The following is a 57,671-nucleotide window of genomic DNA, read 5'->3' on the forward strand; positions in this document are numbered from 1 at the left end:
ATTACGCTTTTGGCCTTGGGCCAGAAAGATGTGTTATGCGCTCTCCCAACATGGTCGAGTCTCTCGAACCACGCAAACTCTTGTCCGGTACAACCGGGTTTGTGGAACCGCAGGATACGATTCTTTCCGCCGATTCGATTAACATAAAGATCGACCGACTCTTACAAGCGGTCGGCCCTGTTCTCGGTAGACAAGAGTTAAGTGTTGCTCGTTTCGACAACCGGCCGGACACAATTTTTCCGGCCGATCCCGGCGGCACCACCGCACACGCCCAGGGAACTTCCGGGCCTGCCATCGCCGCACTCTCCGGTACTACTGACCTCGGTGGAGGCGTAGGTGTTGGTGAAGGGGAAGCGGACCCTACTCGCAAGCCACACGTCCCACCTCCCGACCGCGGTGGTTTGATCGTTGGCGACTTCAACAACGACGGCGTCCTCAACGCCCCCGACATCGACATCCTTCTCGACGCCGAACGCGCCGGGATCTATCAAGAACAGTTTGACCTCTACGGCAACAACGGCGTTATCGACCAGAAAGATGTCGATCACTGGGTCTGGGGATTGGCGTCGATCCCCTACGGCGATCTGGACTTCGATCACGACCGCGATGCCGATGGCATTGATATTATGTGGAAAAACTACACCAACGGCCTAACCAAAGCCGGCTGGGCAGACGGCGACGTCACCGGCGACGGGGTTGTCGACCACGACGACGTATTGCTCGCCAAGCGCAAACAAGACAGAACCTCCGGTCTGCTCTGGGGTAACCTTGATGGCTCTGGCCGTTTCTACGGTACAGTCGGCGACGACGTTATCACCGGCACCGATGGCGATGACATAATCTGGGGAGGACCGGGAACTGACACAGTTAATGCTAATGGAGGGGATGATGAAATTTGGTCATCGGATGCAAACGAGGCATTTGATGGCGGAACAGGCGACGATTTCCTCATTGTGGCAGACGCGCAACACTTTTCCACATACGTCATAAACGAAATCGAAGCAGCCGAAATTACCAGCAATGCTTCTGGCGGCGCGGATCAAGTACCAGCGGTCCCGGAACTTGACAACATCAACTCTATCCCAACTATTTTGGCGAGTCTATTCGACTCGGCCCCTGACGCCGCTTTACTCAGTCTGACACCCAACGACGGGTCGGGAAACGACGATGATGAGGAAGACGACCCCCTTACCGAACTCGGCGCCAATCTAGCAGAAGCACTGCCAGCCGGAACGCCTTCATTTATTGTTGAGGCCGTGAATGAGGCTCCGACCAGATTGGCCACATGGCTCTTAGAGAAAGCATCCGAAGTCGACGAGAGCGGCATTCTCTACCTTCCTCAGGAGCCGTGGATGAGTTTCGCCCCAGAGTTAGATACGGTGAATTTCCCGAGTTATACCGAACCAAGGTACCTGGAAGACAGTGAAATTAGGCCGACTTTTGGATATGATAACTTCGATTTATCTGATCCGCTTGCCTCGACTGTGGATGTAGGCTTTGAGGTAAACTTTTTTCCAGGCGAAAGCAATCTTTCAGTTTGGGGCTCTGTGGGACTTCGCGTCGACAACGGCTTGGCTATATTTGATGGATACGAAATCGGATTTAAATGGCAGGCTACCGACAACATGCATTTCAAAGTCTACGGCAGCATGGACCCAGAGGCCGAAGGCGGCGAAACATTTATGAAAGCTGGCGTGGGCTGGTGTTTCTAGCACACAACCAGGTGAATACAAGGCGTTCCTGTTTGTCGCTCCAATCAGATAACAGGAACGCCTTGTTCCTTGTCTACAGCGAGTTGGATTCTACGCTAGGAACATGCAGCCGATTCGATTACAGTCACGACCGATTGAGAAAATGTGGGGCGGGCGGAAGCTGGCCGAGGTGCTGGGGCGGGAGTTGCCCGAGGGGACCATCGGCGAGTCGTGGGAGGTGTACGACTTTCCGCCGGGGGTGATCGAGGACGACCAATGGGTGTCGGCAAAGGTCCGCGGCACCGACATGACCCTGCACGACCTGTTGTGCGAGAACCCGGAAGAGTTGCTCGGCTCCCACGAGGCGGTCCAGACCGAGCACGGGCCGCAGTTCCCGTTGCTCATCAAGTTCCTCGATGCCCGTGAGGATCTGTCGGTGCAGGTCCATCCCGACGACGCCTACGCCGCTGCGCATGAGGGGGCCCACCTCAAGAACGAATGCTGGACGATCCTGCAGCACGAGCCGAACGCGCGGCTGCTGGCCGGGTTGGGCGATGGCGTAACAGCGGATCAGTTCCGCAGCGCCCTCGAGGCCGGCACGGTCGAGGAGCTGCTCCGGGCCGTCCCCGCGGAAGTGGGCGTCACGCATTATCTGCCCAGCGGGACGGTCCATGCGCTAGGTGCGGGCATGCTCGTGGCCGAGGTGCAGACGCCGTCGGACACGACCTACCGGGTGTTCGACTTCAACCGCGTCGATCCCTCGACCGGCGAGCAACGGGAGTTGCACATCGAGCCGGCGCTGGCGTGCATCGACTTCGACGATCCGAACCCGCCCAAGCCGTCGGACGTTCACTCGATGGGGGCCAGCGGGGTGGTCGTCGACGCGCCGCAGTTCACGGTCCATCGCCGGGCGGCATCGACTTCGACACCCGTCGAACCCGGCTTCGCGGTGCTGCTCTGCACCGAAGGCAGTGCGACGCTCGGCAGGGAACGGTTCAAGCGTGGCGACGTCGTCATCCTGCCCCACGACCGCGACGATTTGACGGTCAAGCCGGACGGCCATGCGGTCTGGCTCGAAACACGCCTGCCGACCGCATGAACTCGCATCCCGACGCCGCCGGTCTGGGAAGGAAAAGAAAAGAAGAATTCCGGGAATTTCCGGGTTTATTCCGACACTTGTAACGGGACGAATGCTTATCATCATCCCGGAAGGTTGCCGCCGTCTGCAACCTGTGGGGGTTGTGTGGAGGTTTTTGCGGTTTTCAGGACGGCCGGTGTTGGTTTTGCAAATCCGCGACCCGAGGTGTTGCGTAACACCTCCAGCGGAAAGCCGCACCGAGACGAGCAGCGCGGCACGGAGTAAGGACCTCCGTGACCGGGCGTGGACGAGAAGCCGGGATCCTGATCAGTTCCCGCCGTGCCGATCGCCCGCGAAGGCCACAAAAGTGCTGACCCGACCGTCGCAATGGCGGTCACGCGGCATGAACGGTTGGCCCGCTGAAAATGCAAGCGCGATGTCGTCGGCATGCCTTTGTCGATGACCTGCCACCAACGCCGGCCCGGAGGGTCGGCAATGCCATGAAGGCTCATCATCTCGCCGCCCACGCGGCACAATCCGAGGCTCGCCGCCCCGCCCCGTCGCCTGTCAGCCATACCCGATCCCCCATCGGCCGGGCTGCACTCGTTGCTGCGCCAAGAATCGAAACCCTGGAAGGTCGTCGGCTGCTCAACGGCGACTTGCCCGCCGACCCGCCGGACGATCCGCCCGCCCCTGCCTGGGTTGATGTGGCGGAACTGATCCGACTCGATGAATGGGTCGCGATGCAGGAGCCGGACGTGCTTCCGAGTCAGGGGCCCAACGACGATGGCGGCGGCGAAGACACCAGCGGCCAACCCGAAGGGGTCACGGGTGACGACGGAACTGGCGATGGCTCGTCTGGCGATGGCTCGGACGGCGACGGGACGGGTGGTACCGGCCCCGTAGGAGGCGATGACCCCGGCGGCGACGGCGGCGATGATCCCGTTGACGATCCTGCCCCACCGTCGGTGCCGGTCATCCTCGGTGCCGGCCATGCCGTCGCAATCATTGACTCGGGCATCGACTACATGCACCCGGATCTGGGCGGCGGCTTCGGCGAGGGCTTTAAGGTCGTGGGCGGCTGGGACTTCGTCGACGACGACGCCGACCCGCTCGACACCAACGGCCACGGCACCGCGGTCGCCGGGATCATCGGGGCCGACGAGTTCATGGTCGACGGTCGGAAGATGCGTGGCATCGCCCCCCAGGCCGACCTGATCGCGCTGCGAGTCAACGGCGACGACGAGCCGGTCACCGCCGCCCGGATGGAGGAGGCACTCCAATGGGTGCTGGCCAATCGCGAAGCGTTCAACATCTCGGCGGTGAACCTCTCGCTGGGAGCGGGCCACTTCAATCAGGCCCACAGCGACAGCCGGTACGGTGACGAGTTGACCGCGCTGGCCGAAGCCGGTGTTTTGGTCGTCGCGGCCAGCGGCAACAGCGGCATCGCCGACGGTGCCGGCAACGTCAATCCCGGCATCGACTTCCCCGCCGCCCACCCCGACGTGCTCAGCGTCGGCGGCGTCGATCGCTTCGGCGTCATCCCCGATTCCGTCGAACGCGGCGACCTGCTAGACGTCCTCGCACCCAGCGTCGACGTGCCCAGCCTTGCCGTCGGCGGCGGCTACGCGTTGGTCAACGGCACCAGCTTCTCCACGCCCTTCCTCGCCGGCCTGTTCCCGCTGTTCAAGCAGCTCGACCCGGCCGCCGGCGTGGACGACTTCCACTCGCTCATCCGTGCGGCGGGCGACCGCAATGTCGACGGTGACGACGAGTTCGGCCCGACCACCGGTCTCGAGTTCGCCCAGCTCGACATGTTCGATCTGCTGACCACGGCGAACCTCCGTGCCGCGGGAGATCAGGCACTGCTCGAACCGGAGATCGGCAAGTTTGGTAACGAGAATGACTTGGTCGTCGACGACGCGGGCGTGTTGCACTACGCCTGGTTCGACAGCGGACTCCGCACGCTGCGGTACGCGACGCAGTCGGTTAGCGGCATGTGGTCGACGCCGGTCCAGATCGACGACGTGACCCCCGAGCAGGGTCACTACGTTTCGCTCGCGCTCGACAGCTTCGGTCGGCCGAGCATCGCTTACTACGACGGGCTCAACGGCGACCTGAAGTTCGCCAGCATGCGGGACGGTACCTGGTCCAGCGAGACGCTCGAGTTCAAGGGCAGCACCGGGCTTTACCCGTCGCTGGTCTTTGAAGCCGACGACACCGCCGCGATCAGCTACTACCGCAAACAGGACGGCGACCTGCGGCTCTTCCGCCGACCGGCCGATGGCCCCGACGCCGGCACCTGGGTCGGCACGATCATCGACGAGGAAAACGACACGGGCCGGTCCGGCGATTTGGAGATCACGCCCGACGGAACACTCGCCATTGCCTACGACCACTCCACCACCGGCCAACTCCGCATCGCCGAGGAGCTGTCCGACGGCGCTTGGCAGATCACCATTGTCGACCCCGACACCATCGGCGGCGTGGCGTTCATCGACCTCGAGTACCACGGGGATCGCCCGCACATCAGCTATTACGACGCCCACCCGGCCGACCTGAAGTTCGCCGAGCGAGCCGATGGCCTTTGGTCGACCACCCGACTCCAATCCAAGGGCCCGGTCGGGCTGTACACGCAGTTGCACTTCGACGCCGACGGCATGGCCAACATCCTGTTCTACGACCGCCGACAGGACCGGTTGGACCTCGCGACCGAAAAGCCCGACGGCAGCTTCGGCCGCGTAGCCGTCGCCGAAACCGCCGGCCGGTACATCGCAACCACCGTCTTCGGCGACACACTGCTGTTTACCTACCGCGACACCGACACCACCCGTGTTCTGATCGACGAAATGCCGCTCGCATAGACGGTGAAACACAGCTTTTCCTGCGACCCACAGGGACTCATCTTCGTAGAGTTGAATATGGTTCGCAAAACCTGCACTGCAGCCGTTGGTTTGCTCTTAGTCCTACTAATCGGTTCCCCGACAAGTGCCGGAACCGTTACAACCTACGCATCACCAGCGCTCGACGTAGACACGGTCAACACGCACCTTATTGCAGTGCCCGACGGCATCGTGATTTTCGACGCCCAACGACTCAACACTGAGGCCAAGCGCGTGGTGCGACTTGTCGGCGACCAGAAAGTGGTGGCAATCGTCGTCAGCCATGGGCACACCGACCACTACGGTGGCCTACCCACACTCGCCGAGGCGTTCCCCGATGCGTCCCGCATCGCTACCGCAACCACGACCGCCGGTATCACTGAAGATAATCGTGGCTTCAACGCCATGCGTCGCGAACGACATGGCGAACGGTTTCCCACCCAAGACCAACTCACTGCCGCCAGGCCCACACATGCTGTTACCGATGGCGACCGGCTCGAGTTAGGCGGGACTGAGTTCGACGTGGCAACCTTCGGCCCTGGCGAGGCAGAGGATCATCTTGTGCTCTATCGCCCCGATACCGGCGACCTATTCGTCGGCGACATGATCAGCAACGGCGTGATTCCGGTCCCATTCGAGAGCCTTGACGGTTGGTTAGCGCAGCTCGACGAGTTGGAACGGCGGTTTCCGGACGCAACCACATTGCATCCCGGCCACGGCGCGTCAGGGCCGGCTAGCAAACTGATCGGCGGCGTCCGCGGTTACCTGCTGCAACTCCGCAGTCTGGTCGAGACGGCATTGACTGAAGACAACAAACTCACCGCGGATGAGATCGCTGACATTGTGTTTGAAATGGAAACAAGCCACCCTCACCGCATTGGCGTGGCCGGCTTCGACCGCCGGACATTGCTCGGCATCATCGCCCAGCGAATAGCGACACAGCTCGGCGGAACTGCCGATTCCGTCGACTGGAACCGGCGGAGTGTTGAACAAGATTAGCACGCCTACTTAAGGTAAAGTTCATCCATGCGTGGGCTTGTCATGTCGGCGATGGGGCTTTACGGGAAGATCGCCCCGACTCAGCGCGGCGGCTTTCGGCTCTGCCGACTCGCCCGCCGGGCTTGGCCCCGCGATCAGTGGCAGGGCCGCCGCACCAATCCGCACGGGCTTTCCATCGACACGGACCTGGCGACGTACCCCGATGTCGCGATGGCGTTCGGGCTGTACGAACTCGACACTCTGCGGGTGCTGCGCGATCACATCCGCCCGGGTGACACGTTCGTCGATGGCGGTGCCAACCTCGGCTACTTCACGCTCCATGCCGCCAAGCTCGGTGCGACCGTGCATGCCTTCGAACCAGACCCGGCCAACCGACAACGGCTCGACGCCAACCTCACGGCGAACGATCTCCAAGCCACCGTCCACGCCGCCGCCCTCTCCGACACGGCGACCACGCTCACGCTCCACCACCCGCCCGACGACGGTAACCTCAACCACGGCCAAACCAGCGTCCTCGCCGAACTCGCCGGCGGCGGCACCACCACCGAAGTCGACGCCGTCCGCCTCGATGAAACCGTCGACCACGCCGACGTGATTAAGCTCGACGTCGAGGGCGCGGAACTCGCCGCACTTCGGGGGATGAGCGGGCTGCTAGGCGGCGAGCGCCCGCCGGTGCTGGTGGTGGAGGCGAACCACGAGGCCTGCCGCGCCGCCGGACACGCGCCCGGGGATCTGTTGCGCGTGGTCCACGAGGCAAACGCGTCGTACCGCTGCTGGTGGATCGGCGGCCGACTGCGTGAGCTGCCCACGCCCGAGGCGATCGACGCTCTACCCCGTGAGGGCAACCTACTTCTGAAACCCGCGTGATATTGAAGCCTTGCGTCATCGTGGTAACTTGCTCGCTGGCCGTCGCACGCTCGGCGGCCCACGCCGAGGGGGTTCCGCAACGGTGAGTGAGCCATGGCTCCGGACACATGCCGACTGTTGCTTTTGGATGACGACGCCGACCAGCGTTCACTGGTCGCTGCGTCGCTGGAGGCGTCGCTGCCGTTCGGGCAGATTGATCTGAAGTCGGTGGGAGACCCGGCGGCGTTCGAGGAAGCGCTCGTCGGCGATCCGGCCGACTGCATCATCACGGACGCACGGCTCGCCTGGACCGACGCGTCGGAGGTGCTGCGGCTGGTACGCGACCGTTGGCCGGCGACGGCCGTGGTGCTCTACAGCGGCGGCGTCAGCGAAGAAACCGCCGCCCGGCTGATGAAGGACGGGGCCGACGACTTCCTGCTCAAATCCCCCGGCGGCGAACAACGGCTGCCCGCGACCGTCGAGGCCGTCGTGCGTCAGCGCCGACACCACAACGCCACCGTCCGCGAGCAGGCCGACCTCGACGCCCTGCTGCAGACCCTGCGCACCGACGACGACCGCTGGCGACACACGTTCGCGTCCGTGCCGATCGGCCTGTTCCGCACCGACCTGCACGGCAACCTGCTCGACGCCAACCCGGCACTTGGCACCATGCTCGCCATGCCGACCGACGGCGAGGTACCCGCGCCGCTGAACCTCGTGCAACGCCTGAGTCATTTCGACAACCAGGCGACGCTCCTGATGAAGCTCCGCGAGGAGGGCCGCGTCGCCGACTTCGAAGCCAAGCTTGTCCGACTCGACGGATCACACTGCTGGGTGCGGATCGACGCGGTCGTGCTCAAGGACCAGCGCGGCGAGCCGTTGTTCATGGAAGGCAGCCTTGCCGACGTCACCGAACGCGAGGAGGCCCAACGCGAACTCGCCGTCAAGGAGCGCCACCTCCGGGCGGTCTTCGAGCGCTCCACCGTCGGCGTCACCGTCACCCGGCTGCCCAGCCAACGCATCTCCGAACTCAACAGTCGCATCTGCGCGATGTTCGGCTACAGCCGCGCCGAACTGCTCGGCCAGCCGATCTCTGTTCTCTGGCACCCGGAGGAACGTGACATGGTGGCCGACCGGCTTCGGCACGTCGCGCGGTTCGGCCCCGACGAGTTCGACCATGAGCAACGCTGCGTCCGCAAGGACGGCTCGGTCATCTGGATCCAGGCGACCGGCACCATCGTCCGCGATGCCCAGGGCAACGCGACTCACTCCATCGCCAGCCTCTACGACGCCACCGCCCGCCGCGCCGAGGACGACCGCCTCCGCGAAACCACTCGCGACGCCGAGCTCGCCAGCGCCGCCAAGGACCGCTTCCTCGCGCAGCTTTCCCACGAGCTGCGCACGCCGCTGACCCCCGCGCTCACCGCCGCGGCCGTGCTGAGCATGGACGACCGTCTGCCCGAGGACGTTCGCGGCGATCTCGAAACCATCCGCCGCAACATCGAACTCGAAGCCCGACTCATCGACGACCTGCTCGACCTGAACCGCGCCGTCAGCGGTAAGCTCAAACTCCGCCGGGAAACCTTCGAACTCGTCAAGCTCCTCCGCGAAGCCGTGGCGATCTGCGCCGAGGATGCGGCCGCCAAACGCATCCGCGTCCAACTCGACGTCGCCGACAACGTCGGCAAGGTCCACGCCGACCGGACACGCCTCGAGCAGGTCGCGTGGAACCTGCTCAAGAACGCCGTGAAGTTCACCCCCACCGGCGGGCGGATCGACATCCGCTGCACTCGCCATGGCGACCGCGTCGTGCTCAGCGTCGAGGACACGGGCGTCGGGCTCGAACCGGAACTCATCGGCCGGATCTTCGGCAACTTCGAACAAGGCAACCACGCCAACGCGCTCAACCCAGGCCTCGGACTCGGACTCGCCGTCGCCCGCGCGATCGTCGAACTCCACGGCGGCACCATCACCGCCGAGTCCGACGGGCCCGACACCGGCTCGACCTTCACCGTCGACCTGCCCGTCCCCGAACCCGTCTCCGACACCGGTGCCGACAACCGTTCCAACGAGCAGGTGCTTCAAGGACGTGTGCTGCTCATCGAGGATCACGCCGACACCGCGGCGGTGCTCGGGAAGTTTCTGCGGCGCTCGGGCTTCGCGGTCCGGTTGGCCCACTCACTCGCCGATGCCCGCGCGGCCCTCGCGGAGATGGCCGCTACAGGAGAACACGCCGACTTGCTGCTCTCCGACATCGACCTGCCCGACGGCACGGCCCACGACTTCATCCGCGAGACCGTCGACAACGAAGACCGGCCCCGCCCGATCGCCGTCGCTTTCAGCGGCCACGGCAACGAGGAAGACCTCCGCGCCAGCCGCGCCGCCGGCTTCGACGAACATCTCACCAAACCGATCGCCCCCGACGAACTGCTCGCCACGCTCCGCCGGCTGATGAAACCCCGCACGGCCCCGGCCGGTTCTGGTACAAACACGGGATGAACCTCAAACTCTTGCCGTCCGTCGCCGTCCTCGGGGCGCTGATCCTGTTCGTCTCGCTCGGTGCCCAGGAGCAGCAGCGGCCGAACATGGGCCAGATGCTGGTCGATGGATTGAAAAGCACGCCCGGCTGTCTCGACGCCGACGCAGCCAATCTCTCGAGCGGCAAGGCGTGCATCTTCGCCTGGTTCGAGAACAAGGAAGCGGCGCTGGCCTGGTACCACCACCCGGTCCATGTGCGCATGCGTGCCGCAATCCCCACGCCCGATGTTGGCGAGGAAGACCGCGAGCCGATGGCGAACGTGCCGGACGACGTGCCGGTGCTGGCGGTGGCGACGATGATCTTCGACGGCGAGCCGCTGGTGAAAGACTCGCCCGTCCCCTTCAGCGGCATCAGCATCGAGCTCTACACCCCCCTCGACGCCGGCCTCCGCGCCAACGGCGGCTTCGCGCCCAGCGGTTTCATCCCAGGGCACGAGGATTAACGCCCCCAACCAGCCCCGCTACACCGACCGCCGCAGAACGAACCGGTGCCACCACATTGTCGCAATAGCACCCGACAGGGTGACAAACAACCCTGGAGTCCCCAGTTATTGTCCAAAATTTCCTTGTCTAATCTGCCCTAGTTTCCGGTACTGCCCAATATGGTCTATCCGGTTCTGCGAGGTTGAGAACCGCACCATCAAGCCGAAGAGCGAAACGCTTCTTACCCGATGCAGTTTCATAAGTTGTGTTGCTCCGGATGAAAATATCTGGCGCGTCTATGGGAAGAAAGGTATATTGGCCATTGGGGAAGATGTGCGGAATCAATTCACTCACGTCTTCTCCACGCGCATACTCAACACCAAAACGTTCCCTGGCAAGATCGACATCAATGCGACCTGGTCCCCCTGTGTCGCCAGAGCTTAGCTCGACATATAGCATGCCACTCATTCTTTCGAATGCTTCTTTTTCCTTTTCGAAAGCTATCGCCGCCTCTTTTTCGCCAGAGAAATTATGATTCGCCGTGTTGCCGGGCAGAGGCCCAAGAACAACTACAGCAATGGCGACAATGATCGCCAGAATCAGAACGATGATGGATAGCGTGGTTTTCACTATTGCACGCCGGGCTTACTCAATGATTGGTGGTAGGTTTTCGCCACTGTCGCTGGATTGAGGGTCTGTCAGAATGCGAGTTCTAGATTTGTTGAACGTGAACTGATTCCAAACAGACGTGTCATTAATCTCCCCAGTACCGCCATTTGGCCATGGGTCAACAACTACGGTTCCATTTTGGCCGTCAATCTCAATCCAGTTGTGTTCGTCTCCATCTGCGTCAAAGGCTTGGACCATGTAAACCTTGAATTTGCTCTCGTTAAACGGCGGAAGGACTTCCACGATTGCATTGCCGATGATTGCCTGCCAATCACCACATTGGTTACCTCCAGTGTAATTCCCCATATTTCCGGGCAGTTGGTCTCCGCCAACACGCTCACCTTTCACAGCATCAACGATTGCCCTCGATAGCCAGCCTGCCTCGTTATTTGCTTGATCCGATCCGTCGCCGATTCCTGTGAGCAAATCCTTAATTTTACCAAATTGCTCAAGTGCCCATTCTTCTATCTCTGCAAGGCGCTCCTGCTCCATACCTTCATGCGCTGCGCCAACACCTGGTGGCTGCATGGTTAAAACGTGGGTCAAAGCCGGTGCAATAAGTGCAGTTGCAGAGAGGAAACGACGCTGCTCAAGTGATTCAATCATTGTTGGAAAATCTACCTACTTGCAAAAGTGTGTCAAACGGTAATGAAAGTCGTTTCCGCAATTTCGCCGTTGCCACAGCCAGCGCTGCCAACATCGCGGCGGTGAGCCAGAATCTGATGACTTGCGTTTCCGTCCAACCGAGCTTTGGGGATGTGAAGTATTGGTGGATAGGAGCCATGCGGAAGAGGCGTTGGCCTTCGCCAGTTCGCCAGCGAGTTGAGCTTGAGGTAGTTCACTTGCAGGGTCATGCTCAGAGCCTGGGCGACGATGAGGCCGCCCGGCGCGAGGCTACCCGTGTCGCCTTCATCGGGCGGCGTATCATTTGCCCATGGGCCTCGCACTGCAGGTACTCGAACAGAAGCGGCACAAGGAAGCGACGGGCGGTTGCTTTGGCGGGGCGACGTTGCCGGTCGGTGACGTGCGCGATGGCGTCGGGCGGTCCAAGCCGTCCTGGTTGAAGATGAAGATGCCGGCCGGGGAGCGGTTCGGGAAGATGCGCAAGCTCGTGCAGGAGAACAACCTGCACACCGTCTGCTCCGAGGCCAAATGCCCGAACATCGGCGAGTGCTGGAACGCGGGGACGGCGACGCTGATGATCCTCGGCGACACCTGCACGCGCAGTTGCGGGTTCTGCCACATCAAGACCGGCCGGCCGACGTGGGACGACCCCGACGAGCCGCGGCGTGTCGGCGAGGCGGTCGCGACGATGTCGCTGGGCCACGTCGTCATCACGAGCGTGAACCGCGACGAGCTGCCCGACGGCGGTGCGGGGATTTGGGCCGAGACGATCCGCGAGTGTCGCCGGCAGTCGCCGGGGACGAGCGTCGAGGTGCTCATCCCCGACTTCGAGGGCAACTGGGACGCGCTGCAGCTCGTGATCGACGCGCGGCCGGACATCCTCAACCACAACATGGAAACCGTTCCCAGCCAATACCGCTGGGTCCGCCCGCAGGCGAAGTACCACCGCAGCCTCAAGCTTCTGCAGATCTGCAAGGACGCCGGGCTCGTGACCAAGACCGGCATCATGCTCGGCATCGGCGAGGAGGAGCACGAGATCGAACCGGCCATGGACGACCTGCTCGCCGTCGGCTGCGACATCCTCACGCTCGGCCAGTACCTCCAACCAACGCCCCGCCACCTCCCGGTCGACCGCTGGGTCACGCCGGAGGAGTTCGACCGTTGGAAACAGATCGGCGAAGCCAAAGGCTTCTGCCACGTCGAGTCCGGCCCCCTTGTCCGCAGCAGCTACCACGCGGAGAAGCAAGTTCAGACCTTGTAGCCCGGGACGTGTTCACTACCGTCGTGCGGCGTGAACCGGACCCTGCTTCGACAAATCGCTTGGGTCCTTTACGACGCGGCGAACTCCGGGTTTGGGTTGATCGTGCTCGGACCGGTGTTCGTGTCGGCGTTTACGGATGCGATGTTGCCGCAGCAGCCGGGCTGGCCGCAGGGGGAGGCGGACCGGATCGCGCGGGGGCTGGAGGCGTTCGGAATCATGTTGCCCGGCAGCGGCGTGGTCGCGCTGTTGGCGGCGATCGTCGCGGCGATCGTCGTGCTGTGCGCGCCGGTGCTCGGGGCACTGGCCGACGCGCGGGGCTGGCAGCGTCGGCTGTTCGTCGGCTTCGGCGTCACGGGCGGATTGGTCGGTTTGTGCCTCGCGCTGCTCGGGGAGCAGAGTTGGCTGGCGGGCGCGGTGATCTACGTCGTGGGATTCGTGTGCTTCGGGCTGGCGAACCAGTTTTACAACGCGTATCTGCCGCAACTCGCGCCGCCGGACAAGCAGGGCCTGCTCAGCGGGATCGGCTTCGCCGTCGGCTACATCGGCGGGGCCGGCGGGATGCTGTTGGCCGTCCTGTACCTGCCCAAGCCGTACTCCTGGGCGTTCGGCGGGGTGTGGTGGCTGGTGCTCGCAACGCCGGCGTACCTGCTCATGCCCAGCGTCCCCGCCACGCGCGACTGCGGCAAGAAGTCGATCATCGCCGACGGGTTCGGACGCGTGTGGGAGACCTTCCACGAAGTCCGCAAGTACCGCGTGCTGTTCGTGTTCCTCGCGGCGTTCCTGCTCTACTCCAACGGCACCGAGACGATCATCAATCTCTCCCCCGCGTTCGGCTCCGACGTGATCGGCATGAGCGAGGGCGAGTTGGTGCGGATGTTTCTAATCGTGCAGTTGGTCGCGTTCCTCGGCGCGCTCGGGGCGGGGTTCATCTCCGACCGGGTCGGCAACAAGCCGGTGATCGTGACGACGCTGGTCGTGTGGTGCGTCGGGTCATCGTTGATGTTCTTCATCACGACGCCGATGCAGTTCACCGCGATGGCGTGCGTGATCGGCGTGGTGCTCGGCGGGGTGCAGTCGTCGAGCCGGGCGTTGATGGCTCAACTCGCGCCGGAAGAGATTCGCAACGAAGCGTTCGGACTGTACGCGATCGGTAGCAAGGCCGTGTCGGTGTTCGGGCCGTTGCTGTACGTCGTGCTGTCGGCGGCGCTGGGCGCGCGGTTCGGCGTGTTCGCGGTGCTGCCTTTCCTGCTCGCGGGATTGCTGATCCTGCTAACCGTGCGTGAGCCGAAGTCGGCATAGCAAAACGCCCCGGCACAATTGCGTGTACCGGGGTGCGGTTGCGAAGTTTCTCAGCCTTAGTTACCCAGCAACTGCAGCGCGAGCTGTGGCGTCTGGTTGGCCTGGGCGAGCACGTTGGTGCTCGACTGGCTCAAGATCTGCTGACGGGTGAGCTTTGCCGTGGCTTCGGCGAAGTCCGTGTCGCGGATCGCCGACTCGGCCGCGCTGCTGTTCTCGTAGGCAACGCCCAGCGAGTTGATCGTGCTGCCGATCGTGAACCGCTGGAACGCACCGAGTCGCCCGCGAAGCTGGCTGACCTGTTTGATGGACTCGTCGATGATGCGTTGAGCACGGACGAGGTTGTCGCTCGTGATCTGGTTGGCACCGCCGGAGGAGAGGCTCGAGAGGAAGCCGTCGACGTCGTTACCGAGCGAGCCGCTCGAAACCGACTGCAAGCCGACGGCCGCCTTGTCGGTCTCGGTCACCTTGCTGCCGAGCGCGAACGTCGCCCCACCGCCGGTGACGGCGAAGGTCTTGTTGTTGCCGGCGTTGAGATCCTCGGTGAGACGGAACTCCAGATCGAGGTTGCTGTTGCGGAAGGTCACGTCGAGACCGTCGGTCGTGGCGGTCGCACCGTTGACCTGAACGACAGCGTCGGTGCCCTGATCCTGGGCGTCGAAGAATGTGCCGCTGATGGTCTTGGCACTGACGACTTCGTCGCCGCCGTACTCCTCGGAACGGAGGATGATCTTGTTCGGAACCGAGCCGACCGAGGCGGTGACGCCGGTGGAGACGGTGACGGCGTTGACCGCGGCAACGACCGCGGAAAGCGCCGTACCCGAACCGAACGCCAACTGCTCGACGCCTTCGGTGCCCTTGACCTCGATGACGGCGGTGTTGGACAGGGCCGAGGAGGTGAACGCATTGGAGAGCACACCCTGCGTGGCGGAGTTGGTCACTTCGACCACGACGTTGTTCTTACCACCGTCGGGGATGCGGGCGGCATTGACACGGACGTTGACCACCGCCGACGCGTCGGCCGACGAGGTGGTGTAGTCGTAGGTGCCGTCGAGCAGCTTCTGTCCCTGGAAGCTGGTCGCACTAGAGAGCCGGTTGACGGTCTGGAGGATCGAGTCGATTTGGAGTTGGTTCGCGTCGATCTCTTCCCTGGAGAGGCCGCCGGGGTTGGCCGATTGCGACACGAGCGCCTGGAGCTCGTTGAGCAACGTCGAGACTTCGCTGAGACCGCCCTCGGCGGTACCGATGATGTTGGACGCACGTTCGCCGTTGTCGATGGCCTGCAAGATGCCGGACTTCTCGGCACGGAGGTTTTCGGACGCGATCAGCCCGGCCGGATCATCCGCGCCGGTGTTGATCTGCAGGCCCGTGCTCAAGCGCGTCAGGGAGGTGTTGAGGTCCTGCTGGTTGTTCCGCAAAGTGCGCTGGGCGAGCAGCGACGAGACGTTGGTGTTGATCCGCGTCATGCGAATGTTCCTTCCATGGTCCGGCGAGAAGGTGCCGGTAAGGTTCGATAAGTTCCTCGGCCGATCCGTGGCCGGCGGTGTGGCGCTGTTCCATCACCGCACGCGGTGGCGGGCAACTACACCCGCCGATCCCGCAACCGCTCTCACCCCTCCGGGACGACGCGGCGAAATGCTTCGGTTGTCAGGCCCGAGAATCGATCGATCCCCGAACCGCGATCGCCTCCGGCGGCCGCAACACGTCGCACGAACCTGGAAACACTGAGCCAACTCAACGTCCAATTCGACAGGTCGTGCCGCAAATCCATCGACGTTCACGGCCGCAACGCTTGAACAAGACACGTCCGAAAACACCGTTTTCGCGTTATGGGACGCAGTTACCGGGCGTGCCAGTGTCCTGGCGCAATCAGCAACGGCGGCATGCCGAAGCACGCCGCCGTCGAAGAAAATCAAGGTTGAACCATGTCGCTCAGGGGCGACGACGGCGAACCAGACCCAGACCCGCGATACCGAGCAGGCCCAAGCTCGCCGGCTCAGGAACGGACACCGAAGCATCATCGATGAACAGCACCGACACGCTGCCAGCATCGCCACCCGTCGCGGCCACGAACTGCAGCGTCACGCCGCCGCTGACGTCCTGGCCATCGGGAATCGTCACCGGGAAGCTGAACTCGGTGTAGTCGAGCGGGTCGAGCGTGAGCGGGCCACCGCCGAGAATCACATTACCCGAAGCGCCCCCGCCAGCGATCTCGAAGATCACTTCCGCGATGGCAACACCGCCCGAGGCTCCCTCGCCCTTGAGCGCGAAGGAGACGTCGAGTACATCGCCAGGAGCGGCGCTTCCTTCGGCCAGATTGGCCTGTTTGACGACGGCGCCCGAGGCGGGTGTGTCGTTGAACAACTCGGCGGCAAAGCTGCCGGAGTTCGCGTCACTCGTGATGTTGAACGTGGACCCGGCGGTCGGGAACTCGTCCCAACCGGAGGTGTCACCGGTCTCGAAGCCGCCATTGGTGGTTAGTTCCATGAACTGGCCGTGGGCGGCGGCGGTGACGAACGCGCTGCAGACAGCGACGGTAAGGATGGACTTCATCATCTCGAAACTCCTCGAGTCGGCCGATCGGCCGACGTGTGAATGAATGCCGGCCGACGAACGCCGACGGGCGTGAACAATGCAGAAAAGTAGAGAAACCCTTGCTCGGCACATCCGTTGGCCTCGGGTATGAAATCCCGTGCCGAAGCCGAAAAACGGCCCGAAGGATGGCTCGAACGTCGTGCCCTCTCCTCACGCATGAACCAGAATGGTTCCGACTGCCCAACGCCCTCCGCGATCGACAGTCGCACAGCGGCTACTTGCCATGTAACAGTTACTCTACCCATTCGGCGTGTTCCCGCCTAGCCCTAATTTGCCAGCTCCGGCCGACTTCGCGGAAGTACAAGTCCGTCAGTTATTTACGGGCATTTTGCCGCTTCGTCCCGCGCATCGGCACGGCTGTTAGCGGGTCCTCGGGCCAGCTATGCTTGGGGTAGCGGGCCTTGAGATCCTTGCGGACCTGCGGGTAGGTGTTGGCCCAGAAGCTCGCGAGATCGTCGGTCACCTGCACCGGGCGGTAGTTGGGACCCAGCAAATGCACGAGCACCGGCAAACGGCCGTTCATCACCGCCGGCGTTTTTGTAAGCCCGAACAACTCCTGCAGCCGCACCGCGAGGATCGGCGGATCGTTGGACCAGTCGAGCTTGATCCGGCTGCCGGTCGGCACCTCCACATGCGTCGGGGCCGCCTCTTCCAGCACGCGCGGCAACGGCCACTCCAGCATCCCCGTCAACGCGCCGCGCACGTCCAACGCCGAGACCGAACGCTTGCCGGCACACGCGATCCGCAGCACCGTTTCCGCGTCGAGCGTCGGCCAGTCGTGTTCCGGCAGCGCGCCGGCAGCGGCGGTCACGCGTTGCCACAAATCGCCGGCCTCGCGCTCAACGATGCCGGCAGCGTCGGGCCGCAACGCCTCGAACAACGCCTCCCCCACGACCGTGTCATCGACGGTCACGCCGGTGTCCTCGCGGAGCACGAGGTCACCGAGCGTCGTCCGCCGGACGCCGATGACCTTGCCGCGCTCAGCGTCGAACACCGCGGCATTACTCACGCGGATGCGGTCACCGAACGTCTCGTACAACAGGTCCAGCGCCACCGGCTCGGCCAGTGTCACCGTCGCCTCGGCAGCGCGGCTGCGTGTGTCGTGCCGCACGTCCAAGGCCACAAGAAACTCCGGCGCGCCCGCAAGCGGCTCGGCGAGCTTCACGCCGCGCCCGTCCGGCATCACGCCACGCAGCTCGTCCCGCATCCGGCAAAGCCGATCGGGGAACGCGAGCAGGGCCAGCGTTGCCAGCGGCACGGTCTGCGACTTGCCGGCAAAACGGTGTAGTTGCCGCATCGTTCGCCGCACACGTTCGGCGGCGGGATCGCGTGATTGCTGCAAGTCTCGAAGCCGGGCGCCGAGCGTCATGCCGCGGCCGATCGGCTTCTCACTGAGCAACGCGGCCACCGCCACCGCGTCTTCGCCGCCTTCGATCAGGAGCCGACCCAAGCGCGGATGGACGGGTATCTCCCGAAGCCGCTCGCCGATGTCGGTGAGCCGACCGCTTCGGGTCGCGCCCAGCAGTTCGAGCAACCCCTCGGCATGTCCGAGCATCTCCGCTTTCGGCCGATCGAACCACCCAAACCCAGCCCCGTCGGTCCCCCACCCGTGTACCGCGAGCAGGCCATCGGCGAGGTCGACGCGGTGGACCTCGGGCGCGTCGAACTTGGGCCGGGCGCTGTTTTCCGACTGCCGCCAGAGCCGAACGCAAACGCCGGCCTCGGTGCGACCGGCACGGCCGGCGCGTTGGGTCGCCGAGGCGTGGCTGATGCGGGCGAGTTCGAGCTTGTCCATGCCGCGCTGCGGGTCGAAGCGGGCTTGGCGGGCCCAGCCGGTGTCGATCACGCACCGCACCCCCGGCACGGTCAGCGACGTCTCGGCGATGTTCGTCGCGCAGATCACCCGCCGCCGTTCGCTCGGCCGCAGCGCGGCCTGCTGCTCGTCAAACGGCAGCGATCCGTGCAGCGGGCGTTTGTCCCATTCCGGCAAGTGCTGCCGCCGCAACGTCGCGTCGATCTCCGCCGCACCGGGGAGAAAAATCAACACATCGCCGTCGTCGGGCACGGCGTCCCAACCATGCGCGACGGCATCGGCAAACCCGTCGGGCGAAAGGTCCAACGCTGCCGGCGGTCGATGCACCACGTCAACCGGAAACACCCGCCCGCCGACCGTCACCGGTGCGCCCGCGTCGATGAACTCGGCCACCGGCCCCGCGTCGAGCGTCGCGCTCATCACCACCACCGCCAGGTCCGGCCGCGCCGCCCGCACCTCCTTGAGCATCGCCAAAGCCAGGTCCGCGTGGATCGAGCGTTCGTGAAACTCGTCGAGGATCACGCAGCCGACGCCGTCGAGCAGCGGGTCGGCGATGAGCCGGCGCGTGAGCAGGGCTTCGGTCAGGAACAGCAACCGAGTCTGGTCGGAGCTGACGCGATCGAAGCGGACGTGATAGCCGACTTCGCGACCGAGTTGCCAACCGTTTTCATCGGCGACCCGCTGTGCCGCAGCCCGTGCCGCGACTCGTCGCGGCTGAAGGCACAGCACCTGTCCAATCGTCACATCCAGCAACGCCGGCGGTAAGCGTGTGGTCTTACCCGCCCCCGGCTCGGCGGCGAGCACCAACACGCACGAGGCCCCGACAGTGGCCGCCAACGCCGGTAAATGCGTGTCGATGGGCAGTTGGATCGGGGGCGTGACCGGCATGCGCGCCGCATGGTATCGGCCGGGGCTGCGACAAATTCGCTTGCGGCTCCGCGAAATCGTTATATGATTTGGGGAACAACGGCTCACCCTCCCGAGCCGCCCGAATGGCATTTCGGACGCATTGGGCGTTCGAGGAAACGAGAACCGGCTTCCGCCGGGTTAATCACGGTCGTACCACTGATTTGGTGCGTCTCACATTCCCCTGGGAGGGAACCATGCGTAAGTGTATTTTCAGCGCGGCTGCAGCTGCGGTTTTTGGCATTTCCACCGTCGCGTCCGCCGCCATCGTTTATGACGAAGCGGTCGATGGTGATTTCTCCAACGACGCCGGCGCGCCAACCCCGGTCGTGCTGGTTGACGGCTTGAGCACGATCAGCGGCACCATCGGCGGAGCCGAGGGACGCGACGTGTTCACGTTCACCATCGGTGCCGGCGAGTCGGTCGATTCGATCATCCTCGCCGAGTACTCACAGGACAATACCACGAGCATGGACGTCGACCTCGACGGCAGTGACCTCGGTCTTGTCACTCTGCGAGACGAGTTTGTGACCGGCGAACTGCTCGGTACCCAGGTTTTGGGAACCGACGTTGCCCTGCCGTCGTCGCTCGGCCCCGGCACGTACGTCTTCAACCTCGCCGAGTTCGGCGCGGCCCTGGACTACCAGTTGGACATCACCTTCGTCGGTGCTGCCATTCCCGAGCCGGCCAGCCTCGGCCTGCTCAGCGCGGCGGGCCTCGGCCTGATCCGCCGTCGGAAGTAACCCCTGTTTTCGTCACACGCCGACCTGACGGTCGACGTGCGGCTTTGGCCGATCTCGCGAACGGTGCGAGGCTTGGCCGACAATCTGTAGGAAGCCGGCCCCCCTGATGCCGCCGACGCACCCACCTGTCGTGGGCGTCGGCACGATCGAGAAGGAGGGCGCGGGCCGGCGCATTACTTCCCCCTCCCCGAACCGGAGATCGTCATGCCTCGAATTTCTCGCCGTAACACGAGAGGGTTCACCCTCGTCGAGTTGCTCGTCGTCATCGGCATCATCGCGCTGCTGATCAGTATCCTGCTGCCGTCCCTCCAAAGCGCAAGGCGATCGGCCAACACGGTTAAATGTCTCGCGGCCCTGCGTGAGATCGGCAACGCCTATCAGTTTTACGCCCTCGACTTCGAGCAGAAGCTACCGCCGGCCGTGTGGGAAGAAGGCAACACCCGCTTACCCATCGGTGACGGCGTGGGCAACGACGAGCAGCGTCGCTGGGCCGACCTGATCATCGAGTACCTCACCAGCGTCGACATCGACCCGACCAAGACCGATGATGCCGGGAACCTGATTCCGATCATCCAACAGATCGAAGAAGCCCGCGACAACTCCGTCGTCTGGGGTTGCACCGAATGGCAGAACTACCGCGACAGCACGTTCTACGACCCGCGTCGTCCCGGCTACGGGATGGTTTACTACGGCCCGGAGTGGTTCAAGGCCGGCCGCGCGGGTGTTGGCATTGTCGATGCACTGCAAGACCGTTCCGACACGCAGTACTACTACATCACCGGCAGCCTCAACCGCGGGACGATCCCCAAGTCCACCGACGCCAACTCGGACTTCCCGCTCGTGACCGACGCGGTAACCCACATCGTGGGCGTGCCCGGCTACGACACCGAATGGAACTGGGATTGGGACTGGTACCCGTGGACCCCGCAGGCCGGCGGCTATGACTACCTGATCGACCAGACCCGCCACAAAGATGTGGGTCGCACCGACGTTTTTGCTCGTGGCACCAACGCCCTGTTCTGGGACGGCCACGCCGCCACCGAGAGCATCGGCGGCATGTGGGAAGCCATGACCAAAAAGGAAATCCCACCGGCCCCGTGATCGGCGGAAAAGCCACCGACTCACCACAGCCTCGTGTTCGGCTTCGGACGCGGGGCTTTTTTACCGCTTGAGCAAACTGACCCCGAACGGCAACGTGGCGGTGATGACGACGGCCGGACCGGGCGGGAGCCAGTCGACTTGGGCGGCCGCCAGGTGGCCGATGAGCGTCGCGGCCGGCGCCAGCAGCACGCTCAGCCACAACGCCGGCCCGAGCTTTCGCGTCAGTCGCCCCGCCGTGGCGGCTGGCAGCACGAGCAACGCCGTCACGAGCAACGACCCGGCCAGCCGCACGCCCAACGCCACCACCGCCGCGAGCAACAGCATCAGCAGAAAATGCACCGCCCGCTCAGGCAGTCCGCTCGACCGTGCCAGTTCCGGATCGACCGCGAACGCCAACACCCCGCGGCGGATGAGCACCAGCACACCCACCACGCCGACCGTCACCGCCCCGGCCACCAGCGCATCAATCCACGCCAGATCCGATCTTCCCACCAGCAACGCGTAAAACCCCACCGGCTGCATGCGGGTCGCGGAAAAGTACACGCCCTGACCGATGAACCCGACGGCCAACGCAAGGCTCAGCACCACGCCGACCGCGACATCGACCGACACGCCACGCCGTCGCGATAGCAGCGCCATCGCCAGCGCCGTGGTCAAGCACGCGGCCACGACGGCGATCTCAACGCCCAACGCCGACCCCGCCGCCGGCAACATGATCGCCAATATCCACGCCACGCCCGCGCCGCCGAAGGCCGAGTGCGCGATCCCCTCGGCCGCGAACGCCCACCGCCGCGCCACCACCACCGGCGAGAGCGCCCCGCACGCCACGCCCACACACACGGCAACGAGCAAAGCGGCGATCGGCGACGGGTCGTACACGGCCCCGCAGCGTAGCGACGTGCCGAGCAAAGCCCACGGGTCGACGTAGAGGAATGTCAGGCCAGACCGACCGACAAACCGGCGGGCTTGAGCGTCCGATCCAGCGTGAGTTGCCGATCGCACGCATCGGCGAGCTTTTCATCATGGGTGACCACGAGCACCGCCGGCCGTTCCTGCGGCGGGTCGGCGAGCAGATCGAGCAGCGCGTCGGTGCCGGCGGTGTCGAGGTTGAGCGTCGGCTCGTCGAGAAGCCAGACGGCCGGGCGGTTGGCCAACGCGCGGACGATCATGGCCCGCCGCCGCATCCCGCCCGAGAGCTGCGCGATCGGCACGTCCGCCGCGTCAGTCAAGGCGAACCGGGCGAGCAGCGCGTCAACGTGATCCAGCTCCTCGGCACTGGGCTTGCCGAACAGCCCGCACCGCCCGGCCAGCGCCGAGCGGACCAGATCGCCCGCCCCGATCGGCACGCCGCCGGGCACCGGATCCCGCTGGGACAGGTAGCCCACGAGGTTGCCCCGCCGCACCGCCGCCTTCGGAGCCAACCCCGCGATCCGCAGCATCCCGTGCCCCGGCACCAGTTGCCCGAGCAGCAAACCGAGCAACGTGGACTTTCCGCCACCGTTCGGCCCGCCCAGCGCGACATATTCACCCGGCTCCACGGTCAGGCTGATCTTGTGCAGCAAGTCCGTGTGATGCTGGTCCGACGCCTTCTCGACATGGCTGGACGCCGAGCAACCGGCCGCATGGGCGTGACCGCCGGGGTGGGCGAAGCAGACGTGGTCGACGTGAATAGCCGGCATGGCCAAACGTTAGGTAAGTTTGAAAGTTGCCGGATGACCATGCGAAAAGGGCTGTCCGGAGCCAAGTTCCGAAGTTCGTCGTCGCATCGCGGGCCGGACTTGGCTACCCTACCCGACTCGGTTGCGCGAGGCGGCCGGGCGATTGCCCATGACACCAGATACTGGAAGGGACACCGCGAGGGTGCACGATTTTCTTGAGGACATCCGAGAGTCGGACGCCGCCCAAACCCCGTCCGACGGACCGGCGTCCAAGCCGGAACCCACACCGGACTCCGAGCGGGCCACCGCCGAACCACAGCCGGAACTGATGTGGCGGAACGGCCACCTGCACCTCGACGACCGCGTGCTGGACCCGACGCAAACCCTGCTTGAGCTTTCTGACGAGAAAGCGGCCACCGAGCAAGGCGAGCGGGCCGTATGGGCAACGCTGGCCCGGTTCGTGCGACGGTGCATCGACCGCGAGCAGGTGTTTCCCACGCTGCTCCGCAAGAGCGAGATCCAGCGCAGCCTCAGCGGTGTCGAGTCGACGATCTTCAAGTACACCGCCGCCTGGCGCCTGCTCCTGGCCGATCGGCGTGAGGTCGAAGCGCTCGCCGAGCTCGCCGACGGGCTGCCGGGGGATCAGAAGCGCAACCTCGCGCACCTCGAAGACTTCCTGGCCCAGATCGCCGACGCGGAGGTGCGCCGCCGGCTGGCCGAGACACCGTTCTTCTTCTCCAAGCGTGGCGTTCACGCCAAGGCCGAGGAGGACGGGGCGGACGTCGAGACCAAGTGGATGAGCGCGCTGCTCCGACCGGCCGACGGCGACCTGCTGGTCCGCGGCTTGCCGCAACAGTTGGAGAAACTCTGGAGCGACCTCAACGCATGGAGCGCGCACCTCGGCGGGCGCGGCGGGCAGGCCGGCGGGTACCGCTTGGGCATCACGCTCACCGAACCCCCGGCCGACCTGACAGACGCCGACGCCGCCCAGGCCGAAGCGACCGGCATCAAGCTCTGGCACCTCGCGCTGCACCTCACGCCCATCGACGGCGACGGTGACGCGACCGACAATCCGATCCCCGCCCAAGAAATCTGGGACGCTCCGGGCGCGACGCTCGGCGTGCTGGGCCGCGACATCCGCCATCGCCGCGAGACGCTCATGAACGAGCTGGCCCGCGCCTCCGCCGCCGCCGAGACGTTCACGCCCTTCGCCCACGCCATTCAGCCGGGTAAGCAGCCGGCGAGCATCCCGCTCACCACCGGCGAGGCGTTCACGTTCCTGCGCGACGTCGCCATCCAGCTGCGCGGGCTGCACTACGACATCGACCTGCCCAAGTGGGCCGAGCCGGATCAACGTTCGTTCGAGATGGTCATGGACCTGGTGCCGGCCGACGACGAGTGGGACGACAGCGAGTTCTACGCACAGCAGGGTCAAGCCGGCGGCGTCGATGCGCAAACGTCTTCGGTCGGCTTACAGACGCTCATGCGATTCGACTGGAAGGTGGCTGTTGGCGGGCAGCAGCTCTCGCCGGCGGAGTTCGACGCGCTGGTCAACAAGCAGCGCCCGCTGGTCAAGCACGGCGACCGGTGGATCGAGATCGACCCCGAGGCGGTCCAGCAGGCCGCGGAAATGCTCGAAGCCACGCCCGCCGGCAACGTCACGCTCGGTCAAGCGCTCGGCAGTGCCTACCGCTTCGGCGACCGGGCCAACGTCTCGCTCGTCGGCTCCGGCTGGATCGGCCGACTCCTCGAACAGTCACCCACCGCCAAGCGCGAGGACCTCCCGCAACCCGAGGGCTTCCTCGGCACCCTCCGCCCCTACCAGCTCAAGGGCTTCCAGTGGCTCGTGTTCCTGCGCGACCTGGGCCTGGGCGGCTGCCTCGCCGACGACATGGGCCTGGGCAAAACCATCCAGCTCACCTCGCTGCTCCAGCACGAGAAGAACACGCTCAAGAACATCGCGCCCACGTTGCTGTTCGCGCCGACGTCGGTGGTGGGCAACTGGCACCGCGAGCTGCAACGCTTCGCCCCGACACTCAAGGTCCACGTCCACCAAGGCCCCGACCGCCACCACGGCAAGGACTTCGTCGATGCCGTCCACGGCAAGGATGTCGTGCTCACGAGCTACGCCCTGGCCCACCGCGACATCGAGGACCTCAACCAGGTCCAGTGGCACCGCATCGCGCTCGACGAAGCACAAAAAATCAAGAACCCCGCCGCCGCCGGCAGCAAGGCGATCCGCTCGCTACGCGCCCCGCACCGCGTGGCCCTCACCGGTACGCCGATCGAGAACCACCTCACCGAGTTGTGGTCGATCATGGACATGCTCAACCCCGGGCTGCTCGGAACACGGACCGAGTTCCGTCAGCGGTTCGGCGCGAGCGTCGAGAAGCAGAAGGACGCCGCGGCGGCCGAGCGCCTTCGCAAGCTCATCCGGCCGTTCGTGCTGCGACGTCAGAAGACCGACCCGGAGATCGCCGCGAGCCTGCCCGAGAAGATGGAGATGAAAACCTTCTGCCCGCTCACCGGCGAGCAGGCGGCCATCTACCAGCAACTCACCGGCGACATGCTCGGCCAAATCGACAACGCCCAGGGCATCCGCCGACGCGGCCTGATCCTCGCCATCCTCACCCGACTCAAGCAGGTCTGTGACCATCCCTCGCTCGTCCTCAAGGACGGCGACGGCAAGCTTGAGCGCTCCGGCAAGTGCGAACGCCTCATCGACATGCTCGAGGAGGTTCGCGACGAGGGCGAGTCGGCGCTGGTCTTTACCCAGTACCGCGAGATGGGCGACATGCTCGTGCCGCTGCTGGAGAAGAAGCTGGGCGTGAAGGTTCACTTCCTCCATGGCGGCGTGCCGCAGCCCAAGCGTGAGGAAATGGTCATCGAGTTCCAGAAGGCCGAGGAGCCGCAGGTGTTCCTGCTCTCGCTGCGGGCCGGCGGGCTGGGACTGAACCTCACCGCCGCCTCGCACGTCTTCCACTTCGACCGCTGGTGGAACCCCGCCGTGGAGAACCAGGCCACCGACCGCGCCCACCGCATCGGCCAGACCAAGACCGTACAGGTCCACAAGTTCATCACCCTCGGCACCGTCGAGGAACGCATCGACAAACTCCTCGAAGACAAACGCGCCCTGGCCGAGAACATCGTCGGCACCGGCGACGACTGGCTAACCGACCTCTCCACGCAGGAGCTGCGTGACTACCTGAGCCTCGACACCTCCGCGATCAGCGACTGATGCAGACCGAAAAAGTTCAATCCGCCCTCGACGCTCTTGAGCAGCTTCCCGAAGAAGGTGCCGAGCCCGCGCTCGACACCCTCGGCCGCCTGCCCATCGGCAAGACCAAGTTCCCCGTCCTGGGCTTCATGGCAACGGTGTACGAGGAGATGGTCAAAACCGACGAGCAACGGGCCGAGGATAACGAGTAAGTGGGCAGGTGCCCGAACCCGGGGTATACTGCCGGTCCACGGGCTGTAGCGCAGCTTGGTAGCGCGCTTCACTGGGGGTGAAGAGGTCGCAGGTTCGAATCCTGTCAGCCCGACTTTCGACTCGATTTTTTTGATCACCTTGGCATTTGCACGCCGGACATCCAGCATGCACTTCTCGGTGCACGAGCTAATCTGCACAGGTGAAGTACGCGTCCAAAAGCCAGTTGATCAACGCGATCGAAGACGAGCACGCGAAGTTGCTTTCGATCGTGGAGTCGATCCCCAAGCGACGGTTTACAGAGGCCGATGTCTGGGGTGATGGTTGGAATGCGAAAGACCTTCTGATTCACCTGGCCGTCTGGGAACAGATGTTCCTCCGGTGGTACAACGACGAACTCGAAGGACGCGAACCCCAGGTACCCGACAAGGACTATCGCTGGCGAGATACGCCGGAACTCAACCGGGCCATCCAGCGCCGCCACAAGCGGCAGTCGGTCGCCACGACGCTTACCAATTTCGCCAGATCCTACGAGGAAATCCTCCACACAGCCCGGAGCATCCCGGAAGCCGACCTGCTCACCGTTGGCCGATTCGACTGGACCGGAACGAGCACGCTCGCCAGCTATCTCGGAGCAAACTCCGCCAGTCATTACCGGTTCGCCTCGCGCGTACTTCGCCGTTGGCTACGGACGACGAAAACCTGATGTCATTCCAGGACTACAAACTGACCTTGCTCAACTACGTCTCGCAGCAGCATTCCGACGTCGATTCGGTCGTGGCAAACGCCGAGGATGTTTGCTTTCCGGGCTTCGCCGATCGAACCTACAGGCCATGCGTAGCCCTTTTTTCCATGGTGTGGGTGGCGTCGTCAGCGCGGACATCGCGGTCCCGGAGCATGAGCGTGAACTCGACTTCTACCGCCGGGTTCTCACCACGGGCTCTGCACCATTGTGGCGCGACGACCTGACCAACAACCAAGGGATGCCGGTCATCGGTCTGGGGTTCCGTACGCCGGAGTACGAGGTGCTGCCGTTGCAGTGGTTTCCTCACTTTCAGGTGGCTGATGTCGCGACCAGCGCCGCGCGGGCCGTCGAGCTGGGTGGCCGGGAGCTGATGCACGGCCGAGATGACGATGGGCAAAGCCAATGGGCGGGTCTGGTCGATCCCGGCGGTGCGGCGTTCGGTGTGATCCCCGTCGTCGACGAGCCATCGCCAGACCCGGGTCAACTCGGCGACATCGGTCACATCGCCCGGGTCGCGCTTTTGGCCGAAGACGTTGCGTCGATGTCATCGTTTTACGAACAGGTCGTCGGGCTGGCGGCCGACACGGCGGAGATTGCAGCATCGGATGAGTTCAAGTCGGGCATTGGGTCAGTCTGGTTGATCCACCTGCCCGTCGACAACTTCGCGGAGAGCCTGCGGCAAGTCGACGAAGGTGGCGGTGAGGTCGTTTGGCAACCCACCGACGAAGAACGTGCCGTGATTCGTGACCCGGTCGGTGTTTACTTCGCCTTGACGGCTCGGTCGTCGTGATCAGCGGTCAGAACGAGATCGCGCGGAGCCGCTCAAATCTGCTGTTTGCTCCCTGCTTTTGCCATGTTGGTCGGGCACGCCTCTTATGGGCCGGATGAGCGCCTCGGACCAACGACCCTACGACCAGGACTACGAACTGGCCCTACTGCAGTATCTCTCGCAGCAGTACCCCGACGTCGACTCGGCGATGGCGGAGATCGCGCGGCTCTCGGCGGTCTGCACGCTGCCCAAGGGGACCGTTCACGTCATCAGCGACATCCACGGTGAAGACAAGAAACTTCGCCACGTCATCAACAACGCCTCGGGCACCTTGCGGCCGCTCATCGAGAAACTCTTCGCGGACAGGCTTAGTGCCGGCGACTTCCAGGAGTTTCTGACACTGACGTTCTACCCGGCCGAGATGACCGCGACGCTCGACCGGAAGCTGACCGACAAAACCGAGCGTCGGGCGTTCGTCCTGCGGACGCTACGGTTGCAACTGGAACTGGCACGCACACTGGCGACGGGGTACAGCCTCAAGCGTGCGCTGCAAGTGTTCCCCGTGGCGTACCGCGAACTGCTCATGGAGATGATGCAGGAGCCGACCACCGGCCGGGACGCGAGCTTTCTCCGGGCGATCGTCGACGAGTTGGTTGAACGCGGCAAGGGACTCGAACTCGTCCACGTCACCGGCCGGCTCGTCCGCAACCTCGCGATCTACGAGCTGATCATCAACGGCGATTGCTGGGATCGCGGTCCGCGTGGCGATCGGGTCATGGACTACCTCGCGCAACAGCCGAACGTGAAGTTCGTCTGGGGCAACCACGACGTGACCTGGCTCGGGGCGGCGCTCGGGCACGACGCGCTGATCTGCATGTGCATTCGTGTGTCGCTGCGCTACCGCCGACTCGGACAGCTCGACGAGGGTTACTCCATTCCGCTCACGCCGTTGGACCACCTGGTGCGGACCGTTTACGACGGCGATCCGGCCGAGCGGTTCCACCCCAAGGCCGACGGCATGCGGCCCAAGTGGCTCGTGGGTCGCATGCAGAAGGCCATCGCCATCATGCAGTTCAAGCTCGAGGGGCAGATGATCGCCCGCCATCCCGAGTGGGGCATGGACGACCGCCGACTGCTGGACAAGATCGACAAGGACGCCGGCACCATCACGCTCGACGGCAAGACCTACCCGCTACGCGATACCCACCTGCCCACGCTCGATCACGACGATCCGTACGCGCTGACTGCCGAGGAACAGTTCTGCCTCGACCGCATACGCAACAGCTTCGAATCCAGCCAACACCTGCAGGATCATGTGAGGTATCTCGTCTCCCACGGGAGCATGTACCGCATTCGCGACGACCACCTGATCTTCCACGGCTGCATCCCGTGCGACGCGGAAGGAAACTTCCTGCCGATGAGTGTCGACGGCAAGGAGCACTGGGGCCGGGCGATGTTCGACGCGATCGACCGAGTGGTGCTGCGAACGGTGGAGCATCGCGCGCCGGCGGACTTGGACTTTCTCTGGTACCTGTGGAACGGCCCGCGGTCGCCGCTGTTCGGTAAGGATCGCATCACCACGTTCGAGCGCGACTTCATTGAGGACAAGGCCACTCACCACGAGGAGAAAAATGCATACTTCGACCTCATCCACGACGCGCACTTCTGCGAGAAGGTGCTCAAGGCGTTTGACGTCGACCCGCAATGCGGCTTGATCGTCAACGGCCACGTCCCGGTGAAGATCGAGGCCGGCGAATCACCGCTCAAGGACAGCGGCAAGGCCATCACCATCGACGGCGCTTTCAGCGAAGCCTATGGCGACCACGGCTACACCCTCGTGCTCGAACCCGAGCGCACCGTGCTCGCCAAGCACCACCACTTCGAGTCTGTCGAGGCCGCCATTCGCGATGGCGTCGACATCGTCCCGCAGGTCACGCCCGTCAAGCAGTGGGACCCGATCCGTCGCATGGGCGACACCGAGCGCGGCCGACAGTTTGCCAGCGAAATCAGGATGCTCGAACGGTTGATCGAAGCCTACCGCCGCAACGACATCCGCCCGCCGACCGACGGGCGAACGCTGTAGCCGAGCCCTGCGGCAACCCGCCACACGAGGCGTCGTGTCGCATCAATCCGAGTGAGGCAATGCGTACCGTTTCGCCGTTCCGACGGAGAACGGCATGACGATCACCACCCTGGACCATCACATCGCCGCGTTCATGCGGCGTACCGGACTCGACACGCTGCGCTTGTCGCTGGCGGTGATCTTCATCTGGTTCGGCATTCTCAAACCATTGGGCATGTCGCCGGCCGAGCCGTTGGTGTTGCAAACCGTCGAGTGGATGCCGGTCCTCTCGCCGGTCGGCTGGCTGCACGTCATCGGCTGGTGGGAAGTGCTCATCGGCGTGTTGTTCCTCTTCCGCCCGACACTGCGGATCGCGATCGGCCTGCTCGCGATGCAGATGGTCGGCACGTTCATGCCGCTGGTCGCGCTGCCGGAAGTTACCTTTCAGCCGGGTCGATTTCCCTACGGCCTCACGATGGAAGGCCAGTACATCGTGAAAAACCTGCTCATCATCTCCGCGGCCCTGGTCATCGGCGGCACCGTCGCCACCCGCGCGCCGGCCGAGCCGTCAAAAGATCGCCCCGGTTTCTAATGCATTGCAGGTGGTCAACCCCGCCCGAGCGGCGGACAATGTGGGCATGAGCAACCCACAGATCGACCTGTCCAACGTGAATCCCAAGAAGGCCATCGCCGGCATCATCACGGTTGTCGTGCTGCTGGTGCTCATCTTCGTCGGGCTCAAGAGCTACAAGTCCGTCCCCGCCGGCCACGTCGCCGTCGCCACGCTCTTCGGCAAACCCGTCGAGCAAGAGTTCAACGCCGGCCTGCAATTCCCCGTCAACCCGCTGTATGAGTGGATCGAGTACGACGTCCGCGAGAAGACCCACAAGGAAGAGGCCAGCGTCCCCAGCCAGGATCAGCTCACCACCGACATCGACGTGAGCGTCCAGTACAACATCGTCGGCGACCAAGCATCACGCATCCTCACCGAGACCGGCACCGCCGAAGACGCGGTGACCGTCCACCTGATCCCGAAACTGCGCAGCCTCATGCGTGAGCAGGGCAAAACCGTTGTGCGGGCAGAAGAGTTCTTCCAACCCGAGACCCAAGAGAGGCTCACACGCGATATCCAAAGCAAGCTACAGGAATACCTCGAGCCCAAGGGCGTGAACGTGCAGGCGGTGCTGCTGCGTGACTTCCGCCTGCCCCCGAGCATCCTCGCCAACGTCGAGCTCAAGAAGCAGGCCGAGCAGAAGGTCGAACAGGAGCGCGCCGAGCTCGAACAGGTCAAGGTCCAGGCCCAGCAGAAGGTCGAGCAAGCCAAGGCCGAGCGCGAAGCCGCCGAGCAGGAAGCCGAACGCCGCAAGCTCATCGCCGACGCTCAGGCCTACGAGATCCAGAAGATCAACGAAGCGATCGCCAACAACCCGGCGTACATCCAACTCGAGTCGCTCAAAGCCCTCCAAGCCATCAGCAGCGACCCCGCCGCCAAGCTCTACTTCCTCAACGGCGACAGCCCGCAGCCGCTACCGCTGATGAACCTGGGCAGCGAAAACCCAATCACGGGCGGGCGGTGAAAAGCAACAGTTAACCGCCTCACTCCGAACCCAAAAACTCAAAGACCCCGGCGTCGTGCAACCGCCGAGAAATCTCCTTGCGATCAAATTCCATGGCCAACATGCAGCCGATCCAGTTGTTGCACCCGGCTTGAAGATTCGGAAATGCCCGCCCGACGGACCGGCTGAGCTGGACCAACCCCACCACGCACCGCCGATACAGCGGCTCCGCGGACGAAAGGTCGCCTTGGGATTCCAACAGACCCGCCAGATTGTTGACGCTGGTGAGCGTGCCCGGGTGCTCTGGGCCAAGCACACGTTCACGAGCCTCCAACGCACGGCGGTACAGCGGCTCCGCGGACGAAAGGTCGCCTTGGGATTCCAACAGCCCCGCCAGATTGTTGACGCTGGCGAGCGTGTTCGGATGCTCCGGGCCAAACACACGTTCACGGGCCTCGACTGCGCGACGAGAAAGCGGCTCCGCGACGGCGTAATCGCCTTGGGCGTCCGCCAGGCAATCCAGTTGATTCAGCAGCAGCATCGCGGGCTCTCGGGGGGTGCCACGGGCCATGGCGGCCTCGGTGGCGTGGGGAGCGAGGTCGCCGAGGCGAGGCCAGTTATCGGGGTGTTCCGGATCACCGGTAAACTGTTCATTGATCCAGCGCAGGGCGAGATCGAGCGGGTCGCCGTCGGGGGTTGGTGTGTCTTCACCTACGCCTTGGCGTCGGCGGGTGACTTCCTGGATCAGCCGGGGAACGGTGAATGTCTCGCCGTCGCTGGGGATGTCCGCGAGGCAGAACTCGGCCAACTCCGCCAAGGCGTCGCGTACCTCGCTCAAGCGCTCGGCGAGATCGTCCGGCACCTTCTCCGTCATCGACATCGGGATCGGGTCGGCCGCATACCAGGCGAGAACATCGAGCAACAGTTTGGCCTCCTCGCCGAGTTCGTCGACGCTGGTTTGCCAAGCGGTGAGCAGTTCGTGCTGATAGGCACCCTTGTAGGCGTTGGGCCATTGGGTGACTTTCGCGTCATTGGCCTGGAAGCGGCGTAAGTAGGCGGCGTAATCGGTGTACCTGTGCGAGACAAAAGCGCGAGCGAGGTACAAACCGCTGCTGAGGTAGCCCATCGCCTCAGCCACCGTTTTCGCCTCGTCTTCTTCGTTGGGCGTGCGAATGCGGTGGCTGCCATGCGTGTCCAGCAGCAGATCAACGGCCGCCTGCATCGTCAGAATCTCCACCGGCACCGTCTCCACGAAATCCTGCCATTCAGCGAGCCGGGTGGTGAGCACGACTTGCCCGCCGACAAGCTGATTGAGCAAGCCGTTGAACAGAGCGTGCCGGGTTTCGGAGCGGTCGACGTTGTCGATAACCATGAGCCAACGAGTGTCATCGCGGTTAAGCCAGTTGAGAACTTCTTTGAGTTTGTCAGCTTGCTTGGCGGTGTCGTCTGCGAGCTTCAGGACCCCGTTGAGGTCGGCGAGTTGGCTCTGGAGATGGACAGCGGGGTCGATGACGGAGGCGTCGTCGGTCGGGCCGGGTTCGGCGGAGACGAACAGCAGCGCGTCGTAGTCATTCTGATACCGCCAGGCGAATTCGATGGCCGCGCGGGTCTTGCCCACCCCGCCGGTCCCGTAGAGCGCAACCGGCTGACCAGTCCCCAGGCGGTCCGAGAGTTCGTCCATGAGCCCGCCCCGGCCCTTGAAAATCTGGCCGATTGACTGGTGCAGCAAGTTCTGCAGGATGCCGAGCCGGGCCTCGGCGATCTTCCCCGCGGCGCCGAGCTCGGTGATGACGTCGAGACATAGCTTGTTCGGGTCCGAAAACTCGCTGGCATAAACGGCCGCGATCTGCGCGAGGCGGTCAAGGTGTGCCTGCTGCCGTTCCGCCTCGGCGAGGTCGGCCGTGAATCCGGGCGTGCGCGGGGCTGCGGCGGTGGCGCGGTGGCGGACGAGGTGCTTGCCGTGATGCAAGGCAAGGTACGCCTCCCACTGGGTATAGCTGATGTTTTCCCAACCGGCCGCATCCAGTGCGGCCCGAAGCTCGGTCCGCGCGTCGAGCAGCGTCGGGTATTTCTGACGCAACACACTTACCTCGTCAGCGGTCGGACACGCACCGGTTGCGTCTCCGATCAGGTGGACTACCGCCTTGCAGCGCTGAATCTTCTCATCGAGGAGTTCGAGCGTCGAACTGGGGCCATCGACGAACTGCTCCTGAAAATCCGCGTCAGCGCCGCGCATCTTCAGTTGCTTGTCGAGGAGCGTCCGGTACGAGCCGCAGGAGGGTTCGGAAGTCGGATCATCGGGCCTGGCGCGGTGGAACTCTCTCGATACACAACTCAGAAAGATGTCACCGCTGGCCCCTGACATAAGCGACAGCATAACAACACCCACCCAGGCTGCCCCCCGCGTCCTTTGAAACTGATCGCCGTGAATCTCACGCCCGACTCCCTATCATGCTCTCGCAATGCCCAGCATCACCGTTGACGGTAAACAGATCGAGGCCCAGGACGGGCAGATGATTCTTCAGGCGTGCCTCGACCATGGCATCGAGCTGCCGCACTACTGCTATCACCCGGGGCTCACGATCGTGGCGTCGTGCCGGATCTGCCTCGCGGAAGTCGAGGGCATTCCGAAGCTGGTGCCGACGTGCCAGACGCCGGTGCGTGAGGGGATGGTCGTTCACACGCAATCGCCGCGGTCGGTGGCCAACCAGAAGTCGGTCATGGAGTACCTGCTGGTGAACCACCCGCTGGACTGCCCGGTGTGTGACCAGGCGGGTGAGTGTCTGCTGCAGGACTACTCCTACGAGTACGGCCGATCCGGCTCGCGCTTCGAGGAAGACAAGGCCAAGCAGCCCAAGAAGATTGTCGGCGACAACGTCCTGCTCTACGGCGACCGCTGCATCATGTGTACCCGCTGCGTCCGCTTCACCCGCGAGATCGCCGGGACGTCGGAGCTCTACGTCAACGGCCGCGGCCACACCGAGCAGATCGACATCTTCCCCGGCAAGCCGCTCAACAACAAACTGTCGGTCAACGTCGTCGACCTCTGCCCCGTCGGTGCGTTGCTCGATCGCGACTTCCTGTTCAAGCAACGCGTCTGGATGCTCAAGAGCAGCCCGAGCATCAGCCCCGTCGACGCCGGCGGCGAGAACATTTACCTCCAGCACAACGACGGCGTCATCTACCGCGTCAAGCCGCGCTTCAACCCCGACGTCAACGACTGGTGGATCAGCGACGACACGCGTCACAGCTACAAGGCCCCCTTCAGCGACGACCGCCTCGTCGAAGCCCACGCGCCCGACGAAACCAACATCCCCACGCCCGTCCACATCGAGACCGCCGTCGACGCCGCCGAGCTCAAGCTCAAGGAAATCGGCTCCGGCTTGTTCGGCGTCCTGTCGCCGATGATGACCTGCGAAGAGGCGTACCTGCTCGGCACCTACCTCTGCGGCATCGACCCCGACGCGACGCTCGTCATGGGCCCGGCCCCGGTCGACCCGCAGGGCGATCACGTCTTCCACAACGCGCTGACCAAGGAAGAGACCTTCCGCATCCACGCCGAGAAGGTGCCGAATCGAAAGGGCATCGAGCGCGTCATGAACATCCTCGGCGGCAACCGCCTCGCTTGGGACGAGTTCATCAAACGCAGCGGTGACGACTACAAGGCCGGCGTGGTTGTCGGTGGCTACCTCTCCGACTGGATCGGTGCCGAGCTGGCCGGCGTGCTGGACAAGCCGTTCACGGTCGTGCTCGACATCCTGCCCAACGCGCTGACCCGCCGGGCCGACATCCTGATCCCGAGTGCGGCGTGGTGCGAGAAGGCCGGCTGCTGGGAGAACCACGCCGGGCTCATCCAACCCTTCGAGCCCGCCATCGCCCCGCCCGCCGGTGCGAAGGTCGACGGCGACGTGCTGCTCGACATGCTCAACCGCGACGGCAAGTACGACGCCGCCGCGATCCGCACCGAACTCGCCGAGCACGACGACGCGTTCAACAACCTGCACATCGCCAAGCCCGAGCACGACCTGCCGATGCCCGCCGGCAGTATGGATGAAGAGATGTATGAGTTCGTCGAGGTATAGGCAGGTCGCTGGTGCTGCCCAAACGATGCCAAGCGAACAGCAAAACGGGCGATTAATCGAAACACCCCGGCCTATCCGGCCGGGGTGTTTCGATTGACTGATATCACATCGGTCCGTGTTGCTATTCGATCTCTGCAGCAGGCACTTCGCGAATATTCGGCCAGTTTTCTTCAGCCGCCGCAAGATGGCCGGCCTGATGCTAATTGAATACCTCGGCGATTTGGTCATTGAGATTCAGATACAGCTTGCCGTCAATGATCGCCCAAGTGTGGGGGTCGGCATTGAACTTGCGACCGATCGCCACGCCATAAGCGCAATAACCGCCATACTGCGGGAGATACTTTTCCGGATCCGCGTCAAAGAGGGCTTTGTGTTTCTCACTGACGAACCAGTAAGTTGCTCCGTCATGAGTAGAGGCGATTTGGAAATTGCCTTTCTTCGGCTCGCCCATTTCGGAATAAGCAACAGGGTCGTAGCCGTTGATAGCCACACCGGTCTTGTCGGTGTTCACGGCCTCGGTCGACTCCGCCGCGGGTTGGGTAGTGGGTTCTGCGGTGGCAACCGTGCCATAACCAATCGTCAGTCCTGCTAGGATCACGCTCGTGCAAAGAATCTTGTTCATCGAAAAAACTCCGGGAAGTAGATGTTTTTCCCGTCAGGTGTGTGAGTTGCCACCGCAGGACGGGACTGCTTGGGCAAGGTAGATTACGAGGTATTCGGGCAAGCTAGTACTTCAGCTCGCGCTCAAGGCAATCGCGTATCTTCGCCACTATGAGTTTCGATCGCAAAGTGTCCAACACTCAGTAGATGCATCTCAGCGTTGGGAATATCCCGCTGGAACGCCAACGGGGTCGGGCGTGTAAGTCATCTTCGCTCGTGCCTGATCACGACTGCTTCAAACACCCTCGGTGGCTCGGACTCTTAGAAGTAAAGATACTGTGTGTAAAATGCGCCATTGATTTTGGGAAATGATTCCGTGAGGCTTCTCCGGCCGCTAACGACCGTACCGCAGTTCCTTCGGTACTTCATCTGCCTGTTTGCGAGATTTGCGTGCCCGTCCGTGACAAAAACCCAGACTCAGAATTTCCTAGGCACGCGCGCGTACATAACAAGAAAATTAACACATCGAAAATACTATTCTTGCATATTCGCTTTGGCATACGACTTGAGCCGAGTGCGTCTGCCCTAAACTCGCCGCATGTGGTCGCGAATCTTCAGCTCGAAGCGATTGCCACCGGAGCAGGTGCCTAAAACGCGGGAGTTGCCGGCCATGACCACCAAGCTCGTCGTCGGCCTCGGCAATCCTGGGCCGGAGTACGCCAAGACCCGACACAACGTCGGCTTCTGGGCGATCGACTCCCTCTGCGAGCGGCTCGGCTTCGGCGATTTCGACCGGATGGCCAAGACGAAGTTCAACGGGCTCATCGCCGACACGACGGTCGATACTGCCGGCGGCATGTGCAAGCTGTTGTTGCTCAAGCCGATGACGTACATGAACCGCAGCGGTGACGCGGTCGGGGCAGCGCTTCGCTTTTACAAGCTCGAGCCGGCCGATCTCGTGGTGGTGGTCGACGAGATGCAGATACCCACCGGCCGGATCAAGCTCGGGGCCGAGGGCTCCCACGGCGGCCACAACGGTCTGCGGGACATCCAGGCCAAGCTCGGCACCAAGGCGTATCCCCGCCTACGGATCGGCGTGGACCGCCCGCCCGCCGGGTTCGTGCAGTCGGATTACGTGCTTGGAAAGCCGACGAAAGAGCAGAAAGCCGCCATGGACGAGGCCGTCGTCAAGGCCGCCGCGGCGTGCGTGAGCTGGGCGGACGTGGGCTTGGAGAAGACGATGTCGGTTTACAACGCGAAGTGATCGCGGCCCGGCATGGCCACTCAAGTGGCCATGCCCGCGGGTTGTCGACTTCCCCATTCGGCCGCGCCTAGACTGCTGACCCGACAATCGAAACCCCTCCGCCGATCGACGGGACGATCGGCAGCGAAACCCCTTTTCCGCTTCCACGGAGCTTCCCACTCATGTCAGCCACTGCAACCGAACTGCGCCAGTACGAAGCGATGTTCCTCTTCGGAACCGCCGCCGGCGCGAACCTCGACAACGCCATGAAGATCGTCACCGAGCTGGTGACCAAGCATGGCGGCGAAATCCTCGTCCTCAAGAAGTTCGACGAACGCCGCTTGGCTTACGAGATCAAGAAGAACAAGCGTGGTTTGTACATGCTGTGCTACTACAAGGGCGAGCCGAGTTCGGTTGCCGCGATCACGCGTGACGTGAACCTCGGCTCGGACGTGCTCCGGTTGCTGATCGTCGACGCGTCGCACCTGACGGTCGAGGAAATGGAAGCCGTCGAGGCCCAGAAGTACGAGCCGGCCTCCGAAGAGCGTCGCCGCCCCCGCCCGACCGAAGGTGCCCCGGCCGATGGCGACAGCAACTCCGACGGTGCCGACGCCGAGCAGCCTCAGGAAGCCGCCACGGTCGGCGACGAGTAAACCCATCTCCCTCGGACCGGAGTCTCCATGGCAAGTCTGAACAAGGTCATGCTCATCGGCAACCTCACCCGGGATCCGGAGATGCGGTACACCCAGAGCAACATGGCGATCTGCAAGCTCGGACTCGCCGTCAACGACTCTTGGAAATCCAAGGACGGGCAGACGCAGGAACGCACCCTGTTCATCGACTGCACGGCCTTCGGCAAGACCGGCGAGATCATCAATCAGTACATGTCCAAGGGTCGCCCCATCTTCATTGAGGGTTCGCTCCGCCTCGATCAATGGGAAGACAAGCAGTCGGGCCAAAAGCGGTCCAAGCACGAGGTCATCATCGACAACTTCCAGTTCCTAGGCGGTCGTGACGACAACCAAGGCGGTGGTGGAGGCGGAGGAGGCGGTGGCTACGGCCGTGGCAATCAAGGCGGAAACCAGGGCGGCAACGGTGGCGGCTACGCCTCTCGCCAACAACCCGCCCGCCAGCAACAGCCGCCCCAGGACGACGCTCCCGCCCCGTTCAACGACGACGATCAGCAGTTCAACGAAGACGACATTCCGTTTTAGTTCTTGGCCGTTCGTTCTTGCCCCTCCGTGAGAAACCTGGGACGAGAAACAAGCGACGAAGGACAAAGGACCATCCCCATGCCCAAGAAAATCAAGAAGCAGCCCAAAACCGTCAAGCTCCTGCTCAACGAGAGCGTCAAGTCGCTCGGACGGGTCGGCGATGTCGTCGAAGTGTCGCCCGGTTATGCCCGCAACTACCTCGTCCCGCATCACATCGCGGTGCAACCGACCAAGACGAACCTTGAGCGTGTCGAGGAGAAGCGTCAGGAAGTGCTCCGCCAGGAAGCCGAGCTGCGTGAACAACGGGCCGCGATGCTCGAGAAGATGGAAGGCTTGGAAATCGCGCTGGAGCGCCGGGCCAACGAGATGGGCCACCTGTTCGGCTCGGTGACCGCGAGCGATGTCGCCGCCGAACTCAAGACGCAGGACTACGCGATCGAGGCCGAGGACGTGAACCTTCTGGGCCGCATCGACGAGGTCGGCCGCTACGACGTGGAGATCCGCTTCGCCGACGACCTGAAGAAGTCCATCCGCGTGTACGTCGCTCCTGACCCGGACAGCAAGGCCGCGATGGAAGAATACGAGGCCGAGAAGAAGGCCCGCGAGGAAGCCGAGAAAGAAGCCCAAGAGCGTGCCGCCGCGGCCGCCGCTGAAGCGGCCAACGCTTGAACAGCCTGCTCGCAGTGGCTGCAAACACCCGCGTGACGACGAAGTCCTCACGCGGGTGTTTGCGTTGTGCCTCTCCGACCGGCTCGACATCGGCAAACGCTCCGCCCATGATGCACGGGTGCATCGCGTCGCCCTGCTGTTCTTGCTCTTTGCCGGCTGTCTCCCGCGGGGCGAACTGTCGATCAAGGCCGAGGATCCGTCTCGGAAGATTCCCGCGATCACCCGGGCGACCGACGCCGACGCCGCGGCTTTGTTCGACGCGTTGAGCCACGAGGATGCGGCCGTCCGCCTCGCCGCGATCCAAGTCCTGCGTGAGCAGACCGGTGCCGATTTCGGTTACGAATACTGGCGGCCTCCCGAGCAACGTCGCCCCGCGCTCGAACGCTGGCGCGATCACCTCGGACTCACGCCGTCCACCCAGCCGAACCCGATCCGATGAGCGACCTCGAAGACACGCACGCGCAGCTGCAGATCGAAAGCAACGCCAAGGCGATCGCCGGCGTTCGCAAGCGCGCCGAGGCGATGGCCAGCGCGGCGGGCTACGACGAGCGGACCGTCGGCGAGATCGGCCTGTGCATCAACGAAGCCCTCGCCAACGTCATCCGCCACGCCTATCACAACGTCCCGGGCCAACCGATCGTGATCACGCTCGATGTCGATGAGAGTCGCTTCCAAACCGTGATCCGCGACTGGGGAAGTGGCGACCTGCCCGACCCCAACGCCGACCACGTCCGGGACCAGTTCGCCCCCGGCGGCCTCGGCCTGCTGTGCCTGCGCCGCCTCATGGATGAAGTTCGCTACCAACTCCAACCCGACGGAATGAAATTGACGATGCGACGAGAGAAAAACCCCGCATGACGAAACAGCCTTTACAGCATGCGAAATTCGTCACTCGTCATTCAAGTCCAGCCACTTCATCTCCGCTTCGGTAAGTGTCACGCCCAACGCCGTTACGCTGCTGCGTAGCTCGCGGAGGTTGCGCGGGCCGATCAGGGCATAGCTCTCGAACGGCCGGCCCAACACCCAGGCGGCGGCGACGTTGATCGGGCTCACGCCCTTCTTCTCCGCCAGTTCGAACGCACGCCGACGACGCTCGAGGTTGTCCTCGCTCACCCAGCAACGCTTCAACTCCGGTTCGTCCAGATCGCGATCCGGCACGAAGAAGCCGCGGGCTTGGCTGCTCCATGAAAGGTTCGCGATGCCCGACTCCGCGAGGTAGTTTGCCCAATCGTCACCCCTGGCGGTGAGACAACCGTCCCACATCGGCACGATCAGATCGGCCAGCGAGAGGTTGTTGCTCACCACGCGGAACGGACGCCGGCCATTCGTCGCGGCGTACTCGTTCGCCGCTTTCACGCGGTCAAGCGACCAGTTGCTCGCGCCATACACGGTCATCCGCCCTTCTCCGGCCAACTCGTCCAGCACGTCGACCAGTTCACCGACGGGAAGGTCTTCGTTGTCGCGGTGGAGCATGTAGATGTCGGCGTGGTCGGTTTGCAACCAGTCCAACTGCTGCTCAAGCTGTCGCCGGATGTCCTTCGGATAACAGAACGGCGTGTGTCCGCCTTTGCTGATGAGCACGGTGTCTTCTCGGACACCGCGGCTTTTGATCCACGCACCTAGTTGCAGCGAGTTTTGCCGACCGTAGATGTGGGCCGTGTCGAACGCGTTGCCACCGATCGCCCAGTACACGTCGAACACCGCGGCGGCATCGGCGAAGCTCGGCTGGTTGTCGACGCCCATCACGAGCCGGGTCATCGGCTTGTCGAGCCCGACGATCTTCCCGGTCGGAATGCGGTCGCCATGTGTGACGGTGGTCGGCTCGACGTTGTCGATTTGCTCGAACGGGTACTTCAGGCCGATCTTGCGCCGCCAGGCGTCGAGGGTCTTCATGTTGCCGAGCGTGTCGGTGGTTGATTGGGCCGGGTGCGGCGGGCAGCCGTCGTTATCGATCGCTGCGGCGAAGATGTCGGCCTCATGGGCGTAGAGCGGCTTGGTGCTGGTCACGTCGACGGCACGTTCGCCGTCCTTGGTGTGGACGATGATCGTTTCGGTGCCGCCGTCGCGGGCGGGGATGAACGGGTTGTCGAGGTGAATCCAACCGTGAGTGCCTTGGATGCGCACGCCGTTGCGGCCGGCCATGCGCACGCCGGTGCGGAGCTGCGCGAGGATGTCAGGCTTGTCGCCGCCATCGAACTTCAGCATACCGATGGCGTACTCGTCGACGCCGCTCGCGCCGATGTGACCGAACCCCTGCACGTCGACCGGGTCGGCAAAAGGCTTGTCGTTCGCCACGCCGGCGATGAGCCGGGAGATCGACACGGTGTACGCCCCGACGTCGAGGATGCCACCGCCGGCGAGGTCGGGGTTCATCAGGCGGTGCGTCGGATCGCTCGGCCCGCGAAAGCTGAACGCCGCGTCGATGACCTGCACGTCGCCGATCTCCCCGCCACGAATGAGGTCCACGAGCTTTTCGACCAGCGGATGGCAGCGGTACATGAACGCTTCCACCAGCGTCACGCCCGCCTGCTCGGCCGCATCGACCAACCGCATCGAGTCGCCGTGGTTGGGCGTAAGAGGTTTTTCGCAGAGCACATGCTTACCGCTGGCAATCGTCTTGAGCCCGAACTCCAGGTGCGAGTTGTGCGGGGTCGCGATGTAGACCGCGTCGCACGCATCGGACTCGAGCAGCGCTTCGTAGGAACCGAAAGCCTGAACGCCGTCGCCGAACTCCTTGGCGAACGCTTCGGCCTTCTCGAGCGATCGGCTCGCAACCGCGGTGAGGACGCCCGTGTCGGACTTGGGCAAGTGTCCGGCGAAGGCTTTGGCGATGTTGCCGGTCGCAAGAATTCCCCAACGCAGTTTGTCCGTGCTCGTCTGACTTGTGCTCATCGTCCGACAGGGTAGTCACGCCGCCGGCTACACTTTCGGGATGGCCCTGCCCAAAGTTCTGTCCCTGATCGGCATGCCCGGCAGCGGGAAGTCGACCATCGCCGGCATCCTCACCGACCGGTTCGACATGCCGCTGATCGACGTCGACACGGTCATCAAGCAGCGTCACGACGACACGCCGCTGGGCGACATCCTCAAGCAACTCGGCCGAGAGACGTTTCTCGACGCCGAGGCCGACGCGGTGCGATCGCTGCGGCCGACATCGGCGATCATCGCGCCGGGCGGAAGCGTGATCTACCGCGCCGATGCCATGGCACACCTGACCCGGCTCGGGCCGGTGGTGTATCTCGAACTCTCGCTCGACGAACTCACCCCGCGGCTGGGCGACCTGGCGGCGCGCGGCGTCGCCGGCAACGAGGGCGGCCTGCCCGCACTTTACGCCGAGCGGACCCCGCTGTACGCCAAGTTCGCCACGCACACCGTCAGCGCCGCCGGCACCGATCCGCAGGCCACCGCCAATGCCGTGGTCGCGGCCATCGCGGACGCCGTCGCCACCGGCTAACCTGCGGGCATGCAATCCCCCCGCGTCGGCATCGTCATGGGCAGCAAGTCCGACTGGGACACGATGGCCCACGCCCACGAAACCCTCAACAAGCTCGACGTGCCGCACGAGTGCCAGGTCGTCAGCGCCCACCGCACGCCGAAGAAGCTTTACGATTACGCCGAGTCTGCACGCGGGCGCGGTATCCAGGTCATCATCGCCGGTGCCGGCGGCGCGGCCCACCTGCCCGGCATGCTCGCGGCGATGACGTCGGTCCCGGTGCTCGGCGTGCCAGTGCAATCCAAAGCACTCTCGGGCATGGACTCGCTGCTGAGCATCGTGCAAATGCCCGCAGGCATCCCAGTCGGCACCCTCGCCATCGGCCGCGCCGGCGCGACCAACGCCGCCCTGTTCGCCGCCGCCATCCTCGCGGGCACCGACGACGACTTGCGCGAACGCCTCGACGCCTACCGCGCCGAGCAAACCCAAGGCGCCGACGTGCCGCTGCCAGTCGATTGATGTTGTGTCATCGCAACCGCGTGTCGCTGTTGCCGATGCCGCGTAGGGCCATGTTCAATGCGTCGACGTTGCTGGCCAGACGCTTGGCTTCGTTGACGTCGATGATCTGCTTCTGGAACAACTCGGTGAGGTGTTGGTCGAAGCTCTGGCTGCCGGCTTCCTTGTTGCCGACCGTGCCCTTGAGCTTCTCGAACTCGCCTTCGAGAATGTACTTGCGCACCAGCGGCGTCGCCTGCATGATCTCGACGACCGGCACGCGACCCTTGCCGTCGCGCCGCTTGGCGAGGCGCTGACACACCACCGACACGAGGTTCGTCGCGAGCTGCGTCTGCATCAGCTCGCGTTGGTTCGGGTCGAAGAGCGACACCACACGCTCGATCGTCATTGGCGCGTTGGTCGCGTGGACGGTGGTGAAGACGAGGTGACCGGTGTCCGCCGCCCGCAGCGCGGTCGACAGGCTGAACGTGTCACGGATCTCACCCACAAGCAGCACGTCTGGGTCCTGACGCATCGCGGCACGAAGCGCATGGCCATAGCTCTCGGTGTCGGAGCCAACCTCGACCTGGGACACGAGTGATTTCTTGTCCTCGTGCTGGAACTCGATCGGGTCTTCGACGGTGATGATGCGTTCGTTGCGGGTGCGGTTGATCTTGCCGATGACCGCCGCGAGGGACGTCGACTTACCCGAGCCGGTCGTGCCCGAGACGAGGATCAAGCCGCGGTGGACGTCGGAGAGATTCTCGATCTGCGACGGAAGGTTCAGGTCCTCGAAGTTGGGGATCTTTGTCACGATCCGCCGCATGACGATCGCGAGCTCGCCGCGACTGTGAAAGGTCGCCACGCGGAAGCGGGCCGTCCCGTCGGGCAAGGCGTAGCTCGTGTCGCAAGAGCCGAGCTCGTGCAGGTTCTTGATCTTCTCTTCCTCGGTGACCAGCTGCTTGACATACTGCTCCATCAAGTCGTTTTCCATCTCGTCGACGTCGAGGAAGCGAGCGCGGCCGTCGATGCGCATCATCGGCGTGCTGCCGGTCTGCAGGTGGATGTCGGAGGCACCGAGCTTGATGGAGGTCTTGAGGAACTTCTCCAGCGTGTAGCGGCGTGAGGAATGCTCCTCGACATGTACCTCTTGCACGTCAGCCCCGCGATCAATGCCGGCGGAGGTTTTCTCGAGTTCGTCAATCGAAACGCCGGCGACACTGCCTGCTGCACTGGACATCGTGGGGCTCCTGCTGGAAATCAAATCGTGGGACTGCGACGGTCAAGGAACGATGGTAGCGAACAGACTCGGCCGGGCACACCACAAGAACTCACGCCGCGACCGGCTCGGGGGTGGCCGGTTCGGGGAGGCTGCGCATGCGAGTGCGGAGAATGAGCAACCATGCGAGCGCAACGACCATCACGGCTATCGCGATCACGAACGGGGCGAACATGGCCAGGTCGAACGCGGCACCGGCGATGAGCGGGCCGATGACGCGGGCGAGACTCGCCGCGCCGTTGTAGACGCCGTAGGCGGTGCCCTGGCGGGCGTCGTCGGCGTAGCGGCTGAGCAGGCCGGCACTGGCAACGGTGTGGATCGACCGCCCGGTCGCCCCGCAAACACCGGCGACGCCGAGCAACCAGAGCACCGGCAGTGCGGTCGTGCCGGTGTAGGCGAGCAGGCCGAGAATCACGATCGCCGGCCCGGCGATGATCAGGTTCCACTCGCCGAACGCGTCGACCAAGCGCCCGATGAGTCCGCCCTGGATCAGCACGATCACTAGGCCCACGAGGCCGAAGAAATAGCCGACCTGTGCCTCGCTGAACCCGAACGCACGCTCATCCGCCAGCAGCAACGACGCCACCGGCTCGACCATCACGAATGCGAGCATCGCCGTGAACCACGCACCGATCAGTGGCCCGGTCGAGCGATCCGACAGCACCCGCGTCACCGACTTGAACGAGAGGCTGTTGTCTGAGTCGACGTGCTTGGCCGGCTCGCGCAGGACAGCCGCGGCGAGGATCGCCGAGCCGAACGTGAACCCTGCCGCCGCGAACGCCGGTGCGCTCACGGCGACCCACTGGCTGAGCAATCCGCCCAACGCCGGGCCGATGACGAACCCGATGCCGAAGCTCGCGCCGATGAGCCCGAGCGCACGACTACGCGCCCCCGGATCGCCGCGCGAGACGTCGGCGATGTACGCCTGGGCCGCCCCGACGTTGCCCGCCGTGAACCCGTCGATGATCCGCGAGAGGAAGATGACCCAATACCCGTAGATCGGCACCGACCACTCGGTCAGCAGCGCCCAACCGAGCAGCACGTACCCCGCGCACGAACCGAGTTGCGAGACGATCAGCACCGGCCGCCGCCCGATCTTGTCCGAGAGCGCCCCGAGCAACGGTGACGCGATCAACTGGCAGATCGAATACACCGAGAACAACAACCCGACGCCAAAGCCGCTGTCCCAATACCGCTCGGCGAACAACGGCAACTGCGGGATAATGATGCCGAAGCCGATGTGCCCCGAGAGCGTCACGGCAAACAGCGTCGCCATCGCCCGCTTGTCGAGTTTGACCCGCGCCGGCTGCTGTTCGTACTCGAGATCGACGGTCGGACGCTGCAAGGGCGGAGTCTAGGACCGACCCGTCGTCCGGCATTTCAACCCCAACTGTCGCCCACCGCCGCACACGCTTCGCGCAGGTGCTCGGCCAACTCGGTCGACTCACCGTATCGGTTCTTCAACTGCAGCGGGTCGGCGACGTTGTCGAAGAGCGCGCGGTGCTCGGGGACGTTGCTCTGGGCGTAGGTGTGCGTGGCGGTGCGGATGGCGCGGAACTCGAAGTCGCCGATGCCGACCAGCGCTTTGCCGAGCCATTGGACCAGGACGTGGTCGCGCGTGTCGGCGTTGAGGTCGATGCCGTGAACCTCGGGGCAGTCGACGCCGGCAAGCCCGCAGGTGGTCGGGACGACGTCGAGGAGGCTCGCCAACTCGGTCCGCGGTCCGGGCGTAAGGCCGGGAGCGCGAATGATCAACGGCACCCGCAACGCTTCGTCATACACGCACGACTTCTCGAACCGGCCATGGCTGCCGCCCATCTCGCCGTGGTCGCTGAAGAACACGACGATCGTGTCGTCGTCGATCGCGTCGAGCACCCGGCCGATGTTGTGGTCGAGGTTCGCGATCTGGGCGTAGTAACCCGCGAGCATCTTGCGCGCCGCCGGCTCGGTCTCGGGCGGGACGTTGCCACGCAGCTCCAACGCATCCGGGTCAAACATAGCCTCCCACAGCAGCGGCGCGGGGTGGCGGTAGACGCCGTGTTCATCCATGCCGGGGTGCGGGGCCTCGAGACTCAGCACCTGGAACCACGGCTCGTCGCCGAGGGTCCGCAGGTGTTCGAGGAACAGGTCGGTCAGGGCGTCGGTTTGGAAACCGTGCAGCTCGCGTGGCGGCCACATTTCGTCGCCGACGCTGTAGCGCGTTCGGTAGTAGTGGTTGGACGCCTCGAAGCCGATCCAGTCGGCGAAGCCGCCCCGCAGGTGCGGATGCACCCAGTAGTCCGCCCCGGCTTGCCAACCGTCCACGCCCGACACGCTGCCCAGATGCCATTTGCCCACCCAACCCGTGCGATACCCGGCGTCGTTGAAGTGGTGCGCGATCGTCCGGTTCCACGGCGGCAACAAATCACCCTGCACCCGACACCCGTTGGCATGTGCGTGCATCCCGGTCACGATCCCCCCTCGCGCCGGCGTGCAGATCGGATAGTGCGTAAAGCACGAGGTAAATGTTCGCCCACGCTGAGCCAACCGACCCAGATTCGGCGTCACCGCGTTCGGATCATCACCCAGCACCTGCCCACGCAACTGATCGCACATAAGCCAAAGAACGTTGGGCCGAACGGACATCCCGATCAGCATAACCGCTGCGACAACGTGACCAACATGGCGCCAACGGTGTCGATCCCTCTTGCCAGAGACTGGGCAGCGATTACCGTCGATTTGTCCGGCGATCTGTTGGTCGGCGGTTTTCATTTCAAGGGTCAAGAACGATGCAACAACTGAAGAAGGCGGCCGACCGGGTCGCACGATGTGAGACGCTCGAGGCGCGCAAGCTCCTCTCCGCCGCGACGCTTGACCTGGATTGGGGTCAGGGTGATCCGGACGTCCCGGATGGCGTGGGCACGATTCAGGCATTCGCGCCTAATGACATCAGCGTCACAGGGCTGACGCCGCTGCCCGACGGCGGAACGCTCATCACCGGGCGGCTCAACAGTTCCATCGGCGAGGGGATCGTGCTGCGCCGCCTTGCTGACGGTTCGCCAAACCTGAACTTCGGCACCGGCGGCGAGCAGCGCTATGACCTTCTGCCCTTCGGTAAAGTACTTCCGCAAGCAGACGGCACGTTCATCGCCATGCCGAGCGCGAGCAACGACGACAGCCAGCCGGCGTTGGTTCGGCTCGCCGCTGACGGGACGCTCCTGGGGCCGTTCTTCGATCCGGACTCCGAACTGACCGGACAGAACCAGGACGTCGAACCCCTGTCCGACGGTGGGTTCTTGCTGGTCACCTATAACGGGCTTGCCAAGATTAATGCCGACGGGACCGTCGACACCGACTTCGGCGATGACGGCTACGTCGTTGCCGATGTGATCGACTCGGCGCGCTTTCAGTCGTTCGACGCGGCAGTTCAGGATGACGGGAAGATTCTCGTCGCCGGCGAGAAACGCACCTTCATCCAATCGACCGACGACATGGGTCAGGTGCGACGTTTCAACACCGACGGCACGCTCGATACGACCTTCGCAAGTTCGGGAATCTATGAGTTCGGCACGCCGGACTTCATCCTCGAACAGATCGAAATCGTCGACGTCGATTTCACCGGGCAGACGTCGATCGTCGTCGCCGGCGACAATCGGGACGACGGTTTCTTCGCCGACCCGGCGCGGGACGACACGGTCGTGGTGCGACTGCTGATGAATGGCACGCCCGACCCGAACTTTTCCGGTGACGGGGTCGTGCTGTTCGAAGGGCTCGATGTGACTGACATCGCCATCACGCCGGGAGATGGGGTGCTCCTCGGTGGCCTGCGGATTCCCGACAACCAGCTCGAGTCAACGTCGCTCATGGTTCGGGTCAACGCGTTCGGCGGAATCGACACTGTTAACTTCGGCGATGCCGGGCTCGTGACCATCGTGGATGAAACACGCGTCCCGCTGTCCCGTGTCCTGTTCTTCCTCGACGACGTGGGGCAAGCGCACTTTGCCACGTCGGCCTACCCGAAGTTCGACACGTTTGTTTCCGGACTCATCACCGGCGAGGTCTCGCCGGTCGGCGGTGTTGACGCCGACCCGATCACGTTCTTCGATGGCGTGCAAACGTCCTCGGTCCTCGGCGCGGCTGTCGATTCCAACGGACGTCCGGTCCTGACGGGGAGCTTCATCAACGCGTTCGGTACCGCCCCTGTCGCCCGGTTCACCGACACCGGATTGCCCGATACGACTTTCGACGGCGATGGCCTGACACTCAGCGCAGGTACCGGGTCTGTGCCCACGTTCTTCGATATCGAAGTCGATGCGTTGAATCGGGTCGTCACCGGCGGCCAGTCGCGCGGCCCGTTCACACCTGACGGCCAATCCACCGATATCCCGGTCGTGTCCCGCTTCCTCGCCGATGGGACCCCCGACCCGTCGTTCGGCACCGACGGCACGGTCAGCTTGTCGACCGATCTTGTCATTCCGAACTTGATTCGACTCGATGTTCTTTCCGACGGTAGTATTTTCGCGGTCGGAACCGGTCGCGACACCAGCGTCGACGGGAATCCGAGTCGCGCATATGTCGCACGAATCGGGGCGGATGGAACGGTTCTTCTCGGCCCCACCGTGCTCGCATTGCCCGGCAGCAATCCCGTGTTCACCGAAGTGCTCGCACTGGACCACGGGAACGTACTACTCGGCGGTCGGGTCAACCTCGACGGCGGAACACGGGCACGAATCGTCATCAAACTCACGCCGACCGGCGATTTCGCCAGTTTCGGCGACAGTGGAGTGCTCTTGCTCGATCAGCCGGGTAGCGACGACGAGGGCATCGCACGGTTACTCGCCGACAGTTCGGGCATCTACGCCGTCGGCAATGGCACCGACACGGCAACGTTCGATAAACAGATCATCGTGTCGAAGTTCGACACCTCCGGTGACCTCGATCCAAGCTACGGTACCAACGGCACGCTCGTCGTAACCACGTCCGACGCCTCCGATAGCCTGAGGGACGCGGTTCTCTTCGATGATGCGAGCGAGGCACCGGGCGAACTGCTCGTGTTGGTCAACCGCTCCACCGGCGACGACCAGTCGGTTCTGGTTCGGATCGACGCAACCGGCGTTGTCGAGGAACTTGAGACCGGCACCAACATTAGCGGCATTCGTTTGTTGCCGGTCGGTGGAGGGCGCGTGGCGGTGGCGGGCAGGATCGATGGCAAGTTCGCCACATTCGCCGTGGAACTCGGCCAAGCACCGCAACTCGTACAAAGCAACTTCGACGCGGAGCAGTCAGCGGTATTGAACTTCGAGTTCGACCAGCCGATCACGGCCGACGCGGCATCGCTTTCGATCGTCAACATGGCGGGCAATCCCCTTGACGCCAACAACTTCGTTGCGACCGTCCGCGGCAACTCGATCCGATTTACCTATGCCCCCAACGGGGGCAACGCTCCCCTGCCGTCTGGTCGTTACCTGGCGACGCTCACCGGCGTGGCCGACGAGCCGGCGGTACTCAACTTCACCTTCCAGGCTGCCGATCTCGACGGAGATCTCGATGTCGATCTGTTCGATGCAATCACGCTTCAGCGGAACTTTGGGCGGACTGACGATCCGCTCTACAGCGATGGCGATCTGGACTATGACGGGGATGTCGACCTGTTCGATGCGATCGCACTGGTCCGCAACTTCGGAACGAGCTTGCCGCCTGCCGCAGGTTTCCGCGGACTGTTCGCCAATGGTCCGGATTCGCTGTTCGGGGACGAGGAGACGGCGGGCATCCTCAAAGCGCCGGCTGACCGTCCACGTGGTCGGCTAGTGCTCGACCGCTGAGGTGGGCGTGTTCGGCTTTGTCGCCGAGGCACCAGTCGCCGCAGGCGGCGAGGCCGGCGGCTTCGTCGAACACGAACGGCTCGCCCAACGGTTTGTCGCAACGGCTGTATCGCCAGCGGTGCGCGGCCTTGTAGATCGGATTAAGCCCGAGCAGGTCCTTGGCGGCAGCGGCGAGATCGTTGGCGACGTCGGCTTTGTCGCGTTCGAGGTTGGCCTCGGACCATTCGTGACTCGCGAGCAACGTCCACGCATCACGACGGCCGGGGGTGGCCATGAGCCAGCCCGCGATCGGGTGGGTTTCGACCATGGCGGCATCGAACGGGACGTCCGGTTCGCCGGCGTAGGCGAACATCCCCGCCCATTGCGGCCGAAGGTGAACCTCGCCGAGCTTTTCCACCACCGGCGCGGCGATCGGGTGGTCCTCGAGTAGCTCGACGGTCTGCACCGGCGGGCTGGTGAAGACGACCAGATCGAAGCCGCCGACGCAACGCCCGTTCTCGAAATGCAGGTACCAGCGATCGCTCTTCTCACCGGCACGGCGTTCGAGCTTGATGAGCTTGCGACGGGTGCGAACGTCGATGTTGGTGGCGAGATACTTGGCCGGCTCGTTCATGCCGGGCGTGCCGACGTACCGACGGCGCTCGGGTGCGTCGACGACTTCGCCGTTGCGAATGCGGGCGACCTTGCCGATGTAGGGCGCAACCAAGCCACGCTCCTGCCAGATTTCCAATGCTTGGGCGAAAGCGTTCGAGGACGCGGTGAAGTACTGTGCCCCGTGGTGGAAACGACGCAGGCTCACGTCGCCGTCATGGTCGACATCGACGCGGCGTTGGCTGGTGCGTCCGCCCGGGCCGCGCCCCTTGTCGAAGACACTGACACTGCCGCCGTGGGCCACGAAGCGGTTGGCGAAGGTCAATCCGGCGAGGCCGGCCCCGATGACGGCGGTGTTTGGGAGCACACCCCGAGGTTAGGAGAAAAGTTCACCGCCGGAACGGCAAGACCCAAACGGGATGGCGACGAACACGGCGGTAGTCCGATAACTCCGACATGCTCGCGAAGGCGGCTTACCTGCACATGCGCGCCCGTTGGCGTCAATGGCGTGGCCATGGCGATCCGCGATTTGCCGAGAAGCTCGCGGTTTGTGAAAAGTGTCCGTTACGTTCGGCACGTGGTGGCGTCTTCTACTGCGGCGTGCCGGTTTGGGAGCGCCTCACCCCGCGGTCGACGACGGCGGCCGGCTGTGGTTGTCCGCTGCACGTCAAAGCGCGCGACCGGGACAGCCATTGCCCGCTTACCGTCAATGGTCGGGAAGTAACGGGTGATTTCGTGACCGCCGGTCCGGTCGGGTCACGCGATGCGTTGGGCAGCAAAGGCGATCATCACCGGGACGATCGTGTCAGGAAAACATCGGTCGGGGTTGATTCCGAGCCAAGGGACGGACAATGCGAGTGCAAGTGGTGCAACACGCTGCGCGACAACCCGACTTCACCGCCCTCAAGGACGTCCGAGCCGACGTCCCGGTGGGTTCTCCGGTCGAAACTCCAAGCAGCAATCGGGACAAGAGCGGCATAAGCGAGCAGCCGGAACATCCGCCGACAGAACCCCGAGACAACGACACCCCCACCGATCCCGGCGCAGCCGAACGAACACCCGGCAGCGATTTCACCGACTGGCTCCCACGCCACATGATCGTTGCGACGCTGGTGCTGCTACCGATCTGGCTGGCGGCATTCAACGGGCAATGGCGAATCGGTTCCGACACCGCGCTTTATCGCGTCGTCGCCCGGTCGATCGTCGAGACCGGAACATACCGGCACGGAATGCTGCCCGAGACGCACGTGTTTCCGGGCCTGCCGATGTCGCTCGCGGGCGTCCAGTCCATCTTCGGCGAGGCAGATCTGCCGCCCGTGCTGCTAATCAATCTGATGGCCATCGGCGTGCTTGTGCTGACGTACAAGCTGATCCGTACCAACTTCGAGCCATGGGTCGCGGCGTGTGTGACGTTCGGGATGGCGCTCAACGGTGAACTCCTGCTGCACACGCAGGAGATTCTTACCGACGTGCCGTTCTTGCTGGGCGTTGTTGCCGCGTGGTGGGGTTGGGAGAGGTTCCAACGACCCGGTCAACGCGTCACCGGCGGCGTGTTGCTGGTACTCGGACTGGCTTTCGCGGCTTCGATGCGGCCGACGTTTTGGGTACTCGCCGGCGCGTGGCTGATCGTGAGTACATGGAAGGCGATCGCCGGCCCGAACCGTCTCATCCATGCGAGCGTGGTGGCGCTGGTCGCGATCGTCGGGGTGTCGCTGATCATCCTCGATCCGAGGTTCACCGGCTTCAACGTGCTCAACGGAGGATACGAGATGCGGGCCGTCGAAGCGGTCGGCGAGCTCGACGGCGGAATCCTCGGCAACGTCATGCACGTATTCGGTCGGCAACTGCCGCACGGATTCTTCGGCGAACCGATGAGCCCCTTTGGCCTGATCTGGGCCGCGCCGTTGCTCGTGGGGCTGGTCATGGTCACCCGGCGTGTTCCGCTTTGGGGGGTCACCGCCTGGCTGCTGATCGGAACGACGGTCGTGCTTAGCGCGGCACCGCGGTACTACCTCATGATCCTGCCGGTCCTCTGGCTCGGATGGGTGCTGTTCGCCCAGCAGGTGTGGCACTGGACCGACCGCTGGCTGCGGAGTCCGGGCGGGCGAAAGTGGGAGCGGAAACTTCCGCCGAACTTCGCCGGCTTCGCGATGTGCCTGGTGATCCTGTTGGTACCGCTGACCAACGCGGCGTCGATCGTGAATCTGATCTGGGAACAACGCCAACCCGACTTCTTGAACAACTACGCCGAAGGAAAGTACTTACCCATGATCGAAGCGGCCGGTGTTGTCGCCGCGCACACCGACCCCGACGACATCGTCATTGCTCCCGGACCGCGCGTGCTTTCGTATTTCGCCCGGCGGACCGTCATCGGTGACCCGCAGTTCTACGGCACCGGCGGCGACAAGCAGGCCCTTGCGATCTTCTCCGATATCGAGCCCGATTGGTGCGTGTTCCCCGCCAGCGCGTATCGCGAAACCGACCGGCGACTCACCCGCCTTCTCGACAACAGCCAACGTGACGCGCCGATCGTGGCCACCGAGCCGGTACAGTGGCTCGATCTGACCGTCGGCGAAACCGAGTGGTATCTCGCCCGTCCGGTACGCCGCGAGGAGTAACGGCCTCACCTCGGCTAAAGTTTGACTTCGCCAGCCCGTGGGCGTGTCATGGGCGCGCGGCAGGACCGCACCTCTTTTTCTCATGCACCTCGCAACCGGCATCCCGACCCTCGACGGCCTCGCCGAGCTTCAGCGCTCGCCGCTCTACGACGCCCACACCGCCTCCAACCAGGCGTTTCTCGACAAACACGGCCCCGCGCTCAAGGACTACGGCGACTACTGGGGCCAACACCCTTTCAAGATGTGGTCGCGGCGTTGGGAGTACCCTTTCGCCGGCAGTCGCGTGATGGAGTATGCCGAGTCGATCGGGCGAACGGACCTGAAGATCCTCGACGCCGGCAGCGGCGTGACGTACCTGCCGTACATGCTCATCGACAACCTCGACGGTGCCGAAGTCCTCGCGGTCGACAACGACGAGAGCTACATCCCGATGTTCGCGGCGATCAACGAGGCCCGTGGCAACGAGCGCGTCTCGTTCAAGCCGGCGATGCTTCAAGACCTGCCGCTCGAAGGCGACTCGCTTGATGTGGTCATGTGCGTCAGCGTTCTCGAGCACACCGACCGGTACGACACGATCCTCACGGAGTTTCGCCGCGTGCTCAAACCCGGCGGAGCGTTGGTGCTGACGTTCGACCTATCGCTCGACGGGAAGTTCAACCTGAAGCGTGAAGCGGCGACGGCGCTACTCGACTTCGTCAGCGAACACTTCGAGCCGGAAGCGGACGTGAAGCCGCTACTCGAACAATGGGGCCAACCGGGCACGATGACGACGGATCATGTGGACAAGACCGAGCCCGAGCTTCTGCCGTGGCGCTACCCGCGGTTCGTACACGCGGTGCATGACATGGTGAAAGGTCGCGGCTGGACCGGCGGGTTCCGTAGCAAGAGTGTTTTCTGTCTTGCCGCGCGCAAGCCGACTTCGTGAGCAACTTTTTCAAGGGTGGGTATGGACGGCGCGACTTTGGACAGCTCGGTCAACGCTCGGGGCGGCGACGACTCGACACGCTCGGCGGAACCGGTGCGGCGTGAGATCCCAACCACCGCTGATGCCGAGATCGAGCCGGCCACCACACCCGGGCCTCGGACGTGGCCGTGGCTCCTGTTCACCATCGCCTTTTGCACGATCCTCTTCGCCCTGCTGCACAACCCCTACTGGTCACCCGGCGGGGACTCCGAGGTCTACACCGCCGTCGCCCGCAACATTGCCCAGGGCGACGGCTACATGTTCAACGGCGCGCCCTACGCCCTGTCGCCCCCGGGCTGGCCGTTGTTGCTCGCGGGGCTGATGAAGATCTCGCCGACGTTCGCGTTTCTCAAGGCCGCCCAGATCGTGATGATGGTCGGAGCGCTGGCGATGTTTTTCCAGATCGGCACGCGTCTGGCCCCGCCGGCGCTGGCCGCGATCGCGACGTGCCTGGCCGCGCTGTTGCACCCGCTCTATCAACTCACGTTCCTACTCCACTCCGAACCGCTGTACATGCTGCTCGGCACGTCGGCGGTGCTTGTCGCCCTGCGTGTCGGCGAGGGAAGCAGTCGCTGGCTCGGCGTGATCGGCGCTTGCGTGCTGGCGGCACTGGCGGTGATCGTCCGCGATGCGGGGCTGTTCCACTTCATGCTCATCGGCGGGGCGTTCGCGATGGGGTTGCGTCGCGGACTGCCAAACGGCACGTGGCTTCGATCGGTCGGTGGCGTGTTGCTCTGCGGCGTGGTCATGGCCGGGACGTTCAAGATCAGCCGCGAACTCCGCACCCTCACCGACGAGCAGGCCCAACAGGTCGTCGACGCCGGCGGTATCGACGCCGGCTCGGACGAAACCGAGATAGCCGCGGCCGACGATCCTGAAGTCGAAATCCTCGACGCCGAAACCGTCGCCGGCACGCAGGTCCACACCAACATCCTCGCCGCACACGACGAGAACATCACCGTCGCGCAGGAACAGCTCTACCGCGCCGGCCGGTCGGGACAGTGGTTCGCGTGGCTGCTCTGGCACCCGATGCGCTTTGGTGCGTCGGTCCCGCAGATCAACATCCTCGCCCATGCCACAGGTTGGCTCACGATCAGCCTCCTGCTGGTCACGCTCGGTGTCGGGCTCTACCGCAAGCAGTGGCTCTGGCTTGGCGTTGCGCTGTACTGTGCCGCGTTCATCTTAGCCTGGCCGCAGGTCAACAACCGCTACCTCGTCCCCGCCGCACCGCTGATCATCCTCGGCGTGCTCGTCGGCCTGCGGCATGTCACCGTCGGCAAGTTCCGCTGGCCGGGCCGTGTCCTTGCCGCCGCGTTTGTCCTTGCCATCCTCGGCAACAACGGCGTGCTTTACGCCGTCGATGTCGCCATCGCGCGCAGCGGCGAGGCGTACTACGACCGCTTCGAGAACGGCGAGCACAAGGACCTGATCGCCGCCTGCAAGATGCTCCATGACGCCGACGTCGCCGACCGCGACGTGGCGATCACCGTGCGCTACTCCAACCTCGGCCGGACTCGCGAGAGCGCCTACGGCTTGCGGGCCGCGGTGTTGCTCACCGATGCGAACGTGATCCGCGTGGGTCGAAAAGACACGAAGTCCGGCCGCAGCGCGCGCCTGACCCGGCACGTCCGTGAACTCGGCGCGAACTGGTACATCTACCGTGAGCCCGACAGCCCCTGGCGTGTTTGGCATTTCCGCCTGACCCGCGAACAACAGGAACAACTCACCGGCGAAAAAGTCGGCCGAGATTCGCGCGGCTGGATCCTCTACCGCGACGAGGATGGCAAGTCGCTCACCCGAACCGACGCCCCCGACCCCGGTGCCTGGCCGACGCGAGTGCCCGGACTGTGACGGCCGACCGACGCACATTCCTGATCCCCGTCATGGCCGGCATCGGCAACGCGCTCATGGCCCAGCCGATGGTGCGGCAACTGGGCGAAGCGTTTCCCGAATCGGTGATCCACATCGTGTCGCGCTTGCGGCCGATGCTTGACGTGTTCGACGGGCTACCGGGCGTGGCCGGATTGCATCACGTCTCGATCAAGCCGAAGCACGCCTTTGCAACGATCAAGGCGTTTCGCGGCATCGGGGCCGACGTGTGCATCGTGCCGTTCCCGAGCAACCGCTGGCAGTACCCGCTCATGGCCCGCGCTGGTCGGCCGAAGACGATCATTACGCACCGCTATCCGGTCGGCCGGTTCGCCGCGCTGGGGCTACTCGGCGGAACCAAAATCGACCCGATCCCCGACGCGCATGACGTGGCGAACAACAACGCCCTGCTCCGCCCGCTCGGCATCGAGCCGGACGACACGATCGCTCCGCGGTGGGATGTCACCGAAGCGCAAGACGCCGCGGCGATCGAACTGCTCGGCGACCTCGCCGACGCGCGGCCGACGATCGTCCACGCCGGTTGCGGCAACACCGTGCTCGCCAAGGCCAAGCGTTGGCCCGTCGCCAAATTCGCGGCGTTGGTCGACGCGCTCCAAAGGCCGGTCGTGCTGTTCGAAGGGCCGGATGAATGCGGCGTCGCCGACGAGATCCTCGCCCACACCGACGCACGCCCGAAGATCACGCGCGTCACCGGCCCGCTCGGCCACACCGCAGCGCTACTCCAACGCTGCGGCCGATACGTCGGCACCGACTCGGGCATCGCCCACCTCGCCGCCGCCGTCGGCACGCCGCCGGTCACCCTCTTCGGCCCCGCCGACCCCGACCGCGTCGCCCCCTTCGGCCACCGCCACCGCGTCGTCCAACCCCGCACCGGCCGATTCCCCGACGCCCCCTACCCGCTCCAAAGAACCAAGCCCCACCCCGGCGACCCCGACGCGATCAAGTCGATCGAAGTCGAGGACGTGCTGGCCAAGCTCGAACAAACGCGGGTGTAAAAGCCACCTCTACAACCGGCAAGCGTTGCAGATATAGCTCAACGGGCCGAGTGAAGACGCGGCCGGTGCAACGGTGATCTGCTCACAGGGCGTCGGCTTATCGCATTTGGTGCAA

48 protein-coding genes, 1 tRNA gene and 1 pseudogene (1 of these 50 running past the window's edge) are annotated in these 57,671 nt (G+C 64.1%); 34 read left to right on the forward strand and 16 right to left on the reverse strand.

Annotated elements, in window-relative coordinates; translation table 11 throughout:
* The 7 genes from AAGD32_02940 to AAGD32_02970 form a co-directional block, all read left to right on the forward strand.
* A partial coding sequence (locus tag AAGD32_02940; protein ID MEM8873194.1) for a hypothetical protein occupies positions 1-1,712 on the forward strand: 1,712 nt, incomplete at its 5' end.
* A 103-nt stretch (positions 1,713-1,815) separates the two neighbouring features.
* Complete coding sequence (locus AAGD32_02945) at positions 1,816-2,790, forward strand: type I phosphomannose isomerase catalytic subunit (protein ID MEM8873195.1); 975 nt, start codon at positions 1,816-1,818, stop codon at positions 2,788-2,790.
* Positions 2,791-3,269: 479 nt separating this feature from the next.
* Complete coding sequence (locus AAGD32_02950; GenBank protein ID MEM8873196.1) at positions 3,270-5,633, forward strand: S8 family serine peptidase; 2,364 nt, start codon at positions 3,270-3,272, stop codon at positions 5,631-5,633.
* Positions 5,634-5,690: 57 nt separating this feature from the next.
* The gene (locus tag AAGD32_02955) at positions 5,691-6,650 is read left to right on the forward strand and encodes an MBL fold metallo-hydrolase (protein MEM8873197.1); all 960 of its coding nucleotides are present in this window, start codon (positions 5,691-5,693) and stop codon (positions 6,648-6,650) included.
* A gap of 27 nt (positions 6,651-6,677) precedes the next feature.
* On the forward strand, positions 6,678-7,517 hold the full coding sequence (locus AAGD32_02960) for an FkbM family methyltransferase (GenBank protein ID MEM8873198.1): 840 nt from the start codon (positions 6,678-6,680) through the stop codon (positions 7,515-7,517).
* Between the two features lie 93 nt (positions 7,518-7,610).
* Complete coding sequence (locus tag AAGD32_02965) at positions 7,611-9,995, forward strand: PAS domain S-box protein (GenBank protein ID MEM8873199.1); 2,385 nt, start codon at positions 7,611-7,613, stop codon at positions 9,993-9,995.
* Positions 9,992-10,477 (forward strand): hypothetical protein, encoded by a 486-nt coding sequence (locus tag AAGD32_02970; protein ID MEM8873200.1) that lies wholly within the window; start codon positions 9,992-9,994, stop codon positions 10,475-10,477. Before AAGD32_02965 ends, AAGD32_02970 begins: the two co-directional genes overlap by 4 nt.
* 127 nt (positions 10,478-10,604) lie before the next feature.
* Here AAGD32_02970 and AAGD32_02975 read toward each other — a convergent pair whose 3' ends face one another.
* The 3 genes and pseudogenes from AAGD32_02975 to mraY form a co-directional block, all read right to left on the reverse strand.
* Positions 10,605-11,087 (reverse strand): hypothetical protein, encoded by a 483-nt coding sequence (locus tag AAGD32_02975; protein ID MEM8873201.1) that lies wholly within the window; start codon positions 11,085-11,087, stop codon positions 10,605-10,607.
* A gap of 15 nt (positions 11,088-11,102) precedes the next feature.
* Entirely contained in the window at positions 11,103-11,732 is a 630-nt protein-coding gene (locus AAGD32_02980) for a hypothetical protein (protein ID MEM8873202.1), read from the reverse strand.
* A gap of 55 nt (positions 11,733-11,787) precedes the next feature.
* Positions 11,788-11,928, reverse strand: a pseudogene (gene mraY / locus AAGD32_02985) (phospho-N-acetylmuramoyl-pentapeptide-transferase).
* Between the two features lie 132 nt (positions 11,929-12,060).
* Here mraY and lipA point away from each other — a divergent pair.
* Together lipA and AAGD32_02995 are read left to right on the forward strand one after the other, a co-directional pair.
* Positions 12,061-13,011 (forward strand): lipoyl synthase, encoded by a 951-nt coding sequence (gene lipA, locus AAGD32_02990; protein MEM8873203.1) that lies wholly within the window; start codon positions 12,061-12,063, stop codon positions 13,009-13,011.
* Positions 13,012-13,041: 30 nt separating this feature from the next.
* Positions 13,042-14,310 (forward strand): MFS transporter, encoded by a 1,269-nt coding sequence (locus tag AAGD32_02995; GenBank protein MEM8873204.1) that lies wholly within the window; start codon positions 13,042-13,044, stop codon positions 14,308-14,310.
* A gap of 56 nt (positions 14,311-14,366) precedes the next feature.
* Here the strand turns inward: AAGD32_02995 and AAGD32_03000 are convergent, their stop codons facing one another.
* From AAGD32_03000 to hrpB, 3 genes are all read right to left on the reverse strand, one after another.
* On the reverse strand, positions 14,367-15,773 hold the full coding sequence (locus AAGD32_03000; GenBank protein ID MEM8873205.1) for a flagellin: 1,407 nt from the start codon (positions 15,771-15,773) through the stop codon (positions 14,367-14,369).
* A 466-nt stretch (positions 15,774-16,239) separates the two neighbouring features.
* Complete coding sequence (locus tag AAGD32_03005; protein MEM8873206.1) at positions 16,240-16,860, reverse strand: PEP-CTERM sorting domain-containing protein; 621 nt, start codon at positions 16,858-16,860, stop codon at positions 16,240-16,242.
* A gap of 355 nt (positions 16,861-17,215) precedes the next feature.
* The gene (gene hrpB / locus AAGD32_03010) at positions 17,216-19,603 is read right to left on the reverse strand and encodes an ATP-dependent helicase HrpB (GenBank protein MEM8873207.1); all 2,388 of its coding nucleotides are present in this window, start codon (positions 19,601-19,603) and stop codon (positions 17,216-17,218) included.
* A gap of 215 nt (positions 19,604-19,818) precedes the next feature.
* On the opposite strand from hrpB, the gene AAGD32_03015 reads away from it, so the two are divergent.
* Complete coding sequence (locus tag AAGD32_03015; GenBank protein MEM8873208.1) at positions 19,819-20,364, forward strand: PEP-CTERM sorting domain-containing protein; 546 nt, start codon at positions 19,819-19,821, stop codon at positions 20,362-20,364.
* A gap of 204 nt (positions 20,365-20,568) precedes the next feature.
* Entirely contained in the window at positions 20,569-21,465 is an 897-nt protein-coding gene (locus AAGD32_03020) for a prepilin-type N-terminal cleavage/methylation domain-containing protein (GenBank protein MEM8873209.1), read from the forward strand.
* Between the two features lie 60 nt (positions 21,466-21,525).
* Here AAGD32_03020 and AAGD32_03025 read toward each other — a convergent pair whose 3' ends face one another.
* Both AAGD32_03025 and AAGD32_03030 read right to left on the reverse strand, forming a co-directional pair.
* Positions 21,526-22,344: a metal ABC transporter permease gene (locus AAGD32_03025; protein MEM8873210.1), complete on the reverse strand. Its 819-nt coding sequence runs from the start codon at positions 22,342-22,344 to the stop codon at positions 21,526-21,528.
* A 56-nt stretch (positions 22,345-22,400) separates the two neighbouring features.
* Positions 22,401-23,144 (reverse strand): ATP-binding cassette domain-containing protein, encoded by a 744-nt coding sequence (locus AAGD32_03030; GenBank protein MEM8873211.1) that lies wholly within the window; start codon positions 23,142-23,144, stop codon positions 22,401-22,403.
* 181 nt (positions 23,145-23,325) lie between these two features.
* Here AAGD32_03030 and AAGD32_03035 point away from each other — a divergent pair, with 181 nt between their 5' ends.
* The 8 genes from AAGD32_03035 to AAGD32_03070 all read left to right on the forward strand — a co-directional run bounded on the left by AAGD32_03035 (position 23,326) and on the right by AAGD32_03070 (position 31,703).
* Positions 23,326-26,361, forward strand: coding sequence for a DEAD/DEAH box helicase (locus AAGD32_03035; protein MEM8873212.1), 3,036 nt, complete (start codon positions 23,326-23,328; stop codon positions 26,359-26,361).
* The gene (locus AAGD32_03040) at positions 26,361-26,552 is read left to right on the forward strand and encodes a hypothetical protein (protein ID MEM8873213.1); all 192 of its coding nucleotides are present in this window, start codon (positions 26,361-26,363) and stop codon (positions 26,550-26,552) included. The genes AAGD32_03035 and AAGD32_03040 overlap by 1 nt, the downstream gene beginning before the upstream one ends.
* A 39-nt stretch (positions 26,553-26,591) precedes the next feature.
* Positions 26,592-26,665: transfer RNA gene (locus AAGD32_03045), tRNA-Pro, on the forward strand.
* Positions 26,666-26,752: 87 nt separating this feature from the next.
* A complete protein-coding gene (locus AAGD32_03050; GenBank protein ID MEM8873214.1) occupies positions 26,753-27,256 on the forward strand; it encodes a ClbS/DfsB family four-helix bundle protein in 504 nt (167 codons plus the stop codon).
* A gap of 127 nt (positions 27,257-27,383) precedes the next feature.
* On the forward strand, positions 27,384-28,085 hold the full coding sequence (locus tag AAGD32_03055) for a VOC family protein (protein ID MEM8873215.1): 702 nt from the start codon (positions 27,384-27,386) through the stop codon (positions 28,083-28,085).
* Positions 28,086-28,179: 94 nt separating this feature from the next.
* A complete protein-coding gene (locus AAGD32_03060; GenBank protein MEM8873216.1) occupies positions 28,180-30,147 on the forward strand; it encodes a fructose-bisphosphatase class III in 1,968 nt (655 codons plus the stop codon).
* A gap of 94 nt (positions 30,148-30,241) precedes the next feature.
* Complete coding sequence (locus AAGD32_03065; GenBank protein ID MEM8873217.1) at positions 30,242-30,718, forward strand: hypothetical protein; 477 nt, start codon at positions 30,242-30,244, stop codon at positions 30,716-30,718.
* A gap of 46 nt (positions 30,719-30,764) precedes the next feature.
* The gene (locus tag AAGD32_03070) at positions 30,765-31,703 is read left to right on the forward strand and encodes a prohibitin family protein (protein ID MEM8873218.1); all 939 of its coding nucleotides are present in this window, start codon (positions 30,765-30,767) and stop codon (positions 31,701-31,703) included.
* 19 nt (positions 31,704-31,722) lie between these two features.
* Here the strand turns inward: AAGD32_03070 and AAGD32_03075 are convergent, their stop codons facing one another.
* Positions 31,723-34,047: a tetratricopeptide repeat protein gene (locus AAGD32_03075; GenBank protein ID MEM8873219.1), complete on the reverse strand. Its 2,325-nt coding sequence runs from the start codon at positions 34,045-34,047 to the stop codon at positions 31,723-31,725.
* 97 nt (positions 34,048-34,144) lie between these two features.
* Here AAGD32_03075 and AAGD32_03080 point away from each other — a divergent pair, with 97 nt between their 5' ends.
* Positions 34,145-35,764 (forward strand): 2Fe-2S iron-sulfur cluster-binding protein, encoded by a 1,620-nt coding sequence (locus tag AAGD32_03080; GenBank protein ID MEM8873220.1) that lies wholly within the window; start codon positions 34,145-34,147, stop codon positions 35,762-35,764.
* Between the two features lie 199 nt (positions 35,765-35,963).
* Here the strand turns inward: AAGD32_03080 and AAGD32_03085 are convergent, their stop codons facing one another.
* The gene (locus tag AAGD32_03085; GenBank protein ID MEM8873221.1) at positions 35,964-36,386 is read right to left on the reverse strand and encodes a YHS domain-containing (seleno)protein; all 423 of its coding nucleotides are present in this window, start codon (positions 36,384-36,386) and stop codon (positions 35,964-35,966) included.
* Between the two features lie 648 nt (positions 36,387-37,034).
* Here AAGD32_03085 and pth point away from each other — a divergent pair.
* The 6 genes from pth to AAGD32_03115 all read left to right on the forward strand — a co-directional run bounded on the left by pth (position 37,035) and on the right by AAGD32_03115 (position 40,348).
* The gene (pth, locus tag AAGD32_03090; protein ID MEM8873222.1) at positions 37,035-37,628 is read left to right on the forward strand and encodes an aminoacyl-tRNA hydrolase; all 594 of its coding nucleotides are present in this window, start codon (positions 37,035-37,037) and stop codon (positions 37,626-37,628) included.
* Between the two features lie 161 nt (positions 37,629-37,789).
* Positions 37,790-38,260: a 30S ribosomal protein S6 gene (rpsF, locus tag AAGD32_03095; GenBank protein ID MEM8873223.1), complete on the forward strand. Its 471-nt coding sequence runs from the start codon at positions 37,790-37,792 to the stop codon at positions 38,258-38,260.
* Between the two features lie 27 nt (positions 38,261-38,287).
* A complete protein-coding gene (ssb, locus tag AAGD32_03100) occupies positions 38,288-38,821 on the forward strand; it encodes a single-stranded DNA-binding protein (GenBank protein MEM8873224.1) in 534 nt (177 codons plus the stop codon).
* Between the two features lie 78 nt (positions 38,822-38,899).
* Positions 38,900-39,490, forward strand: coding sequence for a 50S ribosomal protein L9 (gene rplI / locus AAGD32_03105; GenBank protein MEM8873225.1), 591 nt, complete (start codon positions 38,900-38,902; stop codon positions 39,488-39,490).
* Positions 39,453-39,929, forward strand: coding sequence for a hypothetical protein (locus tag AAGD32_03110; GenBank protein ID MEM8873226.1), 477 nt, complete (start codon positions 39,453-39,455; stop codon positions 39,927-39,929). The genes rplI and AAGD32_03110 overlap by 38 nt, the downstream gene beginning before the upstream one ends.
* Entirely contained in the window at positions 39,926-40,348 is a 423-nt protein-coding gene (locus tag AAGD32_03115) for an ATP-binding protein (protein MEM8873227.1), read from the forward strand. The genes AAGD32_03110 and AAGD32_03115 overlap by 4 nt, the downstream gene beginning before the upstream one ends.
* A gap of 30 nt (positions 40,349-40,378) precedes the next feature.
* On the opposite strand, the gene AAGD32_03120 is transcribed toward AAGD32_03115, so the two are convergent.
* On the reverse strand, positions 40,379-42,382 hold the full coding sequence (locus AAGD32_03120) for an aldo/keto reductase (GenBank protein ID MEM8873228.1): 2,004 nt from the start codon (positions 42,380-42,382) through the stop codon (positions 40,379-40,381).
* Positions 42,383-42,422: 40 nt separating this feature from the next.
* On the opposite strand from AAGD32_03120, the gene AAGD32_03125 reads away from it, so the two are divergent.
* Positions 42,423-42,944: a shikimate kinase gene (locus AAGD32_03125; protein MEM8873229.1), complete on the forward strand. Its 522-nt coding sequence runs from the start codon at positions 42,423-42,425 to the stop codon at positions 42,942-42,944.
* A 9-nt stretch (positions 42,945-42,953) separates the two neighbouring features.
* Positions 42,954-43,442, forward strand: a complete 489-nt coding sequence (purE, locus tag AAGD32_03130; protein MEM8873230.1) for a 5-(carboxyamino)imidazole ribonucleotide mutase — start codon at positions 42,954-42,956, stop codon at positions 43,440-43,442.
* A 7-nt stretch (positions 43,443-43,449) separates the two neighbouring features.
* Here the strand turns inward: purE and AAGD32_03135 are convergent, their stop codons facing one another.
* The 3 genes from AAGD32_03135 to AAGD32_03145 form a co-directional block, all read right to left on the reverse strand.
* Complete coding sequence (locus AAGD32_03135; GenBank protein MEM8873231.1) at positions 43,450-44,658, reverse strand: PilT/PilU family type 4a pilus ATPase; 1,209 nt, start codon at positions 44,656-44,658, stop codon at positions 43,450-43,452.
* Between the two features lie 91 nt (positions 44,659-44,749).
* Positions 44,750-46,042 (reverse strand): MFS transporter, encoded by a 1,293-nt coding sequence (locus AAGD32_03140; protein ID MEM8873232.1) that lies wholly within the window; start codon positions 46,040-46,042, stop codon positions 44,750-44,752.
* Between the two features lie 35 nt (positions 46,043-46,077).
* Positions 46,078-47,292, reverse strand: a complete 1,215-nt coding sequence (locus tag AAGD32_03145; GenBank protein ID MEM8873233.1) for a sulfatase-like hydrolase/transferase — start codon at positions 47,290-47,292, stop codon at positions 46,078-46,080.
* Between AAGD32_03145 and AAGD32_03150 the strand changes: the two genes are divergently transcribed.
* Both AAGD32_03150 and AAGD32_03155 read left to right on the forward strand, forming a co-directional pair.
* On the forward strand, positions 47,182-47,478 hold the full coding sequence (locus AAGD32_03150) for a hypothetical protein (GenBank protein MEM8873234.1): 297 nt from the start codon (positions 47,182-47,184) through the stop codon (positions 47,476-47,478). The two genes, AAGD32_03145 and AAGD32_03150, sit on opposite strands and share 111 nt — an antisense overlap.
* Positions 47,466-50,498, forward strand: a complete 3,033-nt coding sequence (locus tag AAGD32_03155) for a hypothetical protein (GenBank protein MEM8873235.1) — start codon at positions 47,466-47,468, stop codon at positions 50,496-50,498. Before AAGD32_03150 ends, AAGD32_03155 begins: the two co-directional genes overlap by 13 nt.
* Here AAGD32_03155 and AAGD32_03160 read toward each other — a convergent pair.
* Positions 50,449-51,456: an NAD(P)-binding protein gene (locus AAGD32_03160; GenBank protein MEM8873236.1), complete on the reverse strand. Its 1,008-nt coding sequence runs from the start codon at positions 51,454-51,456 to the stop codon at positions 50,449-50,451. The genes AAGD32_03155 and AAGD32_03160 overlap by 50 nt on opposite strands.
* 499 nt (positions 51,457-51,955) lie before the next feature.
* Between AAGD32_03160 and AAGD32_03165 the strand changes: the two genes are divergently transcribed.
* The 4 genes from AAGD32_03165 to AAGD32_03180 all read left to right on the forward strand — a co-directional run bounded on the left by AAGD32_03165 (position 51,956) and on the right by AAGD32_03180 (position 57,556).
* A complete protein-coding gene (locus tag AAGD32_03165; GenBank protein ID MEM8873237.1) occupies positions 51,956-53,707 on the forward strand; it encodes a hypothetical protein in 1,752 nt (583 codons plus the stop codon).
* A gap of 82 nt (positions 53,708-53,789) precedes the next feature.
* Complete coding sequence (locus tag AAGD32_03170; protein MEM8873238.1) at positions 53,790-54,632, forward strand: class I SAM-dependent methyltransferase; 843 nt, start codon at positions 53,790-53,792, stop codon at positions 54,630-54,632.
* Between the two features lie 21 nt (positions 54,633-54,653).
* Positions 54,654-56,522, forward strand: coding sequence for a hypothetical protein (locus AAGD32_03175; GenBank protein ID MEM8873239.1), 1,869 nt, complete (start codon positions 54,654-54,656; stop codon positions 56,520-56,522).
* Positions 56,519-57,556: a glycosyltransferase family 9 protein gene (locus AAGD32_03180; protein MEM8873240.1), complete on the forward strand. Its 1,038-nt coding sequence runs from the start codon at positions 56,519-56,521 to the stop codon at positions 57,554-57,556. Before AAGD32_03175 ends, AAGD32_03180 begins: the two co-directional genes overlap by 4 nt.
* A gap of 9 nt (positions 57,557-57,565) precedes the next feature.
* Here AAGD32_03180 and AAGD32_03185 read toward each other — a convergent pair whose 3' ends face one another.
* A protein-coding gene (locus tag AAGD32_03185) for an MBL fold metallo-hydrolase (GenBank protein ID MEM8873241.1) crosses the window boundary here: on the reverse strand, positions 57,566-57,671 show its 3' portion. The gene runs 1,832 nt beyond the window's last position; the window shows 106 of its 1,938 coding nt (coding positions 1,833-1,938); the start codon falls outside the window, past its right edge; it ends in the stop codon at positions 57,566-57,568.

Source organism: Planctomycetota bacterium, assembly GCA_039182125.1.
Classification (GTDB): Bacteria; Planctomycetota; Phycisphaerae; order Tepidisphaerales; family Tepidisphaeraceae; genus JBCDCH01.

Excerpts from the sequence above, each read along its gene's own strand:
- AAGD32_02945 (MEM8873195.1), top strand. The coding sequence starts at position 1,816 with ATGCAGCCGATTCGATTACAGTCACGACCGATTGAGAAAATGTGGGGC.
- AAGD32_02950 (MEM8873196.1), top strand. The coding sequence starts at position 3,270 with ATGAAGGCTCATCATCTCGCCGCCCACGCGGCACAATCCGAGGCTCGC.
- AAGD32_02955 (MEM8873197.1), top strand. The coding sequence starts at position 5,691 with ATGGTTCGCAAAACCTGCACTGCAGCCGTTGGTTTGCTCTTAGTCCTA.
- AAGD32_02960 (MEM8873198.1), top strand. The coding sequence starts at position 6,678 with ATGCGTGGGCTTGTCATGTCGGCGATGGGGCTTTACGGGAAGATCGCC.
- AAGD32_02965 (MEM8873199.1), top strand. The coding sequence starts at position 7,611 with ATGGCTCCGGACACATGCCGACTGTTGCTTTTGGATGACGACGCCGAC.
- AAGD32_02970 (MEM8873200.1), top strand. The coding sequence starts at position 9,992 with ATGAACCTCAAACTCTTGCCGTCCGTCGCCGTCCTCGGGGCGCTGATC.
- AAGD32_02980 (MEM8873202.1), bottom strand. The coding sequence starts at position 11,732 with ATGATTGAATCACTTGAGCAGCGTCGTTTCCTCTCTGCAACTGCACTT.
- lipA (MEM8873203.1), top strand. The coding sequence starts at position 12,061 with ATGGGCCTCGCACTGCAGGTACTCGAACAGAAGCGGCACAAGGAAGCG.
- AAGD32_03000 (MEM8873205.1), bottom strand. The coding sequence starts at position 15,773 with ATGACGCGGATCAACACCAACGTCTCGTCGCTGCTCGCCCAGCGCACT.
- AAGD32_03005 (MEM8873206.1), bottom strand. The coding sequence starts at position 16,860 with ATGAAGTCCATCCTTACCGTCGCTGTCTGCAGCGCGTTCGTCACCGCC.
- hrpB (MEM8873207.1), bottom strand. The coding sequence starts at position 19,603 with ATGCCGGTCACGCCCCCGATCCAACTGCCCATCGACACGCATTTACCG.
- AAGD32_03015 (MEM8873208.1), top strand. The coding sequence starts at position 19,819 with ATGCGTAAGTGTATTTTCAGCGCGGCTGCAGCTGCGGTTTTTGGCATT.
- AAGD32_03020 (MEM8873209.1), top strand. The coding sequence starts at position 20,569 with ATGCCTCGAATTTCTCGCCGTAACACGAGAGGGTTCACCCTCGTCGAG.
- AAGD32_03030 (MEM8873211.1), bottom strand. The coding sequence starts at position 23,144 with ATGCCGGCTATTCACGTCGACCACGTCTGCTTCGCCCACCCCGGCGGT.
- AAGD32_03040 (MEM8873213.1), top strand. The coding sequence starts at position 26,361 with ATGCAGACCGAAAAAGTTCAATCCGCCCTCGACGCTCTTGAGCAGCTT.
- AAGD32_03055 (MEM8873215.1), top strand. The coding sequence starts at position 27,384 with ATGCGTAGCCCTTTTTTCCATGGTGTGGGTGGCGTCGTCAGCGCGGAC.
- AAGD32_03060 (MEM8873216.1), top strand. The coding sequence starts at position 28,180 with ATGAGCGCCTCGGACCAACGACCCTACGACCAGGACTACGAACTGGCC.
- AAGD32_03065 (MEM8873217.1), top strand. The coding sequence starts at position 30,242 with ATGACGATCACCACCCTGGACCATCACATCGCCGCGTTCATGCGGCGT.
- AAGD32_03070 (MEM8873218.1), top strand. The coding sequence starts at position 30,765 with ATGAGCAACCCACAGATCGACCTGTCCAACGTGAATCCCAAGAAGGCC.
- AAGD32_03075 (MEM8873219.1), bottom strand. The coding sequence starts at position 34,047 with ATGTCAGGGGCCAGCGGTGACATCTTTCTGAGTTGTGTATCGAGAGAG.
- AAGD32_03080 (MEM8873220.1), top strand. The coding sequence starts at position 34,145 with ATGCCCAGCATCACCGTTGACGGTAAACAGATCGAGGCCCAGGACGGG.
- AAGD32_03085 (MEM8873221.1), bottom strand. The coding sequence starts at position 36,386 with ATGAACAAGATTCTTTGCACGAGCGTGATCCTAGCAGGACTGACGATT.
- pth (MEM8873222.1), top strand. The coding sequence starts at position 37,035 with ATGACCACCAAGCTCGTCGTCGGCCTCGGCAATCCTGGGCCGGAGTAC.
- rpsF (MEM8873223.1), top strand. The coding sequence starts at position 37,790 with ATGTCAGCCACTGCAACCGAACTGCGCCAGTACGAAGCGATGTTCCTC.
- ssb (MEM8873224.1), top strand. The coding sequence starts at position 38,288 with ATGGCAAGTCTGAACAAGGTCATGCTCATCGGCAACCTCACCCGGGAT.
- rplI (MEM8873225.1), top strand. The coding sequence starts at position 38,900 with ATGCCCAAGAAAATCAAGAAGCAGCCCAAAACCGTCAAGCTCCTGCTC.
- AAGD32_03115 (MEM8873227.1), top strand. The coding sequence starts at position 39,926 with ATGAGCGACCTCGAAGACACGCACGCGCAGCTGCAGATCGAAAGCAAC.
- AAGD32_03120 (MEM8873228.1), bottom strand. The coding sequence starts at position 42,382 with ATGAGCACAAGTCAGACGAGCACGGACAAACTGCGTTGGGGAATTCTT.
- AAGD32_03125 (MEM8873229.1), top strand. The coding sequence starts at position 42,423 with ATGGCCCTGCCCAAAGTTCTGTCCCTGATCGGCATGCCCGGCAGCGGG.
- purE (MEM8873230.1), top strand. The coding sequence starts at position 42,954 with ATGCAATCCCCCCGCGTCGGCATCGTCATGGGCAGCAAGTCCGACTGG.
- AAGD32_03135 (MEM8873231.1), bottom strand. The coding sequence starts at position 44,658 with ATGTCCAGTGCAGCAGGCAGTGTCGCCGGCGTTTCGATTGACGAACTC.
- AAGD32_03145 (MEM8873233.1), bottom strand. The coding sequence starts at position 47,292 with ATGTGCGATCAGTTGCGTGGGCAGGTGCTGGGTGATGATCCGAACGCG.
- AAGD32_03155 (MEM8873235.1), top strand. The coding sequence starts at position 47,466 with ATGCAACAACTGAAGAAGGCGGCCGACCGGGTCGCACGATGTGAGACG.
- AAGD32_03170 (MEM8873238.1), top strand. The coding sequence starts at position 53,790 with ATGCACCTCGCAACCGGCATCCCGACCCTCGACGGCCTCGCCGAGCTT.
- AAGD32_03175 (MEM8873239.1), top strand. The coding sequence starts at position 54,654 with ATGGACGGCGCGACTTTGGACAGCTCGGTCAACGCTCGGGGCGGCGAC.